This is a genomic window from Rhizorhabdus argentea (assembly GCF_037861105.1).
Classification (GTDB): Bacteria; Pseudomonadota; Alphaproteobacteria; order Sphingomonadales; family Sphingomonadaceae; genus Rhizorhabdus; species Rhizorhabdus argentea.
This window is the reverse complement of sequence record NZ_JBANFK010000014.1, coordinates 57,672-99,200: the sequence shown is the minus strand read 5'-3', so window position 1 is coordinate 99,200 and position 41,529 is coordinate 57,672. Positions and strand designations below refer to the sequence as shown.

40 protein-coding genes and 1 pseudogene (1 of these 41 cut by a window edge) are annotated in these 41,529 nt (G+C 65.3%); 17 read left to right on the top strand and 24 right to left on the bottom strand.

The window, feature by feature from the left end:
- Positions 1 to 161 precede the first annotated feature (161 nt).
- From AAC645_RS13785 to dcd, 3 genes are all read left to right on the top strand, one after another.
- The gene (locus AAC645_RS13785; RefSeq protein ID WP_340316812.1) at positions 162 to 644 is read left to right on the top strand and encodes a UPF0262 family protein; all 483 of its coding nucleotides are present in this window, start codon (positions 162 to 164) and stop codon (positions 642 to 644) included.
- A 10-nt stretch (positions 645 to 654) separates the two neighbouring features.
- Positions 655 to 1,107 carry a cytidine deaminase gene (locus tag AAC645_RS13780; protein ID WP_340316811.1) on the top strand — a complete coding sequence of 151 codons (453 nt, stop codon included), beginning with the start codon at positions 655 to 657 and terminating at the stop codon, positions 1,105 to 1,107.
- A 169-nt stretch (positions 1,108 to 1,276) separates the two neighbouring features.
- Positions 1,277 to 1,831, top strand: coding sequence for a dCTP deaminase (dcd, locus tag AAC645_RS13775; RefSeq protein ID WP_340316810.1), 555 nt, complete (start codon positions 1,277 to 1,279; stop codon positions 1,829 to 1,831).
- A 28-nt stretch (positions 1,832 to 1,859) separates the two neighbouring features.
- Here dcd and AAC645_RS13770 read toward each other — a convergent pair whose 3' ends face one another.
- The gene (locus AAC645_RS13770) at positions 1,860 to 4,160 is read right to left on the bottom strand and encodes a ribonuclease R family protein (RefSeq protein WP_340316802.1); all 2,301 of its coding nucleotides are present in this window, start codon (positions 4,158 to 4,160) and stop codon (positions 1,860 to 1,862) included.
- Between the two features lie 138 nt (positions 4,161 to 4,298).
- Between AAC645_RS13770 and AAC645_RS13765 the strand changes: the two genes are divergently transcribed.
- Together AAC645_RS13765 and AAC645_RS13760 are read left to right on the top strand one after the other, a co-directional pair.
- Positions 4,299 to 5,039 (top strand): energy transducer TonB, encoded by a 741-nt coding sequence (locus AAC645_RS13765; RefSeq protein ID WP_340316801.1) that lies wholly within the window; start codon positions 4,299 to 4,301, stop codon positions 5,037 to 5,039.
- A gap of 7 nt (positions 5,040 to 5,046) precedes the next feature.
- Positions 5,047 to 5,730, top strand: a complete 684-nt coding sequence (locus AAC645_RS13760) for a Fe2+-dependent dioxygenase (RefSeq protein ID WP_340316800.1) — start codon at positions 5,047 to 5,049, stop codon at positions 5,728 to 5,730.
- A gap of 147 nt (positions 5,731 to 5,877) precedes the next feature.
- Here the strand turns inward: AAC645_RS13760 and def are convergent, their stop codons facing one another.
- Both def and recR read right to left on the bottom strand, forming a co-directional pair.
- A complete protein-coding gene (gene def / locus AAC645_RS13755; RefSeq protein WP_340316799.1) occupies positions 5,878 to 6,411 on the bottom strand; it encodes a peptide deformylase in 534 nt (177 codons plus the stop codon).
- 47 nt (positions 6,412 to 6,458) lie between these two features.
- Positions 6,459 to 7,055, bottom strand: coding sequence for a recombination mediator RecR (gene recR, locus AAC645_RS13750; RefSeq protein ID WP_340316798.1), 597 nt, complete (start codon positions 7,053 to 7,055; stop codon positions 6,459 to 6,461).
- Between the two features lie 53 nt (positions 7,056 to 7,108).
- Here recR and fmt point away from each other — a divergent pair, with 53 nt between their 5' ends.
- Both fmt and truA read left to right on the top strand, forming a co-directional pair.
- On the top strand, positions 7,109 to 8,035 hold the full coding sequence (gene fmt / locus AAC645_RS13745; RefSeq protein WP_340316796.1) for a methionyl-tRNA formyltransferase: 927 nt from the start codon (positions 7,109 to 7,111) through the stop codon (positions 8,033 to 8,035).
- Positions 8,032 to 8,772 carry a tRNA pseudouridine(38-40) synthase TruA gene (gene truA, locus AAC645_RS13740; RefSeq protein ID WP_340316795.1) on the top strand — a complete coding sequence of 247 codons (741 nt, stop codon included), beginning with the start codon at positions 8,032 to 8,034 and terminating at the stop codon, positions 8,770 to 8,772. The genes fmt and truA overlap by 4 nt, the downstream gene beginning before the upstream one ends.
- Before the next feature lie 114 nt (positions 8,773 to 8,886).
- Here the strand turns inward: truA and AAC645_RS13735 are convergent, their stop codons facing one another.
- The 13 genes and pseudogenes from AAC645_RS13735 to AAC645_RS13680 all read right to left on the bottom strand — a co-directional run bounded on the left by AAC645_RS13735 (position 8,887) and on the right by AAC645_RS13680 (position 24,438).
- Positions 8,887 to 9,819 (bottom strand): hypothetical protein, encoded by a 933-nt coding sequence (locus AAC645_RS13735; protein WP_340316794.1) that lies wholly within the window; start codon positions 9,817 to 9,819, stop codon positions 8,887 to 8,889.
- Positions 9,777 to 9,962, bottom strand: a pseudogene (locus tag AAC645_RS20475) (DUF6471 domain-containing protein). Before AAC645_RS20475 ends, AAC645_RS13735 begins: the two are co-directional and overlap by 43 nt.
- 131 nt (positions 9,963 to 10,093) lie before the next feature.
- Positions 10,094 to 11,998: an XrtA/PEP-CTERM system amidotransferase gene (locus tag AAC645_RS13730; RefSeq protein WP_340316793.1), complete on the bottom strand. Its 1,905-nt coding sequence runs from the start codon at positions 11,996 to 11,998 to the stop codon at positions 10,094 to 10,096.
- Positions 11,999 to 12,002: 4 nt separating this feature from the next.
- Positions 12,003 to 13,193, bottom strand: coding sequence for a TIGR03087 family PEP-CTERM/XrtA system glycosyltransferase (locus AAC645_RS13725; RefSeq protein ID WP_340316792.1), 1,191 nt, complete (start codon positions 13,191 to 13,193; stop codon positions 12,003 to 12,005).
- Complete coding sequence (locus AAC645_RS13720; protein ID WP_340316791.1) at positions 13,193 to 14,242, bottom strand: FemAB family XrtA/PEP-CTERM system-associated protein; 1,050 nt, start codon at positions 14,240 to 14,242, stop codon at positions 13,193 to 13,195. The genes AAC645_RS13725 and AAC645_RS13720 overlap by 1 nt, the downstream gene beginning before the upstream one ends.
- Positions 14,243 to 14,246: 4 nt before the next feature.
- The gene (locus AAC645_RS13715) at positions 14,247 to 15,092 is read right to left on the bottom strand and encodes an XrtA system polysaccharide deacetylase (RefSeq protein WP_340316808.1); all 846 of its coding nucleotides are present in this window, start codon (positions 15,090 to 15,092) and stop codon (positions 14,247 to 14,249) included.
- 7 nt (positions 15,093 to 15,099) lie between these two features.
- Positions 15,100 to 16,656: an ExeA family protein gene (locus tag AAC645_RS13710; protein WP_340316789.1), complete on the bottom strand. Its 1,557-nt coding sequence runs from the start codon at positions 16,654 to 16,656 to the stop codon at positions 15,100 to 15,102.
- A 36-nt stretch (positions 16,657 to 16,692) separates the two neighbouring features.
- Positions 16,693 to 18,303 carry a porin family protein gene (locus AAC645_RS13705; protein ID WP_340316788.1) on the bottom strand — a complete coding sequence of 537 codons (1,611 nt, stop codon included), beginning with the start codon at positions 18,301 to 18,303 and terminating at the stop codon, positions 16,693 to 16,695.
- The gene (locus AAC645_RS13700) at positions 18,300 to 19,370 is read right to left on the bottom strand and encodes an AAA family ATPase (protein ID WP_340316787.1); all 1,071 of its coding nucleotides are present in this window, start codon (positions 19,368 to 19,370) and stop codon (positions 18,300 to 18,302) included. The genes AAC645_RS13705 and AAC645_RS13700 overlap by 4 nt, the downstream gene beginning before the upstream one ends.
- A 4-nt stretch (positions 19,371 to 19,374) precedes the next feature.
- On the bottom strand, positions 19,375 to 20,898 hold the full coding sequence (locus AAC645_RS13695; RefSeq protein WP_340316785.1) for an XrtA system polysaccharide chain length determinant: 1,524 nt from the start codon (positions 20,896 to 20,898) through the stop codon (positions 19,375 to 19,377).
- A 36-nt stretch (positions 20,899 to 20,934) separates the two neighbouring features.
- Positions 20,935 to 21,579 (bottom strand): XrtA/PEP-CTERM system exopolysaccharide export protein, encoded by a 645-nt coding sequence (locus AAC645_RS13690; protein WP_422785837.1) that lies wholly within the window; start codon positions 21,577 to 21,579, stop codon positions 20,935 to 20,937.
- A gap of 103 nt (positions 21,580 to 21,682) precedes the next feature.
- On the bottom strand, positions 21,683 to 22,924 hold the full coding sequence (locus AAC645_RS13685) for a pyridoxal-dependent decarboxylase, exosortase A system-associated (RefSeq protein ID WP_340316783.1): 1,242 nt from the start codon (positions 22,922 to 22,924) through the stop codon (positions 21,683 to 21,685).
- The gene (locus AAC645_RS13680; RefSeq protein WP_340316781.1) at positions 22,921 to 24,438 is read right to left on the bottom strand and encodes an acyl-CoA ligase (AMP-forming), exosortase A system-associated; all 1,518 of its coding nucleotides are present in this window, start codon (positions 24,436 to 24,438) and stop codon (positions 22,921 to 22,923) included. The genes AAC645_RS13685 and AAC645_RS13680 overlap by 4 nt, the downstream gene beginning before the upstream one ends.
- A 105-nt stretch (positions 24,439 to 24,543) precedes the next feature.
- On the opposite strand from AAC645_RS13680, the gene AAC645_RS13675 reads away from it, so the two are divergent.
- Positions 24,544 to 24,810, top strand: a complete 267-nt coding sequence (locus AAC645_RS13675) for an acyl carrier protein (RefSeq protein ID WP_340316779.1) — start codon at positions 24,544 to 24,546, stop codon at positions 24,808 to 24,810.
- Positions 24,811 to 24,854: 44 nt separating this feature from the next.
- On the opposite strand, the gene trxB is transcribed toward AAC645_RS13675, so the two are convergent.
- Positions 24,855 to 25,829 carry a thioredoxin-disulfide reductase gene (gene trxB / locus AAC645_RS13670; RefSeq protein ID WP_340316777.1) on the bottom strand — a complete coding sequence of 325 codons (975 nt, stop codon included), beginning with the start codon at positions 25,827 to 25,829 and terminating at the stop codon, positions 24,855 to 24,857.
- A gap of 158 nt (positions 25,830 to 25,987) precedes the next feature.
- Between trxB and AAC645_RS13665 the strand changes: the two genes are divergently transcribed.
- From AAC645_RS13665 to AAC645_RS13655, 3 genes are all read left to right on the top strand, one after another.
- The gene (locus AAC645_RS13665; RefSeq protein WP_340316776.1) at positions 25,988 to 26,203 is read left to right on the top strand and encodes a hypothetical protein; all 216 of its coding nucleotides are present in this window, start codon (positions 25,988 to 25,990) and stop codon (positions 26,201 to 26,203) included.
- A gap of 107 nt (positions 26,204 to 26,310) precedes the next feature.
- Positions 26,311 to 28,857: a TonB-dependent receptor gene (locus AAC645_RS13660; RefSeq protein WP_340316774.1), complete on the top strand. Its 2,547-nt coding sequence runs from the start codon at positions 26,311 to 26,313 to the stop codon at positions 28,855 to 28,857.
- Between the two features lie 167 nt (positions 28,858 to 29,024).
- On the top strand, positions 29,025 to 29,735 hold the full coding sequence (locus tag AAC645_RS13655; RefSeq protein WP_340316773.1) for a tetratricopeptide repeat protein: 711 nt from the start codon (positions 29,025 to 29,027) through the stop codon (positions 29,733 to 29,735).
- 110 nt (positions 29,736 to 29,845) lie between these two features.
- Here the strand turns inward: AAC645_RS13655 and AAC645_RS13650 are convergent, their stop codons facing one another.
- Entirely contained in the window at positions 29,846 to 30,613 is a 768-nt protein-coding gene (locus AAC645_RS13650) for an SDR family NAD(P)-dependent oxidoreductase (RefSeq protein ID WP_340316771.1), read from the bottom strand.
- A gap of 112 nt (positions 30,614 to 30,725) precedes the next feature.
- On the opposite strand from AAC645_RS13650, the gene AAC645_RS13645 reads away from it, so the two are divergent.
- The 4 genes from AAC645_RS13645 (at position 30,726) to AAC645_RS13630 (ending at position 33,263) form a co-directional block, all read left to right on the top strand.
- A complete protein-coding gene (locus tag AAC645_RS13645; RefSeq protein WP_340316769.1) occupies positions 30,726 to 31,070 on the top strand; it encodes an ArsR/SmtB family transcription factor in 345 nt (114 codons plus the stop codon).
- Positions 31,063 to 31,557: an SRPBCC family protein gene (locus AAC645_RS13640; RefSeq protein ID WP_340316768.1), complete on the top strand. Its 495-nt coding sequence runs from the start codon at positions 31,063 to 31,065 to the stop codon at positions 31,555 to 31,557. Before AAC645_RS13645 ends, AAC645_RS13640 begins: the two co-directional genes overlap by 8 nt.
- Positions 31,558 to 31,770: 213 nt before the next feature.
- Entirely contained in the window at positions 31,771 to 32,052 is a 282-nt protein-coding gene (locus AAC645_RS13635; protein ID WP_340316767.1) for a hypothetical protein, read from the top strand.
- A gap of 323 nt (positions 32,053 to 32,375) precedes the next feature.
- Complete coding sequence (locus tag AAC645_RS13630; RefSeq protein WP_340316766.1) at positions 32,376 to 33,263, top strand: DUF1259 domain-containing protein; 888 nt, start codon at positions 32,376 to 32,378, stop codon at positions 33,261 to 33,263.
- A 51-nt stretch (positions 33,264 to 33,314) separates the two neighbouring features.
- On the opposite strand, the gene AAC645_RS13625 is transcribed toward AAC645_RS13630, so the two are convergent.
- The 6 genes from AAC645_RS13625 to rfbC form a co-directional block, all read right to left on the bottom strand.
- Complete coding sequence (locus AAC645_RS13625) at positions 33,315 to 34,454, bottom strand: glycoside hydrolase family 1 protein (RefSeq protein ID WP_340316765.1); 1,140 nt, start codon at positions 34,452 to 34,454, stop codon at positions 33,315 to 33,317.
- Between the two features lie 236 nt (positions 34,455 to 34,690).
- On the bottom strand, positions 34,691 to 35,185 hold the full coding sequence (locus AAC645_RS13620) for a Crp/Fnr family transcriptional regulator (protein WP_340316764.1): 495 nt from the start codon (positions 35,183 to 35,185) through the stop codon (positions 34,691 to 34,693).
- Positions 35,185 to 36,054, bottom strand: a complete 870-nt coding sequence (rfbA, locus tag AAC645_RS13615) for a glucose-1-phosphate thymidylyltransferase RfbA (RefSeq protein ID WP_340316763.1) — start codon at positions 36,052 to 36,054, stop codon at positions 35,185 to 35,187. The genes AAC645_RS13620 and rfbA overlap by 1 nt, the downstream gene beginning before the upstream one ends.
- 4 nt (positions 36,055 to 36,058) lie before the next feature.
- Entirely contained in the window at positions 36,059 to 36,937 is an 879-nt protein-coding gene (rfbD, locus tag AAC645_RS13610; RefSeq protein ID WP_340316762.1) for a dTDP-4-dehydrorhamnose reductase, read from the bottom strand.
- Position 36,938: 1 nt separating this feature from the next.
- Positions 36,939 to 37,997 (bottom strand): dTDP-glucose 4,6-dehydratase, encoded by a 1,059-nt coding sequence (gene rfbB, locus AAC645_RS13605; protein ID WP_340316761.1) that lies wholly within the window; start codon positions 37,995 to 37,997, stop codon positions 36,939 to 36,941.
- 11 nt (positions 37,998 to 38,008) lie between these two features.
- Entirely contained in the window at positions 38,009 to 38,575 is a 567-nt protein-coding gene (gene rfbC, locus AAC645_RS13600; RefSeq protein WP_340316805.1) for a dTDP-4-dehydrorhamnose 3,5-epimerase, read from the bottom strand.
- Between the two features lie 265 nt (positions 38,576 to 38,840).
- On the opposite strand from rfbC, the gene AAC645_RS13595 reads away from it, so the two are divergent.
- The gene (locus AAC645_RS13595) at positions 38,841 to 41,150 is read left to right on the top strand and encodes a glycosyltransferase family 4 protein (RefSeq protein WP_340316760.1); all 2,310 of its coding nucleotides are present in this window, start codon (positions 38,841 to 38,843) and stop codon (positions 41,148 to 41,150) included.
- Positions 41,147 to 41,529, top strand: partial view of a glycosyltransferase family 4 protein gene (locus tag AAC645_RS13590; RefSeq protein ID WP_340316759.1) — the 5' portion only. It continues 928 nt past the right edge of the window; only the first 383 of its 1,311 coding nucleotides appear in the window; it begins with the start codon at positions 41,147 to 41,149; its stop codon lies beyond the right edge, outside the window. Before AAC645_RS13595 ends, AAC645_RS13590 begins: the two co-directional genes overlap by 4 nt.

Below are 41,529 nucleotides of genomic sequence, written 5' to 3'. Positions count from 1 at the left end.
TACTTCTTTCTGTGTTCGGGGGGCGATTCTTTTTTTTTTTTTTTTGTTCTTCTGGCGCCCCCCCCCCCTCCTTCGCTCTTTGGGGTTGTTTTCCCGGGGGGGGGGGGCCCCCCCCCCCCCCCCCCCCCCCCGGCCGATGACGCTCTATGGCCAACAGCCGCATGTCCGATCCGCGCATCATCGCCATCGATCTTGATGAAAAGACGATCATCTGGCGCAACGCCGATGTGGAGCAGGAGCGGCGCGTCGCGATCTTCGATCTGCTCGAAGCCAACTACTTCAAGCCACTAAAGCCGTATCCGCAGGATTATGCCGGACCCTACCGGGTCAAGCTGCGCGTCGAGGAAGGGCGGCTGGCGATCGACATCACCGCGGAAAGCGGGGAACTTCTCGAGACGCTGATCCTCGGGCTCGGCAGCTTCCGCCGTCCGGTCAAGGATTATTTCGCGATCTGCGACAGCTATTTCCAGGCCATCCGGACCTCTACGGCGCAACAGATCGAGACGGTCGACATGGCCCGGCGCGGCATCCACAACGATGCGGCACAGCTTCTCAAGGACCGGCTGGAGAACAAGATCGACGTCGACTTCGATACCGCGCGCCGCCTCTTCACGCTGATCTGCGTGCTCCATATCCGTGGCTGAGCCGGTCGACCTGCGTGAGGTTGCGGGCCGCGTCCTCATCGACGCCGCCCGCGAAGCTGCTGCGCACGCCCACGCCCCCTATTCACGCTTCGGCGTCGGCGCCGCGGTGCTGCTCGGCGATGGCCGGATGGTGACCGGCACGAATTTCGAGAATGCCAGCTACGGCTTGTCGCTGTGCGCGGAGACCGTCGCAATCGCCACCGCGAACAGCCAGGGTCATCTGCGCGACATCGTCGCGATCGGAGTCGTCGGTGGCCGCCTCGGCAGGGATCGAACGATAAGCGGCTCCGACCTGGTGACGCCGTGTGGACGCTGCCGGCAAATCATCAACGAGGCCGCCGATCTGGGCGGGCAGGACATCGACATCTACTGCGGGGCAGCCGACGGCAGCGCCTTCGCCTATTATCGGGCGTCCGAACTGCTGCCGCACGCCTTCGGCCCGGCCGATCTGGGCATAAGGTAACGCCTGCTGCATCTCAGCGACCTTGCCGTCATGCTGAACTTGTTTCAGCATCCCCTCATGATCTAGGGCCATCCCCCAGTGGCGCGGTGGATGCTGAAACAAGTTCAGCATGACGATGAATGATGGCGGTCGTCTGCCGGGACGGCCGAGTGGAAGGGATTTCTACCGAATGTCGATCATGTCGGACAAGTGGATCAGAGAACAGGCGCAGAAGCACGGCATGATCGAGCCGTTCGTCGAGGCGCAGCGGCGGGACGGCTGTATCAGCTATGGCCTGTCTTCCTACGGCTATGACGCGCGGGTCGCGCCCGAGTTCAAGATCTTCACCAATGTCGATTCGGCGACCGTCGATCCCAAGAACTTCGCCCCGAACAGCTTCGTCGACCGCGAAACCGATGTCTGCGTCATTCCCCCGAACAGCTTTGCGCTGGCGCGCACCGTCGAATATTTCCGGGTGCCGCGCGACGTGCTCGTCATCTGCCTCGGAAAATCGACCTATGCGCGATGCGGCATAATCGTGAACGTGACGCCGCTCGAGCCCGGCTGGGAGGGCCATGTCACGCTCGAATTCTCGAACACCACCCCCCTCCCGGCCAAGATCTATGCCAATGAGGGCGCGTGCCAGTTCCTGTTCCTTCAGGGCAACGAACCCTGCGAGACGAGCTATGCCGACCGGGCGGGCAAATATATGGGCCAACAGGGCGTGACGCTGCCGAAGCTTTGATCGCTCTCCCCGAGCGGGAAGGGGTGAGCTAGCGCCGCCCGCCCTTATGCCGGATATTCGCTGGCCGGCCTCGCTTCCCCATCACCCGCCGGTCCTTACCGCCCTTCGGCCGCCGCATCGGGAGGTGGCTTGCGCCTTCCTCCAGTTCAAAGCGCAGCGAACCATTTATCGGACTGGCCTCGACCAGCCGCAGCCTGAGCTTCATGCCGGGGAAATAACGCTCCCCGCTCTCTTCGCCTTCCAGCGAGCGTGACGCCTCGTCATAGCGGAAGCGCTCGGCGCCCAGGGTGGAGACCGGCACCAGCCCGTCGCCGCCCAGGCCTTCCACCGTGGCAAAAAATCCGAACGGCTGGACGCCCGTGATCCGCGTGTCGAGGATCTCGCCGATCTTGGTCGACAGGAAGGCGGCGACATAGCGGTCGATGGTATCGCGCTCGGCCTCCATCGCGCGCCGCTCGGCCTGGCTGATGAGCTCGCCGATCGCCGTCATCCGCTCGGCCTCGTCCTCGGTCAGCGCCGTCCGCGCCGGGATGTCGCCGGAGCGGCCCGGCCCCGCCAGCTTCGGCTTGCCGCACTCCAGCCCATAGGCGCCCACCAGCGATCGGTGGACGAGCAAATCGGCATAGCGTCGGATCGGGCTGGTGAAATGCGCATAGCTGCCGAGCGCAAGGCCGAAATGGCCGGTATTGGTCGGTCCATAATAGGCCTGTGTCTGGCTGCGCAGCACCTGCTCCATGATCTGCGGCTTGATGGCCTCGTCGGTGATCCGGCCGAGGATGTGATTGAACGTGGCCGGGCGCACCACCTGGCCCAGCGCGAACTCCATGTCGTAGGTCGCCAGATAGTCCTTGAGTGCGACCAGCTTCTCCCGGCTCGGCGGCTCATGATCGCGGTACATGACGGGCGCCTTCTTCGCCTCGAGCGCCTTGGCCGCGGCGACATTGGCCGCGATCATATAGTCCTCGACCAGCCGATGCGCATCGAGCCGTTCGCGCGGCGCCACCGACAGGATGCGGCCCTTTTCGTCAAGCAAGACGCGGCGCTCAGGCAGGTCGAGATCGAGCGGCTCGCGCTCCTCGCGCGCTCTGAATAGCGCGTTCCAGCACGCCCATAGCGGTTTAAGCGCGGTTTCCACCAGCTCCGGGGCGAAGTTTTCGGTCGGCTCCGCGCCATCGATCGCCGCCTGCGCATCCTCATAGGCGATGTTCGCCGCGATCCGGACGATGGCGCGCGTGAAGCGCCAGCCCGCCAAGGTGCCATCCGCCTTCACCGTCAGGTGACAGACGAGCGCCGCGCGATCGACATCCTGCTTCAGCGAGCAGATGTCAGCCGACAGTTCCTCGGGCAGCATCGGCACCACCCGGTCCGGGAAGTAGACGCTGTTGCCGCGCTTCTTGGCCTCGCGATCCAAAGCCGAGCCAGGGCGGACATAGAAGGACACGTCGGCGATCGCGACGATCGCCCTGAAGCCGCCCGGATTGGAAGGGTCGTCATCCGGCGCTGCCCAGATCGCATCGTCATGATCGCGCGCATCGGCCGGATCGATCGCGACGATCGGCAGGTCGCGCAGATCTTCGCGCCCTTCGCCAAGGTCGAGCCTGGGAACGAGCTCCGCCTCTTCCAGCACCGCCTCGGGGAAGACATCTGGGATGCCATGCTTGTGGATCGCCACCAGGCTGAACGAGCGCGGCGCGAACGGATCGCCCAGCCGCTCGGTCACGCGCGCGGTGATGCGCGGTGGGCGGCCCGCCTTCTCGGCCAGCACCAGATCGCCCGCATCGGCGCCGCCGGCATCGGAGACGAGCGTGTCGCGCTTCTCGCGCTTGTCGACCGGGCGCAGCCACAGCTTGTCGCCCTCGCGGTGAAGCACGCCGAGCATCAGTTCCTCGCCGCGCGCCAGCTTCTTCATCGGATGCGCGATCCAGCCGCGGCCGGCTTCCTCGGTCCGCGCCAGGATTCGATCGCCGACGCCGAGCGCGGGGCCCTTGCGGCCGCGCAGCTCCTTCACCCGCAATTGCGGCGGCGGACCATTCTCGCCATGCCAGGTCTCGGGCACGGCCAGCGCGACGCCTTCGTCGGTGATGTCGGTCACGCGCAGCACCGTGACCTTGGGGATGCCGCCCATCTTGTGGAAGGCGCGTCCCCGCGCGCTGTCTATCAGCCCCTCGTCGGCCATGTCCTTGAGCAACGCCTTGAGCGCGATCTTCTCATGCCCCTGGAGGCCGAAGGCACGCGCGATCTCGCGCTTCCCAGCCGGTACATCGGACTTTGCGATGAAGTCGAGGATCTGTTCGCGGCTCGGAAGGCCGGGGGTAAATGTGCGGGACATGGTCCTGACATAGGTGCAGCGGCGGCATTCGTCACCCGTGCTGATCGTCGCGTGACGTTATCCGCCAAACGCTATTGCGATTGATTTGCATTCTGGATGACGCTAGCTCATCGGCATCGACAGGAGTCGGCAGGGCTGATGATGCACGCAACACTCGATCGGAGAGCGGGACTGGAGAGCGAAGCGCTCTTCTATACCGATATCCCCGATCCTGCACGCGGTCAGTTGCCGATCCATCTGGGCGAGCCACGCTCCCCCTATGGCGAGCAGAGCAATCCGAACTGGCCTATGATCATCACGATCCTGGCGCTGCACGTCGCTGCACTGTTCGCGCTGGTCAAGCTGGACGTAATCCATGTGGCAAGGCCCAAGCCGGCCCCGCTGGTCATCGATCTCATCTCCGAACCGGCACCGCCGCCGCTCGTCGAGCGGCCCAAGCCCGAACCCGTCGTCGAGCAGAAGATCGAGCCGCAGCCGGTGACGGCGCCGCCGCAGGTCATCCAGACCGTAGCGCCCCCGCCACCGCCGGTCATGGTGACGGTGGCTCCGACGCCGCCGAAGCCGGTGCCTGTCGTTCAGCCATCTGCCGGCCCGATGACCGTCGGCGATCTGGAAGCCCGTATGATCGAGGGCAAGCCACCACGCTATCCGATGGAATCGCGCCGCAAACGCGAGCAGGGCACGGTGCTGCTTCGCCTGCTGATCGGCACCGATGGCGGTGTCGAACAGGTCTCCATCGCGCAGAGCAGCGGCTTCGACCGGCTCGACCAGGCCGCGCTGCAGGCCGCTCGCGGCTGGCGCTGGCAGCCGATGATCCGTGACGGCGCGCCTGTCGCGGTGCGCGGTGTGATGCCAATCCCGTTCGTCCTCAAAAGCTGATCTTGCCATGATGCTGGCTGTCCCCGGCGTGCTGCAGGGCCGCATCCTCGATCATGTCCGCGATCTCGTGACCGGCGCCGGCTGGATCGACGGCAACGCGACCTCCGGTCATCAATCGGCGCTCGCCAAGCAGAACCGCCAGCTGCCCGAGGACTGCGCGGCGGCGCGAGACGCCGGGTCGACGATCCTGGATGCACTCGGCGGCTCGCCCCTGTTCATCGCCTCTGCACTACCGCTCAAAGTATTTCCGCCGCTGTTCAACCGCTATGGCGTCGGCGACCGGTTCGACACCCATGTCGACAGCGCGATCCGGGTGAAGCGGGGCAGCGACTTCCGCATTCGCGCGGACCTGTCGGCGACACTCTTCCTTTCCGATCCGGACAGCTATGACGGTGGCGAACTCGTCGTCGAGGATCTGTTCGGCACGCATGCCGCCAAGGGCGCGGCGGGCGACCTGGTGGTCTATCCATCCTCCAGCCTGCACCATGTGACGCCGGTCACCCGCGGCGAGCGGCTCTGCGCCTTCTTCTGGATCCAGAGCATGGTGCGCGACGACGGCGCGCGGCGCACGCTGTTCGACCTCGACGGTGCAATCCAGACGATCGCCACCGATCGTGGCCAGGACGATCCGGCGATCATCAAGCTAACCGGGGTGTACCACAATCTGTTGAGGCGCTGGGCGGAAGCTTAGAGCATGCCGCGAACAAACAGACCGCTCATCCAGAGTAAGGGCTGAGTTTGTCGAAGCCCGCATCGAAGGACGTCCTTCGAGACGCCACGTCGCCAGGCTCAGTAGCTCCTAAGGATGAGCGGGTGAGACAACGCGGCTGGGTCTAAACTATGCCGCGCGGTTCGCCCGGCGCGCCTTTTCCAGCTTCTTGAGCACCATGTCGCGCTTCAGCCGCGACAGATGGTCGATGAAGAGAATGCCTTCGAGATGGTCGATCTCATGTTGCAGGCAGGTCGCCAGCAGCCCTTCGAGCTTTTCTTCATGCTGCGCGCCCTGCTCGTCGAGCCAGCGCGCATGGATCACCGCCGGGCGCTCGACCTCGGCATATTGGTCGGGCACCGACAGGCAGCCCTCATTATAGACCGACTGGTCTTGCGAGGGATCGAACAGTTCGGGATTGATGAACACGCGGGGCTGCCGGATCGGCTTGCCCTCGGCGTCCTCCTGCTCCTGCAGGTCAATCACCAGTACCCGTTTCGGCACGCCGATCTGGATCGCCGCGAGGCCGATCCCGGGCGCATCATACATCGTCTCGAACATGTCGGCGATCAGTGCGCGCAGTTCGTCGTCGATGCCGTCGACGGGCTTCGAGATGGTGCGCAGCCGCGGGTCGGGCGCTTCGAGGATCGGACGGATGGCCATCACGTTGAGCTAGGTAATCGGGGCCGAATCGTCAAGGTGGCTACCCGTCACGACACCGGCCGCCGCGCCCTGAGCGCCTGGGCCAATGTCCCCTCGTCGAGATAGTCGAGCTCGCCACCGACGGGCAGGCCATGCGCCAGCTGGGTCAGCCGGATCGGCAGTGTCTCCAGCCGGTCGGCGATATAATGGGCGGTGGTCTGGCCTTCGAGCGTGGCGTTCATAGCCAGCACCACCTCGTCGATCCCGCCCGCCGCCACCCGGCCGATCAGCAGGTCGATCGACAGATCCTCGGGCCGGACGCCGTCGAGCGCCGAGAGCCGCCCGCCGAGCACATGATAGCGACCCGGAAACAACCGCGAGCGATCGAGCGCCCAGAGATCGGCGACTTCCTCGACCACGCACAGCATCCGCGCATCCCGGCGCGGATCGTTGCAGATGCCGCATGGATCGCTGGTGTCGACATTGCCGCACAGATGGCAGCTGGTGAGCTTCTCGTTCACCGCCTCCAGCGCGCGCAGCAGCGGCGCCATCGCCGCCTCGCGCTTCTTGAGCAGGTGCAGCACCGCCCGGCGCGCCGAGCGCGGGCCCAGTCCGGGCAGCTTCGCGAGCGCCTGCGTCAGTGTCTCGATTTCCGGAGATGCCATGCGCTTATCGATATGGGCTTGCATCATCGCATGGCAAGCGTTTCAGAGGGGCAATGCGTATCGCCTTCATGGGAACTCCCGACTTCGCCATACCGACGCTCGATGCGCTCGTCGCCGCAGGGCACGAGATCGTCGCGGTCTATTGCCAGCCGCCGCGCCGGGCCGGGCGCAAGCAGGCAGTGCTGCCCTCTCCCGTCCAGGCTCGGGCTGAGGCGCTGGGCCTGGCGGTAAGGCACCCGGTCAGCCTGCGCGACGCGGAGGCACAGGTGGCCTTCGCCGCGCTCGATCTCGACATCGCCGTGGTCGCGGCCTACGGCCTGATCCTGCCGCAGGCGATCCTCGATGCGCCGCCGCTTGGGTGTGTGAACGTCCATGGCTCTCTGCTGCCGCGCTGGCGCGGCGCCGCGCCGGTCCAGCGCGCCATCCTGGCCGGCGATCTCGTCACCGGCGTCACCATCATGCGGATGGAGCGCGGGCTCGACACCGGCCCGATGCTGGCCAAGATCGAAACGCCGGTTGATGCGAAGACGGGCGGCGAACTGACCGATGAGCTCGCGCGCAGCGGTGCCACGCTGATGGTGGAGGTGCTCGCCGACATGACCGCCTACCCGCCGGTCGCGCAGCCAGAAACCGGTTCGACCTACGCACCCAAGATCGACAAGAGCGAGGCCCGCATCGACTTCCGCGAACCCGCCGGCCAGGTCGAACGCCAGATCCGCGCCTTCAATCCAGTGCCCGGCGCCTGGTTCGAACACCAAGGGGAGCGCATCCGGATCCTCGCCTGCGACATCGTCGATTCCAATGGCCTGGCAGCGCCCGGCGAGGTGATCGACGACCAGCTGACGGTGGAGTGCATCGCCGGCGCGATCCGCCCGACCCGCGTCCAGCGCGCGGGCAAGGCGGCGATGAGCACTGTGGAAATGCTGCGCGGCTTCGCGATACCGGCCGGAGCCCATCTCGCCACCTCGTCCTTCGAATGACACGTTTCCGTCTGACGGTGGAATATGACGGCCGCCCCTTCATGGGGTGGCAGCGCCAGGCGCACGGGCCCAGCGTCCAGCAGGCGATCGAGGAGGCGGTGACCGCGATCACCGGCGAGACGCCCCCGCTCCACGCCGCCGGCCGCACCGATGCCGGCGTCCATGGCCGGGCCATGTCCGCCCATGTCGATATCGCCCGCGCCATCACGCCCTTCCGGCTTGGGGAGGCGATCAACGCTCGGCTGCGCCCGCTGCCGGTTGCCATCCTCGCCTGCGAGACGATCGACGACGACTGGCACGCCCGCTTTTCCTGCATCGGGCGACGCTACATCTACCGGATCGTCAACCGGCGCGCCCCGCTGACGCTCGAGGCCGGACTGGCCTGGCAGGTGGCGGCGGAGCTCGATGCAGCCGCCATGCACGACGCGGCGCAACGCCTGGTCGGCGCGCATGACTTCACCACCTTCCGCTCGGCCCATTGCCAGGCGCTAAGTCCGCTGAAGAGCCTCGACCGGCTCGACGTGCGGCGCAACGGGGAGGTCATCGAGATCGAGGCGGCGGCGCGCTCCTTCCTCCACCACCAGGTCCGCTCGATGGTCGGCTGCCTGATGCTCGTCGGGCGGGGCAAGTGGACTGCGGATGATCTGTCGGGTGCGCTGGAAGCTCGGGATCGAGCACGGCTCGGGTTCAACGCCCCACCCGACGGGCTCTACTTCATGGAAGCGGTGTACGCCTGAGATCCTGCCCGCGCTGCGCACGGCGCGAGTTTCCAGCATTATGTAGCAAACGCACCCACGGGGTGCCGCTCGTTCTGCCGCTCCAATAGGAGCGTAGAGCGTTCTCTGAGACGTCTAAAATATCTTGTTCTCTTTGTAATAATTGCCGGTGCGGGCAATCCAAAAATCGTTGCCGCGCCCTATGGCGGCAGCCGTGCTTTCAAAGCGGAAATGGGTTTCGTGGCCATAGCCAAATACGTCGCGGTATTTAACCCATCCATATACGTGGATGGCGGCATCTCCCTGGCTAAAATGGGCGCAGACATCGTCGGGGAACGGCGCCGTGCAGACGTTGTTCAGAAACTCGCCTTGGAGGATCGAGGCAGGGCGATCCTCCGATGGATCGGATTCGATGAGGGGAAGATCCACGTTAGTGTCACCCCCCATCGAAACAGCAATTCTCACGTGGCAAAAAGCGTCGAGTGCAGGAGTGGACCCGCCGTTTTTGAATATGACGCGAACGGCGATCTTATCGGCCTGCCCTGGGCGAATTTCATACTTGGTCTGGGACACCTCCATATAAGCGCGGAGTTGGTGTCTGGCGTTTTCAGCGGTAACCAGAACGTGTGCGGAGGCGGCGTCGGCATTCCTCTCAGCGATAGTCAGGGCGCTATCGGCGTCCTTGGTGGCGGCTTCAGCGGCCAAGACAGCCTTCCGTGTATAGTGGAGCGTGGCTATCAGCCCGACCACGCCAAACAGGCCAGCCCAGAAGCTTCGCTCTGTCCACAAGGCCCCCGCTTCAGCGGCCCGCGCTGCCTTCCACTGAGCACACAGATCGGATTCGTCCTGCCCCTTTGGCTCGTGGCATGGCTCGCGATATTCCGGGGGCTGAATTTCATCGGCCAGCGCAAGTTCAGTGGCGTGTGCGTTGTCGGCGGCGTAGCGATAGGGCTCGTACCGCTGTTCCTGGGGATAATTTGAGGCGGCCAAATTGAACCCAAAAATGATCGCCCAAAGGAGTGCGGTTAATCCAGACGCAGCGACGAGACCCCGATAGCCGCTAGACATTGAAGCAGAAACGCAGCCGTAAAGCCGCCTCGGCCGATCTTGTTGTTAAGATTGCGCTCGTTCTATGTGACGCCGATCGACGCCAGCTTTTCCGCCAACTGTGCATAATTGACCCCCTGCTGCTCAAGCTCACCCTTAAGCAGGTTCTTCGCGCGAGTCTCATACTCAGACGACGCCCATCGCCATGTGATCGGTCATGCTCGAAATTTAACGGGAGACACGCTAGAAGGGCAGGAGGACGTTGGTGCAATTGCTACATAATGCCGCGAGTTTCTCAGCCCCGTCCCACCCCAAACAGGCTCGACAGCGACTTGTCGAGCATCATCAGCTGCCACAGCAGCCGGCCGTGGTCGCTGCGCCCGCTCTGGTGCTCGGTGACGATCATGTCGAGCGCCTCGCCGTCGAACCAGCCGGTCTCGCTCAGCGCGGACCCGCGCGCGATTCTTTGTGTCTCCGCTGCGAGCGGGCCGCGGAACCAGGCGCTGATCGGGGTGGCGAAACCCATCTTCTTGCGGAACAGTATATCGTCTGGGAGGTAGCGCCGCATCGCCTGCTTCATCAGCCATTTGCCGGTCGAGCCGCGCGCGCGCATGCCCACCGGCAGACGTGCACCGAACTCGATCAGCCGATAGTCGAGCAACGGCTCGCGCGCCTCCAGGCTCACCGCCATGCTGGTACGGTCGACCTTGGTGAGGATATCGCCGGGTAGCCAGATCTTGAGATCGGCATATTGCGCACGGTCGAGCCCGCTTCGTGCCGGCGCCGCGCGCATGGCGGCGATGTAGCGGTCCTCGGCGCGGTGGCCCTGCAGCTCGGCGCGCGCGCTGTCCGAATAGATGCGCTGGCGCAGCGGCTGCGCCGTCACGCCGACGGCGTCGGCATAGGCCTCCTCACTGGACCGGCCGAGCGCCTGCAAGGTGCTCTTGGCGCGGAGCATCTGCGGCGCCCAGTCGAGCTTGGGATAGATTTCCCCCAGCGTTCCGAATAGGCTGGCGCGCATCCGCGTCGGCAGCAGCCGGCGGATATTCTCCTCGGTGTTGAAGAAGGTCAGCCGCCGATAGCCGGCGAAGGCTTCATCTGCGCCGTCGCCGGACAGCGCGACCTTTACCGTCTCGCGCGCGAGTTCGGACACCCGGTAGGTCGGCAGCGCCGAGGCGTCGGCGAAGGGTTCGTCGAAGGCGCGCACCAGCGTATCGATCAGCCCATAATCGTCGGCCGAGACGATGCGGCTGCGATGATCGGTCGCGAAGCGCGCGGCAACCTGGGCGGCATAGCGTGACTCGTCGAAGTCGGGATGGTCGAAGCCGATCGAACAGGTCTTGACGGCCTTGGCGCTGACCTCCGCCATCAGCGCGACCACCGCCGAACTGTCGACGCCGCCCGACAGGAAGGCGCCCAACGGCACATCGGCGACCATGCGCGACGATACCGCAGCGCGCATCTTGTCGATCAGCGCGTCCTGGAGCGCCGCGGCCGAACCCCGCTCGCGATCGGCGAAGCTGACGTCCCACCACTGCACCGGGGCCGGCAGCGGCATGCCACGCCTGAGCAGCAGATGATGTCCGGCCGGGAGCTTCTTGACGCCGGCCACGATGCAGGCGCCGTCGGGCACGTAGCCGAGGCCGAGATAATCGTCGATCGCGCTGAAATCCGGCGTCCGCCGCAGCAGCGGGTGGACGAGCAGCGCCTTGAGTTCGGAACCGAAGATCACGCTGCCGTCGGACAGCTCGGCATAGTGGAGCGGCTTAACGCCGAGCCTATCGCGTGCCAGGAACAGACAGCCGCGCCGCGCATCGTGGATCGCGAAGGCGAACATGCCGTTCAGCCGCGGCAGGCAATCGGGGCCCCAGCGCTCCCAAGCCTGCAGGATCACCTCCGTGTCGCTGTTGGTGTGGAAGACATGGCCGAGTGCTTCGAGTTCGGCGCGCACTTCCAGGAAATTGTAGATCTCGCCATTGAAGATCAGCACCGACTGACCGTCCTCGCTGGCCATCGGCTGGACCCCGCCGACGAGGTCGATGATCGACAACCGGCGATGCCCCAGCCCCACGCCCGGCGCGGTCCAGACGCCTTCGCCATCGGGCCCGCGATGGACGATGGCGTCGGTCATCGCGCGGATCCGAGCCTGGTCGACGGGCTTGGCCGTCTGCAGATGGAATATACCGGCGATACCGCACATCGCTTCAGTCGATCCCTATCATCTGGTCGAGCGCGCTGAGCTGCGCATCCCATCCGTAGCGCAAGATCATGTGCGCGCGCGCCGCCGAGCCGATCCTGTCGCCGGCGGCGGGATCGGAGATGAGGTGGCTGATGGCGTTGGCCATGTCATAGCCATTGGCAACGATCAGGTGCTCGCCGGGAACGGCGTCGATCCCCTCGAAGGCCGCCGGCGAGGCGACTACCGGCCGGGCCATTGCCATGGCCTCCAGCACCTTGTTCTGAACGCCGCGTGCGATTTCAAGCGGCGCGACCACCGCGGCGGCGGCGGCGATCCACGGCCGCACATCCGGCACCTCACCGGTGACGATGACATTCTTGAGCTTCGACAGCTCCTTGACCGCGGGCTTGGGATCGCGTCCGACAATCGCGAACAAGGTCGCCGGATGTTTGGCGCGGATCGCCGGAAAGGTCCGCCGGGCAAAATAGTCGACCGCCTCGACATTGGGGCGATAATCCATCTGTCCGGTGAACACGATCATCGGCTCCGCGCCGCCGACGCGCGGAAAGCCGGCGGGATCGAATTTAGCGGTATCGATGCCATTGTCGAGCGCGCGGACATGGGAAACCGCGAGCCCCGCCCGCCTGCGGAACAGCGCGGCCTCGGCCTCGCTGACGAACAGGTTGATGTCGGACCAGCGCCCGACATGATTTTCATATTGGGCCAGCAGGCGTCCCTCGCGCCGGTGAATCCAACCCATCAGCCCGCGCTCGGCGGCGCCATAGGTCGCGAACTTCTCGGAATCGACGTCGACGAAATCCATGATGAAGCGCCGCCCACCACGCTCGTCGGGAACGAACTGAGCCATCTGGCCCGAATAGGCGAAGATCGTGTCGATCGGCCGCTCGGCGAGGAGGTTGTCCACCATGCGGCTGATGCGGATGGAGCCGAACGCCGTCACCGACACCGGATCACCATGCACCAGCGCCTCGATCCCCGCCCGCAGTTTCGACTTCCGCCGCACCTCCACATGCAGCGAGGAGAGAATCGGCAGCAGTTCCTTGGCCGCCTTCTTGTCCTCTTCGCTGTCGACGAAGCCGAGCAGGTGCACCGGCCGCCGCCGTGCGATATGGCGCAACATGTGAAAGCTGCGGATCCGGTCGCCGCGGTCGGGCGGGAACGGTATACGGTGGGCGAGAAACATCACCTCCGCCATCAGCCCAGCCCCCGGGCGATCCAGGGACCCAGACGATTGGCGACGGACAGCGGCAATCTTTGCCACAGCGCGATCTGCAATCGGTAGCGCGGGTTCAGCGGATTGATCTCGCGCGGTTCCTGTCTCTCGGCAGTGCGCCCGGCATAGGCGAGCGGCTCGGGCTCGAAGCCCCAATTCTTCTTGAACGCGAAGGCGCCGGTCCCCAGTTTCGAGCGGCCGAAATCGAACGCGGTGCAGCCGCGTCCGCGCGCGTGGCGCATCAGCGCGAAATACATCATGTCGTTGGCGCGACACGCCCGCGCGGCGCGGCGTCCGCCGCCCCAATAGGGCATCACCACGCCCTTGTGGTACAGACTGAGCACGCTCGACAGCGGTACGCCGCCCTGGCTGACGGTCAGGATGTCGGCGTCGTGGCCGAAACCGTCGAGCACCGCATCGAACAGGGCCCGGGGAAAGACCGGCGTCCCGAGGTTGCGGACGCTCTCCGCATAGACGGCATAATGGTCGGCGCGATCCTGCTCCTCGACGCCGGTGCGCACCTGCAGTTCAAGGCCCTGCGCGCGACGCACTTCGGCGCGCTGCTTGCGCGGGATCGCCAGCAGTTCGGCTTCGTCGTCGCGGGCGAGCGGCCGGGCGAAGCCGGCGTAGATGCCCTGCGCGACGTACCAGCCCTCGCCCGACGGCAGCGTCCCGCCGCGCAGCTCGAGCGAGGGACAGCTCAACCGTTCGGCCAGCGCCCAGCCAGCCTCCGCCAACGCATCCACGGCGCCCTGATCGTCGCCGATGGGGCCACCACCCACCGCGAAGCCAGCCGAAGCGAGCGCGCGGCCGAACAGCGGCGAATGGACCTCGCTCAGAGGCAACAGCCCGACGATTTCGCCACCACGTTCCGCAAGCAGATAATGCGCGCTCTGTCCGCAGCCGCGCTCGACCGCGCGGCTCCAGGCGGGGCGATGGAAGGCGCTGCCGCCGCGATGCTCTGCGACATAGGCATCGATCGCCTGCAGTTGCGCGTCGTCGGACAGATCGGCACATCGGATCGTCGTCATGGGGTCAGGCCGCCCGTGCCACTTCGGCAGCAGCGATCGCGTCCACCCTGCCCCAGCGAAAGTCGCCGATCACCCGCTCGAGCTTTCCTTCCATCGCGCCCAGCCGCGCATAATGGCGGATCTTCGACTTGAGTGGCGCCTTGGCGACGCGCGGCTGGCCGGTGTCGATCTCCCAAGGGTGGAAATAGAAGATCGCGGGCCGCTGCTCGGCGTTCACTTGCCGGATCGCCCAGCGTGAAAAGGCATAGGGGAAGAGCCGGAAAAACCCGCCGCCGCCGGCCGCGACGATGCGGCCCCGCAACCGCGCGGTCGTCACCGGCAGTTCGACCAGCGGGCTGCCCTCCACCGGGCGAAAGGCGAAGCGGGGCGCCTCGGGCCAGCCATAATGGTCGTGCGCGACCGGCGCGACGCTCGACGAATAGGCATAGCCTTCCTCAGCGAGGATCTCGTGCGCCCAGGGCGTGCGCCGATCGATCGAGAAGCTGGGCGCGCGATAGCCCGTCACCTTCTGACCGCTCAAATCTTCGAGCATGGCGCGGGTACGGCGAATGTCATCGCGAAACTGGTCGGGCGTCATCGTGAACACACGGACATGATCCCAGCCATGGCTGGCGAGTTCATGACCGGAATCGACGATGCGACGGATCAATTGGGGATGACGCTGCGCGACCCAACCGAGCGTGAAGAAGGTCGCCTTGACTGCGCCGCGGCCGAACAACTCGATCACCGCATCGCTGTTGCGCTCGACGCGAGGGGCCAAGCTGTCCCAGTCATCGCGGCGGATGGTCTTCTCGAAGGCCCCGACCTGAAACCAGTCTTCGATATCGACCGAGAGGCCGTTGACCACCATCGGCTGGTCAGGCCGCATCCTGGTTGCCGCCGCTGCCGCTCCCCTGCGGATCCTGTGGCGACCGCGGATCATTTTCGACCAGTTCGACGAGCAGCGACAGAGTCCGCCGCAGGATGGCCTCCTGCTCGGCAAGCCGCGCCTCGAGCTCGGCGTTGCGGGCGGCATAATCGATCGCATCGGCGGCCGGCGAAGCAGCCGGAGGCGGCGCGGCAGGCTGATAGGCAGGGGGCGAATAGGCTGGCGGTTGGGGTGTGGGTGCGAAAGCTGCGTAGGTCGGCTGCTGCGGCGGTGGGACGAACGCCTCATAGACAGGCTCGGGCGGCGGGGCGGCCGGCCGATACACCTGCGGCGGCACTGGAGAATAGGGGACCGGCTCAGGCTCAGGCGCCGGCACCTGCTCCACGGCGCGCAATTGCGGGCGGGCCGGTGCGAGCGGCGAGCTCGGCGCGACCGCGTCGGGAGGTACGAATCCGTCATAACGCGGCGGCTGTTCGATCGCCGGCGGCGGGACATTGTCGGGGAGCGCAGCGAAGGGGTCGCCGTTCATCACGAATGGCGGTGGCGGCTCTTCCTCGTCGAACGGTGCATAGCTGTCATAGGATGGCTGGGCCGGAATGGCGGGCGGCGGCGAAAATGCTGCCGGCGCTGGAAAGGCTGGCGCCTCCGCGCTCATGACCGACTGGCCGACGGGGAGATCGGGATAGGGCTGCGGCATCGCCTGGGCCAGCGGCTGCGGACCCGCGGCGGGCATGATGCTTTCGCTTGCCAGATCGGCGGCGACGTCCTCGACCACCTCGCCGTCGATGTCCGTCAGACGCTCGATCGCGCCCTGCAGCATCACGCGTCCGGCCAGCATGTTAAGTCGCCGGGGGATTCCGTCCGAGAGACGGTGGAACGCCTGATAGGCGTCCTGAGTGAAGCGCGGCGTTCCTTTCCAGCCGGCACAGGCGAGCCGGTGCATGATGTAAGGCGCGGCCTCGTCGGGATTCATCGCTGTGAGATGATGGGTGGCGATAACCCGCTGACGCAACTGCTCAAAGCGCGGCTGTCCCAGCGCGTCCCGGAACTCGGGCTGGCCGAGCAGGAATATCTGGAGCAGAGCCTGGCCGCCGAACTGGAAATTCGACAGCATGCGCAGTTCCTCGAGCGCGGACATCGGCAGGTTCTGAGCTTCATCGACGATCAGCAGGGTACGTTTGCCGCTGCGTGCCTGTTCGTGCAGGAAGCGCTCGATCCGTGCGAGAAGCTGGCCCTTTGCCGCGACATCGGTTGCCACGCCGAGCGCCAGCGCAACGATCCGCAATATGTCCTCGCCCTCGAGCTGCGTCGAGACGAGGTTGATCGCCGTCAGCCGCGCACGATCGATCGTCGCCATCAGCCGGCCCACCAGCATTGTCTTGCCGGTTCCGACTTCACCAGTGACGACGATGAAGCCCTCACCCTGGGCCAGTCCATAGCCGAGGTAGGTCATCGCCTTGCGGTGGGTTGCACTTTCGAAATAAAAGCGCGGATCGGGTGTGAGCTGAAACGGCCTGTCGCTCAGGCCGTAGGGATCATGGTCCAATTCGACCCTCCCGACCGGCGCGGAGACGGCGCGGCATCAGAACTGGTACTGCACGCCAAGTTGCGCACGACCCGACACATCGGCTGTAACCCCGTCTTGCTTCGAAGATTCGACCGCCAGGCTGGCTTGCGCCCTTATTCCTCGTCCGAACGTCCGATAGTAGTTGCTGCTAAACGACCCAGACAGCACATCCGATGCTCCCACTTGGCCGTTCTTAAACAAATTACCCGAGAAAGAAAAGGAGACGCCCGAATTTCGCGTCAACTGCCCGGTCAAAACGACATCGCCGAAGAAGCTCTGATCAACCACGCCGTCCAGCGAGAAAAGCGTGCCCGGATCATCGATATAGGTCCGCCGGCTATAACCCAGCGACGTCGCGAAACTCCATTTGCGCATGCGATGGTTGAAGATCAGGCTCGCCGCGCGCTCACGATAAGTGTTGGCGGATGCCTGGCCGAGCGCGCCGCCAATGCAGCGGCCCGTGCCCGGCGATTTGCCGAACAGGCAGTGCTGGTAGGAGCTGGCGGGATCGAGCGATTGGCCGAGATCGAGGTTGGCGGGCGCATCCGCCAAGCCTCCCGATACGCCTTGCCCGAAGCTTTCGATCCGGTCTGTCACGACCATCGTCACCCCGCTCCGCTCGCTGGGGTGCATCTCCAGCAGCCCGCTCATCGACAGGCCTCCATAGCGATAGCCGGCGCGCGCCTCCAGCCGGGTGCGGCGGCTCGGCTTCCAGATGATGCCGGCATCGCCGACAAGACCGTCCATGTCATAGGTGAGCAGCCGGGGACTCGCGGGATCGACGACGAACCGCCCGCCCTTGCCGAGCACCGGCAGGCCGGTCAACGGATCGACCAGCGCCCGGCGCTGCGAAGTGCGCGTTTGCTCATAGCCACCGCTCGTGACCAGCGCGACAAAGTCGGTGATCGGCACCTTCACTTCCGCGGTCGTGCTGAAGGCCCGGAAATGCCTGGCCAGGTTGCTGATATTCTCACGCCGATATTGCGAACTGACCGACCAATCGAACGGCAGCGAACTGTTGTCCATTCCAAGGCTGAGGTTCCCCTGCTGCGCCTTGGAGTTATCGAACCTGTCGGCGGGCAACCCGGTCAAGACGCCGCCCGTGGATCCGCTTTCGTTCTGGGTATAGGCGTAGCGATAGGAGGCTGTGACGCTGAGGTCGCCGATGCGGTGGACGACGCTGGGCTGCACGAAGACCGAATAGGTCTGGGTCAGGTTCTTAGGATTCGCGGAGTCGAACTGCGGCGCGGCGCCGCCCGCCGCGACCCTGCTGCGAGTGGCGATGGCGCCGCTATCGACCGTTAGCCACTCGTCGATCACATTTGCCTGCAGGCGCATCACGCCGTCCTGCGAGACGCTCTTGCTGATGTCCCCGGTCTCCGGAATTCGATAGCTCAGCCGGTAGCTCGCCGAAGCGACGATCCGCCGGTTGTTGATCCGGCCGGTCGCGCCGCCCGATACCTCGCTATAGGTCACGTCATCGCCGCCGGCCCCGCTGAGCTGCATCTCGCCGAACTGCTGCAGATCGAGGAACGCGCCGAACTCCGGGCGATCCGCATGGGCCGCGCCGCAAAAGGCGCTCCCGGCGAGGAGACCCAGCAGAACTCGCGATGTGGCGCTGCTCATCGCGGCGCTTCATATCCGTAGTAGCTGCCGAAGCGGCGCGCATTCGGCGCGAAGCGCGCGCCGTTGAGGAGAAGCTGAATCTCCTCGCAGCCGCCCAGCAGCAGCACGGCATCGCGCAGCTCGGCTTCGCCGGTTCGATCGGCACGAACCACCAGCAGCACCTGCCCGACATGATAGGCGAGCACCGAAGCCGGCGAGGCCGCGAGCGCGGGCGGGCTGTCGAACAGGATGATACGGTTCGGCTTGGCTGACAACCGCTCGATGATCGCGCGGGTGCGATCGGCGGCGATCAGCTCGGTCGCCTCATTGGTGTATTTTCCCGAAGGCAGCACCGAGAGATTACCTACATCGGTCTTGATGATCAACGTTTCGACATCGATATCCGTGTCGGCCAGCGCATCCATCAACCCCACCGGCCCATCGATCCCGAGGGTCGACAACACCGTCGGCTTCGCGAAGTCTCCGTCGATCAGCAGAACTTCGATGTCGCGTTCGTTCGCCATCGACAATGCCAGGTTGACCGCGCAGAAAGTCTTGCCCTCATTGGCCTGCGCCGAGCAGATCAGGATGCGGCGGCCATTCGGCAGCGCGGTTGGCCCGATCGCGTTCAGCAGCAGCGTGCGCTTGACGATGCGGAACTCCTCCGCGAGCGCCGTGATCGCCGCATCAGGCATGACGAAGCCCTGGTCGATCAGGTCGGCACGGCTCACCTTGGCTGTGCGATAGGCGATGTCGGGCGAAGGCAGCGCCGCCGCCTGCTCGTCGGCGGCCGATGCTACGGCGTCGGCGGAAGCGGTGTTGCCGCCGCCCAGGGCCAGGGCGTTTGGCGGCGGCGCCGTGATAGTGGCGACGTCCGCCTCCGGCAGCGCCGACGTCATCGGCGTGGGCGGCATCGGCGGGTTCAGCGGAACATCGACGACGGTGCCTTCCGCGATGCTGTCCGGCATTACCACGCGGGCGCGGAGCACCGCCTCGAAGTCGTAGACCGATCCGGCCCGCTCGATCAGCGAACCGCGTCCCCTGCGCTTCTTGGGAGGCTGTTTGCCGCTATCGTCCCGCCCATCCATCTGATCAGGATACCATGATATGCTTAACGAATTCGATCAGCATCAGCAGCATGAACATCCCCGGCAAGCCGGCGGCGGCCGACGAAAACCACATCATCTGCTTGCGGCGGATCAATCGCGTTTCAGCGGTGATCACCTCGGAAATCGATCCGAGCACAGGGAGGCCGCTGGACTTGGCCAGCTGCTGGGTGGTCGTATAGACATTCGACAGCTGGCTCTTGGCGAAGGCGACGCCCGAGCCGACAACCACCCCGGCGATCAGGACCGCGGTCAGCAGCATCGTCCGGTTCGGGGCGGCCGGCTGGTTCGGCAATGACGGCTGATCGATCACCCGAAACCGCACGCCATCGGTCTTGCCCGTTGCATCGACACGCAGCTTGGCGGACTCGCGCTGGGTGAGCAGCTTGTTGTACTGATCGCGCAGCACATCATAGTCGCGGTCGAGCCTCGACTGATCGATCATCTGCCCCGGTGCGGTCAGCTGGCGCTGGGCGATCAGGTTGACGGCCGATTCAAGCTGGTTCTTGCGTGCCAGCAGCGCCGACACATTGCCCTGGCGCTCGGCTTGCATCGACCTGATCGAGACATAGACCGGGTTCGGCGCCATCGGCACCGATGCGTTGCCGCCGCGCGCCTTCTCGGCACGGAGCTGCGCCAGCTGGGCGCGGATCGCGATCACGTCGGGATGTTTTTCGGTCCATCCGCGGGATATCGCTTCGGACAGCTGACCCTGCAGCTGCCCGATGCGCTGATCGAGCGAGTCGATGCCGCCGACCGAGCCGGCCGGGATGCTCGGTGGCGTCGCCGCGAGTTGCCCGTTCATGGCGGCGAGCGACCCCTGTGCCGACATCAGGTTGGAATCGATCGTCGCGAGTTCGTTGCGCGCCGCATCCATGCGTTGGTCGAGCGTCCCCGAGCCGGGCAGCGACCCCATCGTCTGCTGCGTGATCAGCGCCCGCTGACGATCGACATCGGCCAGTTCCTTGGCGCGCCGCGCCAGTTCGGCATCGAGAAACGTCAGCGCCTCGCTGTTGCTGGCCCGGTTACCGAGCAAATTCTCTGAAACGAAGATATCGATCAGCTTCTGCGTGACGTTACGCGCGATGTAGGCAGTCTGCTGTTCGGAAACGCCCTTCAGGCTGATGCGCGTCTTGATCTCGAGCAGATCCTCGCCCTGCGCGGTGATCGAGATGCCGCTATGCAGCGCCCCGATCAGCGACAACGCCTCGACGGCGGTCAACGGCCGCTCTCCATTGGAGACGCTACGCACGACCCGTTTCAATATTTCGGTCGAGGTCAGCGACTGGCGGACGCGATCGATCCCCTTCTGTACGTCGCCCTCGCTGCCGTCGCCAAGCAGCGACTTGACCTGCACCGAGATCCGCGCGCTGCTTTCATAGGCGGCAGGCACGCGCATCACCATCATCCAGCCGACCATGCAGAAGGCCCAGGCGACCGCGAGCGCCAGCCAGCGCATCCGCCAGATGGCGTAGAGCGCAATCCTGATCTCGGTGTAAATCGCTTCCATCGATTAGCCAGCCGCCCCCACGGTCATCCGATCGGCCTAGAACGCACTCTCGGGGATGATGATCACATCGCCCGGCTGCAGTTTCACATTAGCCTTGATGTCGCCGCGCTTGAGCAGGCTGTCGAGCCGCAGCTTGAACTCCTGCTGCACGTTGGTCGCTGGATCGTGCCGGACCAGCTTCGCTCGATTTCCCGCGGCATATTCGGACAACCCCCCGACCGCGATCATCGCATCGAGCAGGGTCATATCCGCCCGATAGGCCACCGATGCAGGCTTTTCCGCCGCGCCGACGATCCTGATCTGCTGAGCGAAGGTGCCCGAGAAATTGTTGATGATCACCGACACGATCGGATCCTTGATATAGGTCGACAGCGCATCGCGAATATCATCGGACAGTTTTGCCGGAGTCTTCCCGACCGCTACCATGTCGCTGATCAGCGGCAGGGTAATCCGCCCATCGGGGCGGACCTGGACCGACGCACCGAGTTCGGGATTGCGCCAGACGAAGACGGTCAGCGCGTCGAGCGGCCCGATCGTATAATCCTCGCCCGGCATGGCGCCCGACGGCACGAAGGGCGCAGGCGGCAGCTCTTTCTCGGCGGCGTGGCCCGGTCCGGCGAAGACCATGCCCGCTAGCATGATCGCCCCCGCCAGCTTCCTCATCGCAGCACAGAACGCCATCTTACTTCCTCCAGGGCAAACGCGCCCATCAGCGGACTGTCCCGCGCCCGCTATACGCCAGACATGGCTTCATAAACATAAACCATGAACATATGCTTAGGAATCACACGATTTCAGTTCCGTCTATGGTTAATTCGCGCGCCGGCGGGTGGCCGAGGAAAGCCTGCGGACTCGCCGTCGCCCCATAGGCGCCGGCAAGGAACAGCGCGACGACATCGCCGACTTCGGCCCGGGGCAACCCCACATGGTCTCCCAGGCGATCGAGAGGCGTGCAGAGGCATCCCACCACCGACACCTCCTCGACCGCGTTCGAATCTGTTCTTTTAATCAGCGAAATCGGATAGTTACGCCTGACGACGGTGCCGAAATTGCCGCTCGCCGCAAGCTGATGATGCAGGCCGCCATCGACGATGAGGAAGATTTCGCCATGGCTGAACTTCCTGTCGACGATACGCGTCATATAGACCCCCGCCTCGCCGACCAGCCAGCGACCGAGCTCGATTGTAAATTCTGCATCAGACAGGATCGAGGACCGTTCGCCGAGCGCCCCCGCCAACGCGACACCCACGCTATGCTCGTCGAGCGCGGTATCCGTCGCGAAATAGGGAATTCCGAAGCCGCCGCCGAGATTGACACGCGGCGGCGGAACCCCGCTTTCCTCACCGATTCGGCCGGCCAACGCGATAGAAGAACGCTGCGCTTCGATCAGCGCCTCGGCATCGAGCGCCTGCGAGCCGGCAAAGATGTGGAGGCCGCGATAGTCTGCGCCGGCCGCGACGATGCGGCGGATGATGCTCGCGGCCTGGTCGGCATCCACACCGAACGGCTTGGCGCCGCCACCCATCTTCATGCCCGAGCCTTTCAGCTCGAAATCGGGATTGATGCGCAGCGCCAGCCGCGGCGTCCGTCCGATCCCCCGGCCGATGGCGATGGCGCGCTCGGCTTCGCTGGCGGACTCCAGGTTGAGCGTGATCCCCGCCTCGATCGCCATTGCCAGTTCGCGGTCACGCTTGCCCGGCCCCGCGAAAGATATGCGCAACGGATCCATTCCGGCGTCGAGCGCGACCTGCGCCTCCCCCGCCGATGCCACGTCGATACCGTCGACCAGAGCGGCGATCGCTCCCACCAGCGGCGGATGGGGGTTGGCCTTGATCGCGTAGTGAAGCGATACGCCCGGAAAAGCAGCGCGAAAGCGCGCGATGCGCTCCCGCACGATGGCGAGGTCGTAGACGAACAGCGGAGTGTCACCGGCAAGCTCCACCCAGTCCGCAGCGGTGCGGCCGCCGATCAGCAGCTCGCCGTTTCGCCAGACATAGTCGGCAGGGATTGGGCCCATCGCTTTCATGCCCCCGCCTCCGCCTTCAGCGCGGCCCGGTCAAGCTTGCCATTGGCGTTGCGCGGCAGCTCGTCGCGCCAGATCACCTGTGCGGGCTGCATGAAGCCAGGCAGGTTGCGCCTGAACCAATCGTTGAGGCGCTGTTCGGCGCCCTCCCCCACAGGCCGCGCATAGAGCAGGATCGCCTGCCCCAGCCGTTCGTCGGCGATGCCGAGCGCCACCGCCTCGGCCACCGCCCCGCTGGCGATCGCTGCCTCCTCGATCTCGGTGGGACTGATACGGGTGCCCAGGCTCTTGATCATCTCGTCGTCGCGGCCAACGAAACGCAGCAGGCCGCCGGCGTCGCGCACCACCGTGTCGCCGGACCAGACTGCCATCCCGCCATAGCGCGATGCGGCGGGCGCCGGCCGGAAGCGTTCGGCGGTCCGTTCGGCATCGCGCCAATAGCCTTGCGCCACCATCGGCCCGGCATGGACGAGTTCGCCGGCCTCGCCATCGTTCGCCACGCTGCCGTCGGCGCGGACGACCAGCACCTCGGCGAAGGGGATGGCGGAACCGATCGAATCGGGATGGCTGTCGATCAGACCGGGATCGAGATAGGTCGAGCGAAACGCCTCGGTGAGCCCATACATCGAGAATAGCTGCGCGCGTGGGAACAGCGCGCGCAAGCGACGCACCAGCGGCACGCTCATCCGTCCGCCGGTATTTGTGAGCCGCCTGATCGGCGCCACGCTCTCCGCCGGCCAGTCGGATTCGGCGACCTGTATCCACAGCGGCGGCACTCCGGCGAGCGTGGTGATCCCATGCCGTGCGACCGCGCGGACGACATCGCGCGGCGTGAGATAGTCGAGCGGATAGACGCAGCCGCCTGCCGCCCATGTGGAGAGCAGCTGGTTCTGCCCATAGTCGAAGCTGAGCGGTAGGACGGCCAGAGTGCGGTCGTCGGTGGCAAGGCCGAGATAATGGGCGACGCTCACCGCGCCGAGCCACAGATTGGCGTGGCTGAGCATCACCCCCTTCGGCCGGCCGGTCGAGCCGGATGTGTAGAGGATCGCCACCAGCTCGTCGGGATCGACCGAGGAAGGCGGCAGGGCCGGACCGGCGTCGAGCAGCACGGCTTCGGCGGTCGCCTCGTCCAGCACGGTACAGCCTTCGGGCCGGTCGCCGGGCTCGATCGTTTCGATCCGCCCCTGCCCGGCGATCAGCAGCCGTGCGCCGCTGTCGGCGAGGATATGGGCCACCTGGCCATGTTTGAGGAGGGGATTGATCGGCACATGTACGAGCCCCGCGCGCGCCGCCGCAAGCGGCAACAGGCAGGCCAGCCGGTTCTTGGCAACCCAGCTTGCGACCCGCTCGCCCGGCCTCAGGCGGGCGCGCAGCCCTGCCGCGACCGCGCCCACGGCGCGGTCCAGGCCTGCGTGATCGAGCGTCCCCGACTTGTCGACAAGGGCGGGCGCATCGCGCGCGCCGATCAGCGCAAGATGATCGAGCGGGCGGGGGGTTGGGTCGAGATCAATGGGCATCGTTGCAACAGCTAGCTTATTTCGCATGCCAATCCTTGTCCGGATTGCGCGATCCGTCTAGTTGGACCGCGATGCCGAGGGCTGGAGGGGGCTTGACAGGTGAGCGTGACCGATCCTGATCTGACTGGGGAGGTGGTCCGCGCGGTGCTCGTCGACGTGCTCGCGCTGGATGCGCGCCGCGTCGCCGGGTTCACCGCGGAGACTGCATTGTTCGGCGCGTTGCCCGAGCTCGATTCCATGGCGGTGGCGGGGCTGCTCACCGAACTTGAGGACCGGCTTCACATCATCATCGACGACGACGAGGTCGATGGCGAGATGCTCGAAAGCTTCGGCGCACTGGTCGCCTTCGTGCGGAGCAAGGCGAAGAGGTAGCAGCTCCCCGCCCCGCCCCCCCCCGAAAGGGAGGGGAACCCGCCTCAAGCCGCCTTGGCTTCGGCCTTCGCCTCGAAATCCGCCTCCGCGAGAAAGCGCTCGGCATCGAGCGCCGCCATGCAGCCGGTGCCGGCCGCGGTGACGGCCTGCCGGTAAAGCTTGTCCGACACGTCGCCGCAACCGAACACGCCGGGCACATTGGTGCGGGTGCCGCCCTTCTCGACGATCAGATAACCGTCCTCGTCCAGTTCCAGATGGCCGCGGAACAGCTCGGTCGACGGATGATGTCCGATGGCGACGAAGCCGCCATCGACCGCAAGGCTCGACGGCTCGCCGGTGACGCTGTCCTTCAGCGCGATGGCGACAAGGCCCTGATTGCCCTCACCGCCGACAAAGCGCTCGACCTGCTTGTTCCACAGCACCTTTACATTGGGATGCGCGAACAGCCGATCCTGCAGGATTTTCTCCGCCCGCAGCGAATCGCGGCGATGGATAAGCGTCACGTCCTGGCTATGGTTGGTCAGGTACAGCGCCTCCTCGACCGCGGTATTGCCGCCGCCGATCACCGCGACTTTCTTGCCGCGATAGAAGAAACCGTCGCAGGTCGCACAGGCCGACACGCCCTTGCCGCCCAGTTCCTGCTCGCCCTCGATGCCAAGCCACTTCGCCTGCGCGCCGGTCGCGATCACCAGCGTGTCACAGACATAGAGCGTGCCGCCATCGCCGCGCAGGCGGAACGGCCGCTCGCTCAGGTCGACATCGACGATCATGTCCCAGATCATGGTCGCACCGACATGCTCGGCCTGTGCCTGCATCTCTTCCATCAGCCAGGGACCCTGAATCACGTCGCGGAAGCCGGGGTAATTCTCGACATCGGTAGTGATGGTGAGCTGGCCGCCGGGCTGGAGCCCCTGCACCACGATCGGTGCGAGCCCGGCGCGCGCGCCATAGATCGCGGCGGACAGGCCGGCCGGGCCCGATCCCAGGATCAGCATGCGGGTCGAGTGGGTGGCGGTCATAAGCGCTGGCGCTCCAGGGTTCAGGGGTGAGAGTGTCGGGAAATCAGATAGGGGCGCAGGCCCCGGCTTGGCAACCGCCCGCGCTTTACCAGCTCTTAGCTTTCGGTCGTTACGCACCTCGAAAATCTATGGAGTGCTATAGGCGGGATTGGCTGGCCATGAATTTCGAACGACTGCGCAGCCTTCGAGGGCAGGAATGCGGCAAGGCGGCGCTGAAGCTGGTGCTCGGCAGCTGCCTGCTCGCCGCCGCCTTCGCCACCTCCTCGCCGGCATTCCAGGCCAATCCGCTGCTCGGCAAGACCGTCAACGAGATCCGGCAGCATCTGCCGGCGACGTTCGACCGGATCACCGATGCGATGGGCGGCAGGGGTTAACGTCCGCCAAATGCGAACGATTATCAAAAAAGCTGTTGACACTCTTGCGAGTGATTATCAATAGCTCCTCCCCGAACCGCGGAACAGCCGCCGAGAGGGGAAATAGTGTGTCATCGATCGACCGCCAGGCATGCGGCCTCAACACTCCAGCCTTTCTCGCGCTGGGCTGCATCGGATTCATCGCCTCGGCACCGGCGCTGGCGCAGGACAGCGGCCAGCCGGCGGGCGGCGAAAAGCGGCTCGGCGGGATGACGGTCACCGACACCGCGATCGACGAGGAGGGCTATAAGGCCGAGCGCGTCGAGAGCCCCAAGGCGGTTGCGCCGCTGCTCGATACACCGCGTTCGATCGTGGTGGTCGACAAGCAGGTCATCAAGGACACCGGCGCCGCGACGCTAGTCGATGCGCTGCGCACCGTCCCCGGCATCACCTTTGGCGCGGCCGAGGGCGGCAACCCGATCGGCGACCGGCCGTTCATCCGCGGCTTCGACAGCCAGGGCTCGACCTATCTCGACGGCGTCCGCGACATCGGCGCACAGACCCGCGAGATTTTCGCGGTCGAGCAGATCCAGGTAGTGCGCGGTTCGGATTCTACCCTGGGCGGCCGCGGCAGCGCCGGCGGTTCGCTGAACGTGATCTCCAAGCTGCCCGAGCGCGAAACCTTCTTCGCGGGAACCGGCAGCTACGGCACCGACGACTATAAGCGCATCACCGGCGACGTGAACTATCGCCTCAACGACAAGATCGCCTTCCGCGTGACCGGCATGTGGCACGACCAGGATGTCGCCGGGCGCGACGCGATCTACCAGAAGCGCTGGGGCATCGCACCGTCGGTGACGATCGGCATGGACGGGCCAACCAAGCTGACGCTCAGCTATTATCACCTCGACACCGACGAACTGCCCGACAGCGGCCTGCCCTTCCTCTATGCCTGCTCGGCGACGATCTGCAACGCACCTCTCGGCAGCACGATCACTACGCCCGCGCTGGGCGACGTCACCACTGCGGGCGGCGTCACCGGCCATGTCGGTCGCAGCAGCTTCTATGGCATCAGGGAGCGCGACTTCCGCGACAGCAAGACCGATCAGGCGACGATGCGGATCGAGCATGATTTCGGCAACGGCATCAAGATCCGCAACACATCGCGCTTCGGCCACAACTATCAGGCGTACAGCTTCACGCTGCCCGACGACAGCCTCGGCAACGTCTTCGGGACGACCGCGACCAACACCGGCGCGAACGTGACCAGCGGCGGCTATGTCTGGACGCGGTCGAACAACCGCTATGGCTATAGCGACAGCATCGTCAACCAGTCCGACATATACGGCACGCTCGACACCGGCTCGATCAAGCACAGCTTCGCGATCGGCACTGAGCTGTCGTGGGAGAAGGCGCGCCGCGGCACCTTCGTGACGCGCGGTTTCACCAACACCGCCGGCAATGAGATACTGTCGACCGGCTCGACGATCAGCCCGCGATGCAACGCCACAACGATCGCACGGGCCTATTGCGTATCGCTGTTCGACCCGCAAAATCGCGCCGCCTGGATCAACTATGCCAGCGACACCTCGAACGTCGTCGCGCCGATCGTCAAGAGCCTGCCGATCGCCGAAACCCAGACCGACGCCAGCACCAAGGCTATCTACGCATTCGACTCGATCACGCTCACCGAACAGCTGATCCTCAACCTCGGCGCGCGCTACGATCGCTTCGAGTCGAAGGTTAGGCCGGGCCAGCCGATCGCCGCCACCGACAGCTTCTCGCTGAAGCGCAAGGACGACATCTTCAACTATCAGGTCGGCCTGATCTTCAAGCCGACCGCCAACACCAGCCTCTACGCATCCTACGCGACTGCCGCGACGCCGCCGAACAGCCTGATCGGCGAAGGCCAGGAGCAGAACGGTCTCGGCACGGCCAACACCGCGCAGGCGCTTGCGATCCTGGACAGCCTGAAGGTCGAGAAAACCAAGTCTATGGAGATCGGCGCGAAGGCAGACCTGTTCGGCGGCGGCCTGTCCATCACTGGCGCGGTGTTCCAGACCAAGACCCGGAACGCCCGCGCGACCAGCGACGCCGGTACCGTTGTCTTCATCGGTGAACGCCGCATCCGGGGCGTCGAACTCGGCTTCAACGGCAATATCACCGACGACTGGAACGTCTTCGGCGGCTACACCTATCTTGACGCCAAGGTCATCGACGCCGGCTTCACCGCGCTGACCGTCGCCGCCAATGGCCCGGCGGCCGCGACGAGCGTGGCGGTGCCTTCAGCCATGACCGGCAAGCGCTTCCCGCAGACGGCGAAGCACAGCTTCACCCTGTGGACCAACTACAAGGTGACCGAGGCGCTATCGATCGGTGGTGGCGCCTTCTATTCGAGCCGTGTCTATGGCGGCTATGGCGACGACCGCCGCGCGAGCCAGACAAGCGCGGGCGTCGTGACGGTGACGCCGATAACGCGGACCATCGCCCGCGCAGTGCCGAGCTATTGGCGCTTCGACGCAAGGCTGGGCTACAAGCTGAACGACAATATCGACCTTGCGGTCAACATCCAGAACCTGACCGACAAGACCTATTTCAGCCAGGTCTACACCTCGCACTACGCCACCATCGCCGCCGGCCGCTCGGCCTTCGCGACGCTCAGCTTCAAATATTGAGGCGGTGAAGAAACTCCGCATCATCCTTTCACCGCCATTCCCGCGCAGGCGGGAATCCACTCGGCGGCCTGGCCCGCATTCGACAGGTCCGGACTGCGCTTGCCGGTGGTTTCCCGCCTCCGCGGGAATGACGTGTGGGGCAGGCTACTAGGCATGCGCTCGCAGCCGTGACCGAGGTCCTCACCATCGAAGCGATCCTCGCCATGTCGGCCGAGGAGGTCGCCCGCCGCCTCTCCGGTCCGCCCGAGCAGCGTGCCGCCTTCGTGGCGGTGGCGGCAGAGGGCGGCATCGCCGAGGCGCAGGCGGTCTATGGCCAGATGCTGCTCGACGGCACGGGCGTCGCCGTCGATCCGCGGACTGCGGTCCGATGGTTCGACAAGGCCGCGCGCCAGAGCCATGCCATGGCGATCAACATGATGGGCCGCTGCTACGATCTCGGCTGGGGCGTGCCGGTCGACAAGGCGCGCGCGGCGGAGTGGTTCAAGGCGGCCGCCGACCGCGGACTCGACTGGGGTCTTTATAATTACGCGACCGCACTGGCGCTGGGCGAAGGCCTGGCCGAAGACAAGTCCGCGGCGCTCGCGCTGTTCCGCCGCGCAGCAGCGATGGGCAACGCCAAGGCGATGAATTTCGTCGGCAGCTTCCACGAGGACGGCTGGGTGGTGGAGCGCGACCTCGCGGAAGCCGCCCGCTGGTACGAACGCGCGGCCGAGGGCGGCGATTTCCGCGGCCGCTTCAACCATGCCCGCATGCTGGCCGACGCGGGGCGGATCGACGAGGCGCGCGCATGGCTCGCGCGGGTACCCGAGACGGCGACGCCGGCGTTCATGGCCAAGCTGCGGGCATGGCTGGAGAGCCGACCGGCGCTGCGAAACTGACCACCGAACGCGCCGCCCGCATAGTGGCCGGTCGCGTCGGCATGCTCGAACCCACGGCAACGGGCCGTATCGCGGCAGTCGATATCTGCTGGCCGATCGTCACCTTAGCCTTACGGCAGCGTCACACCGGTAAGCTTGCCGAGTTCGCCGAGCAGCCGGTCCTGGAAAGCCACGTCCATGACCTCCCCGCTCGGCTGCTCCTGCCCAAGATTGCACCAGTAGCGGCCGCTGACCATCGCGGCCGGATCGTCGCTGGCCGCGAGCCAGCTCTGGGTCCGTTGCCCCGTCTCGATATCGACCGGTGCCGCAGCGCCGCCCATCCGGGTGCGGACCCAGCCGGGATCTACCGCGTTGCTCAGCACCTCCGGCCATCGCCGCGCGACCGCGAAGGCCAGCGCGGCGATCTGAAGTTTGCTCCCGGCATAGGCCATGGCCTGGTTCCACGGGCGGCGCGTCCAGTCGATATCGTCCAGCGCTCCCTCCCCACCGCGATGGAGACTGCTGCTGAGATAGACCAGCCGCCGCGGCCGCTCGATCAGCGCCGTCAGCATATAGGGCGCTAATATGTTCACCGCGACCAGCACGGCGTGCCCCTCCGCGGTCGAACCGCGGCCTTCGGTGCGGTAGACGCCGGCATTGTGGATCACCGCATCCATCCGCCCGATCGCATTGACCTGCTCCGCTACGGCGCGCGTTTCGGCGGCGCTGCTGAGATCGCCCACCACCAGCCCCGCCGCATAGCCCGCAAGCTCCGCCAGCGCCAAGGCACGCTCCGCCGAGCGTGCGTGGATGACGACCTCATGGCCACCCAGCATGAGCGTCCGCGTCGCCGCGAGACCGAGGCCATCGGTGGTGCCGGTTATGAAGATGCGGGCCATTGTCTCACTTTCCGCTGGGGTCGCCTTCGAAGCAGGGATTGAACTATGGCAGGGGTAATTTGCTCCGCCTGAACGATTGCCTATATATGCATTATAGTGCATATGCATAGTAATGCACTCAGACAGTTTTCAGACATTGGCCGATCCGACGCGCCGCCGCGTGATCGACGCGCTCAGTCGGGGCGAGCGGCAGGTCAACGATATCGTCGCCGAGATCGGCATCCACCAATCCGGCGTATCCCGGCATCTCCGCATCCTCAACGAAGCGGGATTCGTCACGATGCGCGCAGATGGGCCGCGGCGGCTCTACGCGCTGAAGCCAAACCCTTTCCGCGAGCTGGACGACTGGCTCGCCAAATATCGCGCGCTCTGGGAAGCAAGGCTCGACCGCTTCGGCGCCGCGCTCCAAGCTCGCCAGCAGGACAGCCAACCGCCAGGGAGCTCCAAGCATGACTGACCGGATCGCATCGAACATCGTCATCGAGCGGACCTACAAGGCCGATGTCGAGAAGCTGTGGGCGCTGTGGACGACGAAGCAGGGCTTCGAATCCTGGTGGGGGCCCGAACAGTTCCGCGCCGACGTCCACCGCATCGAAGCCCGGCCGGGGGGCGTACTGCATTATGATATGGTCGCCGACACCCCGGAGGCGATCACCGCCATGGAGAGCATGGACGCCCCTGCGTCGCAGTCCTGCCACGGTACGTTCAGCGAGTATAAGCCGAACGAGCGACTGGTCCTCACTCAGCTCATCGACTTCCTGCCCGGCGTGGCGCCTTATGACAGCAGGATCACCGTGGACTTCTTTCCCGCCGGTGACGGACGCGTGCGCATGGTCGTGACGCTGAGCCAGATGCACGATGCCGCGACGACCGCCATGCAGAGAGAGGGCTTCACCAGCCAGCTGTCGAAACTGGATCGGCGTTTTGGGTGGGAGGAGTTGTGATGGTTGCGGCGCATGAAGCCAGAGGGTGCAACGGCTGATCTGCGCACTCTTACGGCTGAGCTGCGAGCGATGGTCTTGAACGCTGCCCACTATGTCAGGCACGCGGCTCCATGGTCGTACAAAAAAATTGCGGTGATCGACCATCACAGTTGCATGGATCAGTATCTCTCTACTTGAATTGACATAAATGCTCCTCTTTTCAAGGAGCTAACTATGGCAATCAACCCCGGGACATCCGCTGTTCTGACAAGCCCATTCGTTTTTCCGCGCATGACCTGCGGACCGCTGGAGGCTCAGGTTTCGCGCTTTATGAGATTGGAAGAGATGATCCAGAGGCGTTCCACCATCACGATGATGTCTCCGATCCGCCTCGATCACTGGGATACGCCGAGACTGTTTCTGGATGCTGCATCGATCGCGGAAGTGGCCGAGGCGATAGGGATGTCGGATCGGCACGGCGCTTGCGAATCGTCGAACCTGGACCAGTTTTCGTGAACACCAATCGCGCCGCCGGGCACCTCCCGCCGCACAACCGCGCAGTGGCACCGGGCATCTAGGCCTTGTCGTTCCCAAGCAGCCGATCCACATGTTCGGCCAGCTCCACAGCCACAGTGATCCGTTCCGCGCCATCTGCCGCGCGCCTGATCGCACCGATGAAGCGGAGCGGGCACAATCTCTCGTAGCCGTTGCCGCATGGAGCGACTCGCGCGATCTTATGGAGGGGGACGAGGTCATGAATTACGGCTCGCGCCGGACTCTCACCGATCTGCACGACCCTTCAGGGGCAATGCGTCAACGATCTGCCGAGGAGACACATCATGCTGAACAAGCTCGCGATCACCGCCATGGCTGCGCTTTTGACCGGGAGCCCGGCGCTGGCCGGGCCTGATTGGACGAAGGTAGACCAAGCGATCGGGCGGCCCGGAACCCAGCAGACGGGTGATGTCCACCGTTACGGCTTTCCTCGCTCTGACTTGACGGTCACCCTGGATGGCGTGGCGATAAAGCCGGCGCTGGCGCTCGGTTCCTGGGCGGCCTTCCAGCCGATGGGCGATGACGTGATGGTCATGGGTGATCTCGTCCTCACCGATGATGAGGTCAACCCCGTGATGAGCCGGCTGCTGGCCGGCCGCTTCACCATCACCGCGCTCCATAACCACCTGCTGCGTTCGTCGCCCACCACCATGTACATGCATATCAGCGGGCATGGAGATGCCGTTACACTGGCTCGTTCGCTGCACGATGCTCTGGCGGCGAGCCGCACGCCGCTGGCACCGCCGGCAGCTACGTCGCAACAACCACCCGCGCCCTTGGACATGGACACAGCCGCGATCGACCGGCTCATGGGGGCCAAGGGGAAGGCAAATGGCGGTGTTTATCAGTTCGCCTTTCCTCGTGCTGAGAAGCTGATGGCGGACGGGATGCCCGCTCCGGCTTCGATGGGCACGGCAACCGCGATCAACTTCCAGCCGACCGGCGCAGGCAAGGCGGCCATCACCGGGGATTTCGTCATGACCGCCAGCGAGGTGGATTCCGTACTGCGCGCTCTCCGAAGCGGCGGCATAGAGGTGACGGCGCTGCACAACCACATGCTCGGTGACGAGCCGCGCCTGTTCTTCATGCATTTCTGGGCGAATGAAAACGCTGAGAAGCTTGCTCGCGGGCTGCGCACAGCGCTCGACAGCATGAATCTGCAGAAACCCTGACAGGCCCGTCCACCTCCAGATGGATTGCCATGTTCTTGTTCCAGTGTTCGGCTATCCCGTCAGTCCGAATAAATGCTTCTGACGAGTCACTTCCCTTGCAAGCGGCTCAAAAAGGCGGCGCTCACCATTAGCAAGGATCGTCGAGAATAGGCCCACCTCGGCGTGGCGATGATTATCCCAGCCTGGATAGGCTGTTATGGGGTAAAGGCAGATGCCGCCGAGCGGCACTCCGCGGGCAATCGCCTCCCGCACTTCGTCGCAAACATAATGCAACCACGCTGCTCGACCGGAGCCTTCACAGCCGGTCTCTGAGATGAAGATCGGCTTCTGATAGCGTTGGTGTACCTCGACAAGCATCTCGGCCATCGCGCGATATTCATGATGCCCCATGGGAATGGTGGGGCCCTCGAAGTACCATTCGTTGTGCGGATAGAAATTCAGACCGATCACATCCACGGTGTCGGGCGAGCCACCCAACTCCGGCGAAGTTTTCCCCAGCAGCATGTCATAGACTTCGAACTGGCCGCTTCTGAATCCTTCTGCCCGCTCTATCTCAGCCCGATCGCGGTCGCGAGGGGCGACGTGAATCAGCGGTTCGGCCCAAACAAATCGACACTCCGGCTCCGCCGCGCGCATCGCTCGTACTCCAGCCACGGCGGCTTTTACGAGATGCCGCTTGAACCAACCAAGTTCCCTGGGGCCTGAGAACGGGAAATATCCGACCTCGACCGCCCACGCCATGAAGGATATTTCGTTGAGCGGGCACACAATCGGCGCCTTGCCAGTAACCGTGCGGTGAAGCTGCACCGCCTCAGCGGCAAAAGCGCTGTACCGTTCTATGAACTCGTCCGAGCTCTGATCGAGCCAATCGGGTGAGCCATAGTGAAAAATGTCCCAGATGATCTGAGCGCCAGCCTCTTCGGCGGCTTCCAACATCGGCAACCAGGTTGTCCAGCGATACCTGCCTGGAGTTCGTTCTATGCGGTGCCAGCGCAGGCCGTCCCTTATCGACCGCAGTCCATGTTCGGTGCAGCGGCGATAGTCAGCTAAAGCATGAAGATCATGCGCGGTGGACCCGATAAGATCGAGGCGCAGCCCGTCTTTTCGAACTTGGCTTGAGCACTCGAAGCCAGCCATGAAAAAGCTGTCGAAAGCGGACGGGCTACCGGCATTTCGCTCAGGATAAGGCATTTCATCAGCCTTACCGCACCGCCTGGCCGAGGCGTTTAGCGTAAGATAATTCTACCGTAGCTTCTCGACGAAGTGTTCCCTTTTCAGATCGAACGCCCGCGCGCCGTGGCGTGTGGGCTATCCCTGGTAGAGCCAAGGCGCACGACACCGAAAGCCGCCGCTGTTAAGAATGTTCAGAGCGGCCGTCCCGCGGATCGCGGGCGGTCAGCAGATCCATCTGGTCGGTGGCCTCCGCCTCACGGGCCCGACTTCGCAAACAGCCGCGCGAACCGCGCCCGCGCCGCCCTGTCGGCCTTGACCCGGCTCTCGTCCTCCGCCGCCACCCGTACCGCAGCAGTCGTCTCGCGCAGCCGTTCCGACAGGAACACCGACAGCGCGCGGTAGAAGCGCGCCGCGAACACCGGCTCCTCCTCGAAGCGCTGGAGGATCAGCTTGCGGGGGATCGCCAGGACCTCGGAAGGCTCGTCTGCCATTACAGAGACCAGCGGCGCGTGGCGTTCGACGAAGGACATTTCGCCGACCACGTCGCCGCGCAGCAGCTGAGCGATGCGGATGCCATCGTCATGGACCACGCCGAGCAGGCCGCTCGTCACGAAGAACAGGTCGGCGATGGGCTTACCGGCGACGACCAGCTTCTCGCCGGCCTTGAGGGCGCGCAGCTTGCCCATCGAGAGCAGCCACAGCATGTCGGCATCGCTGAGGCCGGCGGCGATATAGCGGGCGTTCTGCATCAGCGTTTCAGCACCGAATGGCGCAGATAGGCGCCGTACGCGCTCTTGCCGAGCGCGTCGGCGAGCCGCTCCACCTGGGCGGCATCGATGAAACCCTGATCATAGGCGACCTCCTCCGGACACGCTATCTTGAAGCCCTGGCGTTTCTCAAGGGTGCGGACGAACTCGGCGGCCTCGATCAGGCTGTCGGGCGTGCCGGTGTCGAGCCAGGCATAGCCGCGGCCCATCAGTTCGACCGAGAGCTTGCCGGCGGCGAGATAGGCCTTGTTGACGTCGGTGATCTCGAGCTCGCCGCGGGGCGACGGCTTGAGATCGCGCGCGATGGCGACGACGTCGGCGTCGTAGAAATAGAGGCCAGTCACCGCCCAGCTGGATTGCGGCGCCGCGGGCTTCTCCTCGATCGAAACCGCGCGCATCGCATCGTCGAACGCGACCACGCCGTAACGCTCGGGATCGGTGACATGATAGGCGAACACCGTCGCGCCTTCGGTGCGCGCGACCGCGCTCTTGAACAGCTCGGTCGAGCCATGACCGTAGAAGATATTGTCGCCGAGGATCAGCGCGGACGGCGCCTGTCCCACGAAATCCGCGCCGATCAGATAGGCCTGGGCGAGGCCGTCGGGGCTCGGCTGGACGGCATAGCTGATCTCCATGCCCCACTGGCTGCCGTCGCCGAGCAGCGCCTCGAAATGGGGGGTGTCGCGCGGCGTGGAGATAACCAGCACCTCGCGGATCCCGGCGAGCATCAGGGTCGACAGCGGATAATAGATCATCGGCTTGTCATAGACCGGCATCAGCTGCTTCGACGTGACCGCCGTCATGGGATGCAGGCGCGTGCCGGAGCCGCCCGCCAAGATGATGCCCTTCACCGAATCACGCCCCCGCCGGCCTTACCAGCTCTTCGATAATGTCCCGGACGGCGGCGCGCCAGTCGCGGGGGTGGATGCCATAATCGGCGGCGATCTTCGCGGTCGACAGGCGCGAGTTGGCCGGGCGGCGCGCTGGCGTGGGGTAGTCGGCGGTAGTGATCGCCTCGACCTCCGCTGAAGGACCGCCCGCCGCTGCGCTCAGCGCGAAGATCTCGCGGGCAAGGGCGCACCAGCTCGCCTCGCCGGCATTGACGAAATGGTAGATACCGGTGGGTGCCTGCGCGTCGTCGACCAGCCGCAGCACGATGGTGCGGATGGCGGACGCGATGTCCTGCGCCGATGTCGGGCAGCCATGCTGGTCATCGACGACGCGCAGCTTCGGGTTGGCCGCGGCGGCGCGCAGCATCGTCTTGAGAAAATTGCCGCGATGGGCGGACAGCACCCAGGCGGTGCGCAGGATCACCGAGCGCGACTGCCCCGCAAGCACCGCGCGCTCGCCCTCGCGCTTCGACGCGCCATAGACGCCGAGCGGAGCGACCGGGTCCTCCTCGGCGTAGAAGCCGTCCTTGCTGCCGTCGAAGACATAGTCGGTTGAGACATGGACCAGCGGAATGCCACTGTCAGCCAGCCAGCCGGGCGCCTCGCCATTGACCAGCATCGCCTCGTCGCGGTCCTGCTCGGCCTTGTCGACCGCGGTGTAGGCGGCGCAGTTGACGATCGCGTCGAAGCGACTGCCGCGCAGGTAGAGCGCGAGGCTAGCCTGCGAGCCGATGTCGAGTTCGGCGCGGGTGGGATAATATATGGACATATCCGCGGGCCAGTCCTGCCGCGCCAGTTCGAGGCCGAGCTGTCCCTGCCCGCCGGTAACAAGGATGTTACGCATGTCAGGCTTTGGCCAGGCCGAGCCGGCCGGTATCGTAGCGTGCGGCGAGGATGTCGCCCCACCAGCCGCGATTGTCGAGATACCAGCGCACGGTGTGCTCGATGCCCTGCTCGAAGCTCACCTGCGGCTCCCATCCGAGCACATCGCGGATCTTGGCGGCGTCGATCGCATAGCGGTGGTCATGGCCGGGGCGATCGGCGACGAAGGTCACCTGTTCGGCGTAGCGCCCTCCGTCGGCTCGCGGGCTGAGCCGGTCGAGCGTCGTGCAGATCGCCTTCACCACGTCGATGTTGCGGCGTTCCGAATTGCCGCCGACATTATAGGTTTCGCCGGGCACGCCGCGCTCGAACACGGTGCGCAGCGCGCGGGCATGATCCTCGACGAACAGCCAGTCTCGGACGTTGGAGCCGTCGCCATAGACCGGCAGCGGCTCACCGCCGAGCGCGCGGATGATGATCAGCGGGATCAGTTTCTCGGGGAAATGATAGGGCCCGTAATTGTTCGAGCAGTTGGTGACGAGCACCGGCAGGCCATAGGTGTGACCCCAGGCGCGAACCAGGTGGTCGGATCCCGCCTTCGACGCCGAATAGGGCGAGCGCGGATCATAGGCGCTGCTCTCGGTGAACAGCCCTTCGGAGCCAAGCGAGCCGAACACCTCGTCGGTCGAGATATGGTGGAAGCGGAACGCCGCCTGCCGCGCGGCGTCGAGCCCCTGCCAGTAGCCGAGCGCCTGCTGCAGCATCGTGAAGGTGCCAACCATGTTGGTCTGAATGAACGCTCCTGGACCGTCGATCGAGCGGTCGACATGGCTCTCCGCGGCGAGATGCGCGATCACGTCGGGCTGGAACTCGGCCAGCAGGCGGCCGACCAGCGTGGCGTCGCAGATGTCGCCCTGCACGAAGCGGTAGCGCGGGCTGTCGGCGACCGGCGCGAGCGAGCTCAGCACCCCCGCATAGGTCAGCTTGTCGAGATTCAGCACCTCATGCCCGGTTTCGCCGATCAGGTGGCGGATCAGCGCCGATCCGATGAAGCCGGCGCCGCCGGTGACCAGGATACGCATCGTCTCTCCGTTCACAGCGGCTCTATTGGAAGCAGCGGCTCGCCGTCATAGACGAAGGGACTAATCCAGCCGGCGAGCGCGGGCAACGCCATGTCCTTGGCCGACAGCACCGGGCCTTCCGGCGGCAACGGCCAGTCGATAGCGATGGTCGGGCAATCCCAGCTGATCCCGCCGTCGCACTCCGGGGCATAGACGTCCGACACCTTGTACATCACTTCGGTATCGGGCTCGAGCGTGACGAAGGCGTGGCCGAAGCCGACCGGGATATAGAGCTGGTCGCCATTGTCGGCCGACAGCTCGGCCGCGACATGGCGGCCATAGCTAGGGGAGCCTGCGCGCAGGTCGACCGCATAGTCGACGATCCGGCCGCGCGTGCAGCGGACCAGCTTGGCCTGAGCATGCGGCGGGGTCTGGAAATGGATGCCGCGGATCGTGCCGGCCAGCTTGGAATAGCTGTGATTGTCCTGGACGAACGCCTCCGCCACGCCCTCGGCGGTCCAGCGCGGGCGATGATAGGATTCGACGAACCATCCGCGATCGTCGCCGAAGCGGCGGGTGTGGATCAGCTTTACCGGCAACATCGTCTCCCCGTCTGGCTGCGACCGCGGATCGCAGGGCCGGGCCGTTCTGTCCAGTGGGCGACATGATCGCAGGCGGGAGATATCGATGTTGCAGCGCGTTAAAGGCTTCTTTACGACGCGGCGGGCCTCCCCTCGAGATGGTTGAGAAACATGATCTTCGTTCACCTCAAGGGCTGCGCACCCAGCGCAACACTCTCGAACAGGCCCTCGCAACAAGATGCGGCCTGACGTGATGGCTGCTTTGCGTCGCCTGATACGCGCCTTGACGAAGCTGGGCACCAGCAACCAGCCGGTGGCGCCGTCGGATGTGCAGCGCGGCAATATGGCGCGCGACCAGCGCGACTGGCAAGCCGCGGCCGAAGCCTATCGCGCTGCGGTGGCCGACGATCCGGACCTGGTCGCGATCTGGGTCCAGCTAGGCCACGCACTCAAGGAACAGGGCGCGCTGGTGTCCGCGATCGAGGCTTATGGGCAGGCGGCCGCGCGTCAGCCGGATCTCGCCGAAGCCTATATCTTCCTGGCTCACCTTTATAAGCAGCTGGGCAGGCACAAAATTGCGCTCGGCCATTTCCTCAGCGCGCTGCACGCTGGCGAAAAAGCCCCGCACGAAGCCGACGAGCTGCTCCACCTGCTGGCCCATCAGGGCGAGGTGGACCGCGCCGGACTGGTAGAGCTGCTGCGCGAGCGGCTGGAACGGCTGCCGCCGAGCGCCGCCGAAGCACCACTGCTGTCACAGCTCCGCGTCATCGTCACCGAGCACATGCCCGAACCGGTATCCGGTGAAGCCGCCGACGATGCCCCGCCGGCTCTGGTGTTCGATATCTCGGACCTGATCGCCTATTATGGCAATGCCAGGCTTCCGACCGGCATCCAGCGCGTTCAGATCGAAACAATTGAGGGAGCGCTGGCCCGTGCATGGGATCGCGAGATACGGCTGTGCTGTTTCATCGACGGGCGGGACGAGTGGCTGGAACTGCCGCTTGAACGGATGCAGAGCATCGCGCGGCTGAGCACGTCGGGCGGCGATCGCTTCGATCGTGAATGGACTGAGGCGGTGGCGAATCTCCGCCTGTTCCTGTCGCTGACTCATCCGTTTGAGTTTCCGCGCGGGGCCTCGCTGGTCAATCTGGGCACCAGCTGGTGGCTGCAGAACTATTTCTTGTTCGTTCGCCATGCCAAGAACACCCACGGCATCCGCTACATACCGTTCGTGCATGACATGATCCCGATCGTGGCACCGGAACATTGCGTGCGCGAACTGACCCAGGATTTCATCAGCTGGGCGATCGGGGTGTTCGACCATGCCGATCACTTCCTCGTCAACTCGGAGGCGACCCGTAAGGATCTGCTGCGCGTGGCGGCGACGCTGGGCTACAAGGTGGAGCCATCCGACGTCGCGGTGATCCCGCTCGACACTGACTTCCGCAAGGCTACAGCGTCCGAGCTGCCGGCGCGCGCGCTCGACCGTTGGCAGCTCGAGCCGGACGGTTTCGTGCTGTTCGTCTCAACGATCGAATCCCGCAAAGGTCATATGGTCGCTTTCGACGCCTGGGCCGACCTAATCGCGCGGCATGGCCCGGATGCGGTTCCGCAGCTCGTGTGCGTGGGCAACCGCGGCTGGCTGAACGATCGCATCTACGAGCGGCTGGCGCGCGATCCGGCGCTGTCTGCCAAAGTCTCGATGCTCTCCCGGCTGACCGACGAAGAACTATCACTGTTGTACCGGACCTGCCGTTTCACCGTCTATCCCAGCCTCTATGAAGGCTGGGGCCTCCCCGTTACGGAGTCGCTGGGCCATGGCAAGGTGCCGCTGATCTCCGATGCCGCCTCGCTCCCCGAGGCCGGCGGCAGTTTCGCAGTCTATGCCGCGGCAGGCTCGGTGCCGGCGCTGGTCGAAGCGGCGGAGCGGCTGATTTTCGATGCGGGCCATCGCGGCGCGCTGGAGGCGAAGATCGCCGCCGGCTTCCGCCCCCGCGCCTGGAGCGAGCTGGCGCACCAGATCACCGACGAACTCGATCGCTTCGCGCAGCGCGATACCGCGCGGCGCGGCGTCGTCATTCCGCCGCCGCCGACGGTCTGCGTCGGCGCCTGGCATCCGATCGCGCGCAACGAGTCCACGCGCATCTGGCGCGGCATCCACACCGGCGAGAGCTTCCGGTCGAACCTCGGATGGCATTGGCCGGAGGACCGGGGCTGCCGCGTGCGGGCGGAAGGCGGCGAGCTGCTGCTTCGGTTCAAGGGCCCCCATCTAAGACTGCGCATCCTGTTCCGACTGCGCGGCGACGAGGCAGGCCTGGCGCGATGGAGCATGCGTGTCGGCGACGTGACCCAGAGCGGCGAAATCCGGGCGCGCGAGGAGAAGTGGGTCTCGTTCGAGATCGCCGCCGCGAAGCGAACCCATGACGTGAAGGTCCGGATCGACGCGATCCCGGCTATGGATGGCGTCGTCATCACCTATTTCCTCGGCGGCTTCTTCCTGCATGCCGCCGAGGATCTGCTGACACGGAACGACTTCATCGAAGCGCTGGCGCTGGGGCGGCTCGACACGATCGACGCGTATCGGGAAAGATGACGGAGCTTCCGATCCGCGATACAAGCCGCGCCATGACGACCATGGCCGCACCGGGAGAAGCCACTCCATCGCCGTTGCTGCCGACCGGCGCCGAGATCATTCTCGACCTGTCGCGGTTGCTGTCGCGGACCCTCCACGCGATGCCGACCGGTATCGATCGCGTCGAGCTGGTCTATGCGCGCACTCTGCTGTCGCTGATTCCCGCCCAGTTGCACTTCGCGGCCATCAACCCGTTCGGCTTATACGGACGGCTGCCGCACGCGGCGGTGATCCGCTTCCTCGACGACACCGAGGCGCGCTGGGCCAGTCAGGAAAAGCCCGGCCGCGGCGCGCTTTTCCGCAGTGCCGCGCGCAACCTGGCGCGGCTTCGTCCGCGGCG

What these genes read in the sequence shown, in the direction of transcription:
- AAC645_RS13725 (WP_340316792.1), bottom strand. Translation starts at nt 13,193, where the DNA reads ATGGCGGAGGTGATGTTTCTCGCCCACCGTATACCGTTCCCGCCCGAC.
- AAC645_RS13690 (WP_422785837.1), bottom strand. Translation starts at nt 21,579, where the DNA reads ATGGCGTTCTGTGCTGCGATGAGGAAGCTGGCGGGGGCGATCATGCTA.
- AAC645_RS13630 (WP_340316766.1), top strand. Translation starts at nt 32,376, where the DNA reads ATGCTGAACAAGCTCGCGATCACCGCCATGGCTGCGCTTTTGACCGGG.
- AAC645_RS13700 (WP_340316787.1), bottom strand. Translation starts at nt 19,370, where the DNA reads ATGGATGGGCGGGACGATAGCGGCAAACAGCCTCCCAAGAAGCGCAGG.
- rfbD (WP_340316762.1), bottom strand. Translation starts at nt 36,937, where the DNA reads ATGCGTAACATCCTTGTTACCGGCGGGCAGGGACAGCTCGGCCTCGAA.
- AAC645_RS13695 (WP_340316785.1), bottom strand. Translation starts at nt 20,898, where the DNA reads ATGGAAGCGATTTACACCGAGATCAGGATTGCGCTCTACGCCATCTGG.
- AAC645_RS13730 (WP_340316793.1), bottom strand. Translation starts at nt 11,998, where the DNA reads ATGTGCGGTATCGCCGGTATATTCCATCTGCAGACGGCCAAGCCCGTC.
- AAC645_RS13625 (WP_340316765.1), bottom strand. Translation starts at nt 34,454, where the DNA reads ATGCCTTATCCTGAGCGAAATGCCGGTAGCCCGTCCGCTTTCGACAGC.
- AAC645_RS13765 (WP_340316801.1), top strand. Translation starts at nt 4,299, where the DNA reads ATGATGCACGCAACACTCGATCGGAGAGCGGGACTGGAGAGCGAAGCG.
- AAC645_RS13650 (WP_340316771.1), bottom strand. Translation starts at nt 30,613, where the DNA reads ATGGCCCGCATCTTCATAACCGGCACCACCGATGGCCTCGGTCTCGCG.
- trxB (WP_340316777.1), bottom strand. Translation starts at nt 25,829, where the DNA reads ATGACCGCCACCCACTCGACCCGCATGCTGATCCTGGGATCGGGCCCG.
- recR (WP_340316798.1), bottom strand. Translation starts at nt 7,055, where the DNA reads ATGGCATCTCCGGAAATCGAGACACTGACGCAGGCGCTCGCGAAGCTG.
- AAC645_RS13720 (WP_340316791.1), bottom strand. Translation starts at nt 14,242, where the DNA reads ATGACGACGATCCGATGTGCCGATCTGTCCGACGACGCGCAACTGCAG.
- truA (WP_340316795.1), top strand. Translation starts at nt 8,032, where the DNA reads ATGACACGTTTCCGTCTGACGGTGGAATATGACGGCCGCCCCTTCATG.
- AAC645_RS13680 (WP_340316781.1), bottom strand. Translation starts at nt 24,438, where the DNA reads ATGCCCATTGATCTCGACCCAACCCCCCGCCCGCTCGATCATCTTGCG.
- AAC645_RS13705 (WP_340316788.1), bottom strand. Translation starts at nt 18,303, where the DNA reads ATGAGCAGCGCCACATCGCGAGTTCTGCTGGGTCTCCTCGCCGGGAGC.
- fmt (WP_340316796.1), top strand. Translation starts at nt 7,109, where the DNA reads ATGCGTATCGCCTTCATGGGAACTCCCGACTTCGCCATACCGACGCTC.
- AAC645_RS13685 (WP_340316783.1), bottom strand. Translation starts at nt 22,924, where the DNA reads ATGAAAGCGATGGGCCCAATCCCTGCCGACTATGTCTGGCGAAACGGC.
- rfbB (WP_340316761.1), bottom strand. Translation starts at nt 37,997, where the DNA reads ATGCGTATCCTGGTCACCGGCGGCGCCGGCTTCATCGGATCGGCGCTG.
- AAC645_RS13620 (WP_340316764.1), bottom strand. Translation starts at nt 35,185, where the DNA reads ATGCAGAACGCCCGCTATATCGCCGCCGGCCTCAGCGATGCCGACATG.
- AAC645_RS13640 (WP_340316768.1), top strand. Translation starts at nt 31,063, where the DNA reads ATGACTGACCGGATCGCATCGAACATCGTCATCGAGCGGACCTACAAG.
- AAC645_RS13645 (WP_340316769.1), top strand. Translation starts at nt 30,726, where the DNA reads ATGCACTCAGACAGTTTTCAGACATTGGCCGATCCGACGCGCCGCCGC.
- AAC645_RS13770 (WP_340316802.1), bottom strand. Translation starts at nt 4,160, where the DNA reads ATGTCCCGCACATTTACCCCCGGCCTTCCGAGCCGCGAACAGATCCTC.
- def (WP_340316799.1), bottom strand. Translation starts at nt 6,411, where the DNA reads ATGGCCATCCGTCCGATCCTCGAAGCGCCCGACCCGCGGCTGCGCACC.
- AAC645_RS13760 (WP_340316800.1), top strand. Translation starts at nt 5,047, where the DNA reads ATGATGCTGGCTGTCCCCGGCGTGCTGCAGGGCCGCATCCTCGATCAT.
- AAC645_RS13715 (WP_340316808.1), bottom strand. Translation starts at nt 15,092, where the DNA reads ATGGTGGTCAACGGCCTCTCGGTCGATATCGAAGACTGGTTTCAGGTC.
- AAC645_RS13785 (WP_340316812.1), top strand. Translation starts at nt 162, where the DNA reads ATGTCCGATCCGCGCATCATCGCCATCGATCTTGATGAAAAGACGATC.
- dcd (WP_340316810.1), top strand. Translation starts at nt 1,277, where the DNA reads ATGTCGATCATGTCGGACAAGTGGATCAGAGAACAGGCGCAGAAGCAC.
- AAC645_RS13665 (WP_340316776.1), top strand. Translation starts at nt 25,988, where the DNA reads ATGAATTTCGAACGACTGCGCAGCCTTCGAGGGCAGGAATGCGGCAAG.
- AAC645_RS13635 (WP_340316767.1), top strand. Translation starts at nt 31,771, where the DNA reads ATGGCAATCAACCCCGGGACATCCGCTGTTCTGACAAGCCCATTCGTT.
- AAC645_RS13735 (WP_340316794.1), bottom strand. Translation starts at nt 9,819, where the DNA reads ATGTCTAGCGGCTATCGGGGTCTCGTCGCTGCGTCTGGATTAACCGCA.